At 61.6% G+C, this 56,296-nt stretch carries 57 protein-coding genes (2 of these 57 only partly in view); 26 read left to right on the top strand and 31 right to left on the bottom strand.

The annotated features are described in order from the left end of the window. Positions 1-301: the 3' portion of a hypothetical protein gene (locus tag AC1Q6J_RS13280; RefSeq protein WP_492279740.1), read on the top strand. 17 nt of this gene lie to the left of the window's left edge; only the last 301 of its 318 coding nucleotides appear in the window; its start codon lies beyond the left edge, outside the window; it ends in the stop codon at positions 299-301. An 86-nt stretch (positions 302-387) separates the two neighbouring features. On the opposite strand, the gene AC1Q6J_RS13275 is transcribed toward AC1Q6J_RS13280, so the two are convergent. From AC1Q6J_RS13275 to clpS, 3 genes are all read right to left on the bottom strand, one after another. Beyond that, the gene (locus AC1Q6J_RS13275; protein WP_492279739.1) at positions 388-1,242 is read right to left on the bottom strand and encodes a tetratricopeptide repeat protein; all 855 of its coding nucleotides are present in this window, start codon (positions 1,240-1,242) and stop codon (positions 388-390) included. Positions 1,243-1,295: 53 nt separating this feature from the next. Continuing rightward, complete coding sequence (locus AC1Q6J_RS13270) at positions 1,296-2,360, bottom strand: carboxylesterase family protein (RefSeq protein WP_492279763.1); 1,065 nt, start codon at positions 2,358-2,360, stop codon at positions 1,296-1,298. A 111-nt stretch (positions 2,361-2,471) separates the two neighbouring features. Further along, the gene (gene clpS, locus AC1Q6J_RS13265; protein WP_492279738.1) at positions 2,472-2,777 is read right to left on the bottom strand and encodes an ATP-dependent Clp protease adapter ClpS; all 306 of its coding nucleotides are present in this window, start codon (positions 2,775-2,777) and stop codon (positions 2,472-2,474) included. Positions 2,778-2,874: 97 nt separating this feature from the next. Here clpS and AC1Q6J_RS13260 point away from each other — a divergent pair, with 97 nt between their 5' ends. Both AC1Q6J_RS13260 and AC1Q6J_RS13255 read left to right on the top strand, forming a co-directional pair. Continuing rightward, complete coding sequence (locus AC1Q6J_RS13260) at positions 2,875-3,075, top strand: KTSC domain-containing protein (RefSeq protein WP_492279737.1); 201 nt, start codon at positions 2,875-2,877, stop codon at positions 3,073-3,075. A 222-nt stretch (positions 3,076-3,297) separates the two neighbouring features. Beyond that, positions 3,298-4,491, top strand: a complete 1,194-nt coding sequence (locus AC1Q6J_RS13255) for an ABC transporter substrate-binding protein (protein ID WP_492279736.1) — start codon at positions 3,298-3,300, stop codon at positions 4,489-4,491. Positions 4,492-4,579: 88 nt separating this feature from the next. Here the strand turns inward: AC1Q6J_RS13255 and AC1Q6J_RS13250 are convergent, their stop codons facing one another. Beyond that, positions 4,580-4,831: a DUF6719 family protein gene (locus tag AC1Q6J_RS13250; protein WP_006020341.1), complete on the bottom strand. Its 252-nt coding sequence runs from the start codon at positions 4,829-4,831 to the stop codon at positions 4,580-4,582. Between the two features lie 177 nt (positions 4,832-5,008). On the opposite strand from AC1Q6J_RS13250, the gene AC1Q6J_RS13245 reads away from it, so the two are divergent. Beyond that, the gene (locus tag AC1Q6J_RS13245; RefSeq protein ID WP_492279735.1) at positions 5,009-5,323 is read left to right on the top strand and encodes a hypothetical protein; all 315 of its coding nucleotides are present in this window, start codon (positions 5,009-5,011) and stop codon (positions 5,321-5,323) included. A 139-nt stretch (positions 5,324-5,462) separates the two neighbouring features. On the opposite strand, the gene AC1Q6J_RS13240 is transcribed toward AC1Q6J_RS13245, so the two are convergent. The 5 genes from AC1Q6J_RS13240 to AC1Q6J_RS13220 all read right to left on the bottom strand — a co-directional run bounded on the left by AC1Q6J_RS13240 (position 5,463) and on the right by AC1Q6J_RS13220 (position 12,696). Next, entirely contained in the window at positions 5,463-6,671 is a 1,209-nt protein-coding gene (locus AC1Q6J_RS13240; protein WP_492279734.1) for an efflux RND transporter periplasmic adaptor subunit, read from the bottom strand. After that, positions 6,661-9,846, bottom strand: coding sequence for an efflux RND transporter permease subunit (locus AC1Q6J_RS13235; RefSeq protein ID WP_492279733.1), 3,186 nt, complete (start codon positions 9,844-9,846; stop codon positions 6,661-6,663). The genes AC1Q6J_RS13240 and AC1Q6J_RS13235 overlap by 11 nt, the downstream gene beginning before the upstream one ends. 203 nt (positions 9,847-10,049) lie before the next feature. Beyond that, positions 10,050-10,448, bottom strand: a complete 399-nt coding sequence (locus tag AC1Q6J_RS13230; protein WP_492279732.1) for a PaaI family thioesterase — start codon at positions 10,446-10,448, stop codon at positions 10,050-10,052. A 91-nt stretch (positions 10,449-10,539) separates the two neighbouring features. Continuing rightward, entirely contained in the window at positions 10,540-11,832 is a 1,293-nt protein-coding gene (locus AC1Q6J_RS13225; RefSeq protein ID WP_492279731.1) for an ArgE/DapE family deacylase, read from the bottom strand. A gap of 255 nt (positions 11,833-12,087) precedes the next feature. After that, positions 12,088-12,696: an NAD(P)-dependent oxidoreductase gene (locus tag AC1Q6J_RS13220; RefSeq protein WP_492279730.1), complete on the bottom strand. Its 609-nt coding sequence runs from the start codon at positions 12,694-12,696 to the stop codon at positions 12,088-12,090. Between the two features lie 207 nt (positions 12,697-12,903). On the opposite strand from AC1Q6J_RS13220, the gene AC1Q6J_RS13215 reads away from it, so the two are divergent. The 5 genes from AC1Q6J_RS13215 to AC1Q6J_RS13195 all read left to right on the top strand — a co-directional run bounded on the left by AC1Q6J_RS13215 (position 12,904) and on the right by AC1Q6J_RS13195 (position 14,885). After that, positions 12,904-13,233, top strand: a complete 330-nt coding sequence (locus tag AC1Q6J_RS13215) for a winged helix-turn-helix transcriptional regulator (protein WP_492279762.1) — start codon at positions 12,904-12,906, stop codon at positions 13,231-13,233. A 415-nt stretch (positions 13,234-13,648) separates the two neighbouring features. Beyond that, positions 13,649-13,978, top strand: a complete 330-nt coding sequence (locus AC1Q6J_RS13210) for a DMT family transporter (protein WP_492279729.1) — start codon at positions 13,649-13,651, stop codon at positions 13,976-13,978. Between the two features lie 17 nt (positions 13,979-13,995). Next, positions 13,996-14,145 (top strand): hypothetical protein, encoded by a 150-nt coding sequence (locus AC1Q6J_RS13205; RefSeq protein WP_492279728.1) that lies wholly within the window; start codon positions 13,996-13,998, stop codon positions 14,143-14,145. A gap of 7 nt (positions 14,146-14,152) precedes the next feature. Further along, positions 14,153-14,401, top strand: a complete 249-nt coding sequence (locus AC1Q6J_RS13200; RefSeq protein WP_492279727.1) for a DUF6719 family protein — start codon at positions 14,153-14,155, stop codon at positions 14,399-14,401. 190 nt (positions 14,402-14,591) lie between these two features. Then, a complete protein-coding gene (locus AC1Q6J_RS13195) occupies positions 14,592-14,885 on the top strand; it encodes a hypothetical protein (protein WP_492279726.1) in 294 nt (97 codons plus the stop codon). A gap of 126 nt (positions 14,886-15,011) precedes the next feature. On the opposite strand, the gene AC1Q6J_RS13190 is transcribed toward AC1Q6J_RS13195, so the two are convergent. After that, entirely contained in the window at positions 15,012-15,545 is a 534-nt protein-coding gene (locus AC1Q6J_RS13190) for a CreA family protein (RefSeq protein ID WP_492279725.1), read from the bottom strand. A gap of 554 nt (positions 15,546-16,099) precedes the next feature. Between AC1Q6J_RS13190 and AC1Q6J_RS13185 the strand changes: the two genes are divergently transcribed. The 5 genes from AC1Q6J_RS13185 (at position 16,100) to AC1Q6J_RS13165 (ending at position 21,727) form a co-directional block, all read left to right on the top strand. Continuing rightward, complete coding sequence (locus tag AC1Q6J_RS13185; RefSeq protein ID WP_492279724.1) at positions 16,100-17,608, top strand: L,D-transpeptidase; 1,509 nt, start codon at positions 16,100-16,102, stop codon at positions 17,606-17,608. A 52-nt stretch (positions 17,609-17,660) separates the two neighbouring features. After that, positions 17,661-19,310: a glycosyltransferase family protein gene (locus AC1Q6J_RS13180; protein ID WP_492279723.1), complete on the top strand. Its 1,650-nt coding sequence runs from the start codon at positions 17,661-17,663 to the stop codon at positions 19,308-19,310. Positions 19,311-19,386: 76 nt separating this feature from the next. Continuing rightward, positions 19,387-19,959 carry a glutathione peroxidase gene (locus AC1Q6J_RS13175; protein ID WP_492279722.1) on the top strand — a complete coding sequence of 191 codons (573 nt, stop codon included), beginning with the start codon at positions 19,387-19,389 and terminating at the stop codon, positions 19,957-19,959. Positions 19,960-20,161: 202 nt separating this feature from the next. After that, positions 20,162-21,133 (top strand): polysaccharide deacetylase family protein, encoded by a 972-nt coding sequence (locus tag AC1Q6J_RS13170; protein ID WP_492279721.1) that lies wholly within the window; start codon positions 20,162-20,164, stop codon positions 21,131-21,133. Positions 21,134-21,181: 48 nt separating this feature from the next. Next, a complete protein-coding gene (locus AC1Q6J_RS13165; protein ID WP_492279761.1) occupies positions 21,182-21,727 on the top strand; it encodes a dihydrofolate reductase family protein in 546 nt (181 codons plus the stop codon). Here AC1Q6J_RS13165 and AC1Q6J_RS13160 read toward each other — a convergent pair. The 5 genes from AC1Q6J_RS13160 to AC1Q6J_RS13140 form a co-directional block, all read right to left on the bottom strand. After that, positions 21,724-22,179 (bottom strand): DoxX family protein, encoded by a 456-nt coding sequence (locus AC1Q6J_RS13160; RefSeq protein ID WP_492279720.1) that lies wholly within the window; start codon positions 22,177-22,179, stop codon positions 21,724-21,726. The genes AC1Q6J_RS13165 and AC1Q6J_RS13160 overlap by 4 nt on opposite strands. A gap of 47 nt (positions 22,180-22,226) precedes the next feature. Next, positions 22,227-24,536 (bottom strand): NADP-dependent malic enzyme, encoded by a 2,310-nt coding sequence (locus AC1Q6J_RS13155; protein ID WP_492279719.1) that lies wholly within the window; start codon positions 24,534-24,536, stop codon positions 22,227-22,229. 239 nt (positions 24,537-24,775) lie between these two features. Beyond that, entirely contained in the window at positions 24,776-26,542 is a 1,767-nt protein-coding gene (gene aspS / locus AC1Q6J_RS13150) for an aspartate--tRNA ligase (protein ID WP_492279718.1), read from the bottom strand. 350 nt (positions 26,543-26,892) lie between these two features. Beyond that, the gene (locus AC1Q6J_RS13145) at positions 26,893-27,741 is read right to left on the bottom strand and encodes a VOC family protein (protein ID WP_492279717.1); all 849 of its coding nucleotides are present in this window, start codon (positions 27,739-27,741) and stop codon (positions 26,893-26,895) included. Positions 27,742-28,013: 272 nt separating this feature from the next. Continuing rightward, positions 28,014-28,277 (bottom strand): hypothetical protein, encoded by a 264-nt coding sequence (locus AC1Q6J_RS13140; protein ID WP_492279716.1) that lies wholly within the window; start codon positions 28,275-28,277, stop codon positions 28,014-28,016. 166 nt (positions 28,278-28,443) lie between these two features. On the opposite strand from AC1Q6J_RS13140, the gene rnd reads away from it, so the two are divergent. Further along, complete coding sequence (gene rnd, locus AC1Q6J_RS13135) at positions 28,444-29,592, top strand: ribonuclease D (RefSeq protein ID WP_492279760.1); 1,149 nt, start codon at positions 28,444-28,446, stop codon at positions 29,590-29,592. 192 nt (positions 29,593-29,784) lie between these two features. Here rnd and AC1Q6J_RS13130 read toward each other — a convergent pair whose 3' ends face one another. From AC1Q6J_RS13130 to AC1Q6J_RS13120, 3 genes are all read right to left on the bottom strand, one after another. After that, a complete protein-coding gene (locus tag AC1Q6J_RS13130) occupies positions 29,785-30,261 on the bottom strand; it encodes a cupin domain-containing protein (protein WP_492279715.1) in 477 nt (158 codons plus the stop codon). Positions 30,262-30,583: 322 nt separating this feature from the next. Then, on the bottom strand, positions 30,584-31,234 hold the full coding sequence (gene alkB, locus AC1Q6J_RS13125; protein ID WP_492279714.1) for a DNA oxidative demethylase AlkB: 651 nt from the start codon (positions 31,232-31,234) through the stop codon (positions 30,584-30,586). A 191-nt stretch (positions 31,235-31,425) separates the two neighbouring features. Beyond that, complete coding sequence (locus AC1Q6J_RS13120; protein ID WP_492279713.1) at positions 31,426-32,463, bottom strand: glutamine synthetase beta-grasp domain-containing protein; 1,038 nt, start codon at positions 32,461-32,463, stop codon at positions 31,426-31,428. 462 nt (positions 32,464-32,925) lie between these two features. Here AC1Q6J_RS13120 and AC1Q6J_RS13115 point away from each other — a divergent pair, with 462 nt between their 5' ends. Then, positions 32,926-33,102 (top strand): DUF2735 domain-containing protein, encoded by a 177-nt coding sequence (locus tag AC1Q6J_RS13115; protein ID WP_492279712.1) that lies wholly within the window; start codon positions 32,926-32,928, stop codon positions 33,100-33,102. A gap of 116 nt (positions 33,103-33,218) precedes the next feature. On the opposite strand, the gene AC1Q6J_RS13110 is transcribed toward AC1Q6J_RS13115, so the two are convergent. The 6 genes from AC1Q6J_RS13110 to AC1Q6J_RS13085 form a co-directional block, all read right to left on the bottom strand. Then, positions 33,219-34,154, bottom strand: coding sequence for a glutaminase (locus AC1Q6J_RS13110; RefSeq protein WP_492279711.1), 936 nt, complete (start codon positions 34,152-34,154; stop codon positions 33,219-33,221). 116 nt (positions 34,155-34,270) lie between these two features. Continuing rightward, complete coding sequence (locus tag AC1Q6J_RS13105; protein WP_492279710.1) at positions 34,271-35,011, bottom strand: 2OG-Fe(II) oxygenase; 741 nt, start codon at positions 35,009-35,011, stop codon at positions 34,271-34,273. Between the two features lie 76 nt (positions 35,012-35,087). Next, positions 35,088-36,617, bottom strand: coding sequence for an exopolyphosphatase (gene ppx, locus AC1Q6J_RS13100; protein ID WP_492279709.1), 1,530 nt, complete (start codon positions 36,615-36,617; stop codon positions 35,088-35,090). A gap of 19 nt (positions 36,618-36,636) precedes the next feature. Continuing rightward, positions 36,637-38,823 (bottom strand): RNA degradosome polyphosphate kinase, encoded by a 2,187-nt coding sequence (locus AC1Q6J_RS13095; protein ID WP_492279708.1) that lies wholly within the window; start codon positions 38,821-38,823, stop codon positions 36,637-36,639. Between the two features lie 128 nt (positions 38,824-38,951). Further along, complete coding sequence (locus AC1Q6J_RS13090; protein ID WP_492279707.1) at positions 38,952-39,635, bottom strand: P-loop NTPase family protein; 684 nt, start codon at positions 39,633-39,635, stop codon at positions 38,952-38,954. 55 nt (positions 39,636-39,690) lie between these two features. Continuing rightward, entirely contained in the window at positions 39,691-40,236 is a 546-nt protein-coding gene (locus tag AC1Q6J_RS13085) for a CDP-alcohol phosphatidyltransferase family protein (RefSeq protein WP_006020304.1), read from the bottom strand. Positions 40,237-40,590: 354 nt separating this feature from the next. Here AC1Q6J_RS13085 and purM point away from each other — a divergent pair, with 354 nt between their 5' ends. Next, a complete protein-coding gene (gene purM, locus AC1Q6J_RS13080; protein WP_492279706.1) occupies positions 40,591-41,664 on the top strand; it encodes a phosphoribosylformylglycinamidine cyclo-ligase in 1,074 nt (357 codons plus the stop codon). A 1-nt stretch (position 41,665) separates the two neighbouring features. Then, the gene (gene purN / locus AC1Q6J_RS13075) at positions 41,666-42,322 is read left to right on the top strand and encodes a phosphoribosylglycinamide formyltransferase (protein WP_492279705.1); all 657 of its coding nucleotides are present in this window, start codon (positions 41,666-41,668) and stop codon (positions 42,320-42,322) included. Here purN and AC1Q6J_RS13070 read toward each other — a convergent pair. After that, positions 42,315-43,322, bottom strand: a complete 1,008-nt coding sequence (locus AC1Q6J_RS13070) for a zinc-dependent alcohol dehydrogenase family protein (protein WP_492279704.1) — start codon at positions 43,320-43,322, stop codon at positions 42,315-42,317. The two genes, purN and AC1Q6J_RS13070, sit on opposite strands and share 8 nt — an antisense overlap. A 106-nt stretch (positions 43,323-43,428) precedes the next feature. Here AC1Q6J_RS13070 and AC1Q6J_RS13065 point away from each other — a divergent pair, with 106 nt between their 5' ends. Beyond that, positions 43,429-44,283, top strand: coding sequence for a LysR family transcriptional regulator (locus tag AC1Q6J_RS13065; protein WP_492279759.1), 855 nt, complete (start codon positions 43,429-43,431; stop codon positions 44,281-44,283). Positions 44,284-44,317: 34 nt separating this feature from the next. On the opposite strand, the gene AC1Q6J_RS13060 is transcribed toward AC1Q6J_RS13065, so the two are convergent. After that, on the bottom strand, positions 44,318-44,521 hold the full coding sequence (locus tag AC1Q6J_RS13060) for a cold-shock protein (protein WP_492279703.1): 204 nt from the start codon (positions 44,519-44,521) through the stop codon (positions 44,318-44,320). A gap of 355 nt (positions 44,522-44,876) precedes the next feature. On the opposite strand from AC1Q6J_RS13060, the gene AC1Q6J_RS13055 reads away from it, so the two are divergent. Continuing rightward, entirely contained in the window at positions 44,877-45,923 is a 1,047-nt protein-coding gene (locus AC1Q6J_RS13055; protein WP_492279702.1) for an autotransporter outer membrane beta-barrel domain-containing protein, read from the top strand. 80 nt (positions 45,924-46,003) lie between these two features. On the opposite strand, the gene AC1Q6J_RS13050 is transcribed toward AC1Q6J_RS13055, so the two are convergent. Together AC1Q6J_RS13050 and ndk are read right to left on the bottom strand one after the other, a co-directional pair. Next, positions 46,004-46,843: a TerC family protein gene (locus tag AC1Q6J_RS13050; RefSeq protein ID WP_492279701.1), complete on the bottom strand. Its 840-nt coding sequence runs from the start codon at positions 46,841-46,843 to the stop codon at positions 46,004-46,006. Between the two features lie 38 nt (positions 46,844-46,881). Beyond that, on the bottom strand, positions 46,882-47,304 hold the full coding sequence (gene ndk, locus AC1Q6J_RS13045; RefSeq protein ID WP_492279700.1) for a nucleoside-diphosphate kinase: 423 nt from the start codon (positions 47,302-47,304) through the stop codon (positions 46,882-46,884). A gap of 317 nt (positions 47,305-47,621) precedes the next feature. Here ndk and AC1Q6J_RS13040 point away from each other — a divergent pair, with 317 nt between their 5' ends. From AC1Q6J_RS13040 to AC1Q6J_RS13025, 4 genes are all read left to right on the top strand, one after another. Then, positions 47,622-47,876: a sulfur globule protein precursor gene (locus AC1Q6J_RS13040; protein WP_492279699.1), complete on the top strand. Its 255-nt coding sequence runs from the start codon at positions 47,622-47,624 to the stop codon at positions 47,874-47,876. Positions 47,877-48,040: 164 nt separating this feature from the next. After that, positions 48,041-48,289: a hypothetical protein gene (locus tag AC1Q6J_RS13035; RefSeq protein ID WP_492279698.1), complete on the top strand. Its 249-nt coding sequence runs from the start codon at positions 48,041-48,043 to the stop codon at positions 48,287-48,289. A 202-nt stretch (positions 48,290-48,491) separates the two neighbouring features. Further along, a complete protein-coding gene (locus tag AC1Q6J_RS13030; protein WP_492279697.1) occupies positions 48,492-48,698 on the top strand; it encodes a hypothetical protein in 207 nt (68 codons plus the stop codon). A 109-nt stretch (positions 48,699-48,807) separates the two neighbouring features. After that, positions 48,808-50,679: an ABC-F family ATP-binding cassette domain-containing protein gene (locus tag AC1Q6J_RS13025; RefSeq protein ID WP_492279696.1), complete on the top strand. Its 1,872-nt coding sequence runs from the start codon at positions 48,808-48,810 to the stop codon at positions 50,677-50,679. A gap of 4 nt (positions 50,680-50,683) precedes the next feature. Here the strand turns inward: AC1Q6J_RS13025 and AC1Q6J_RS13020 are convergent, their stop codons facing one another. The 3 genes from AC1Q6J_RS13020 to AC1Q6J_RS13010 form a co-directional block, all read right to left on the bottom strand. Beyond that, entirely contained in the window at positions 50,684-51,220 is a 537-nt protein-coding gene (locus AC1Q6J_RS13020) for a hypothetical protein (protein ID WP_492279695.1), read from the bottom strand. Between the two features lie 243 nt (positions 51,221-51,463). Further along, positions 51,464-51,916 (bottom strand): DNA polymerase III subunit chi, encoded by a 453-nt coding sequence (locus AC1Q6J_RS13015; RefSeq protein WP_492279758.1) that lies wholly within the window; start codon positions 51,914-51,916, stop codon positions 51,464-51,466. Between the two features lie 59 nt (positions 51,917-51,975). Continuing rightward, complete coding sequence (locus AC1Q6J_RS13010) at positions 51,976-53,478, bottom strand: leucyl aminopeptidase (RefSeq protein ID WP_492279694.1); 1,503 nt, start codon at positions 53,476-53,478, stop codon at positions 51,976-51,978. Between the two features lie 449 nt (positions 53,479-53,927). Between AC1Q6J_RS13010 and lptG the strand changes: the two genes are divergently transcribed. Both lptG and AC1Q6J_RS13000 read left to right on the top strand, forming a co-directional pair. Continuing rightward, complete coding sequence (gene lptG / locus AC1Q6J_RS13005) at positions 53,928-55,016, top strand: LPS export ABC transporter permease LptG (protein ID WP_492279693.1); 1,089 nt, start codon at positions 53,928-53,930, stop codon at positions 55,014-55,016. Continuing rightward, positions 55,016-56,296, top strand: partial view of an LPS-assembly protein LptD gene (locus AC1Q6J_RS13000; protein ID WP_492279692.1) — the 5' portion only. 1,194 nt of this gene lie beyond the right edge of the window; the window shows 1,281 of its 2,475 coding nt (coding positions 1-1,281); it begins with the start codon at positions 55,016-55,018; its stop codon lies beyond the right edge, outside the window. The genes lptG and AC1Q6J_RS13000 overlap by 1 nt, the downstream gene beginning before the upstream one ends.

The raw sequence follows: 56,296 nt of genomic DNA, 5'->3' as shown, positions 1-56,296 counted from the left end.
GCTCCGGGATGCAAAACCGGCCGTGATCGTGTGCCCGGACTGCCGGCGCCACCTCATGGAGGTGAAAGACGTGCGCTGGGCGATGACCAAGCTGGAATTCACCTATGCGTGCTCGGGCTGCGGCGCCGAGACCATGCGGGCGCTCGCAGGCGATACACCGGTATTCGTTTCGCGGGCGTCGACGCATTTGCGCAGCCTCGAAATCTTTAACTTCAGTCCAGTTGCGGGAAAGACGCCGCGTCATCGCGCGGGTGAAACCGCGATCAGTTCGCAGGTCGTCCGCGAACGGCGGACCGTCTGAAGAAACACGCCTTGCCCTGAAAACATGCGGGGTCCTCGGCGCAAAAGGGGCCTTTCTAAAAGTTGGAAAGCCCCCTTTCCGCTAGCTCAGAAGCAGAGATTGGTCACAACCTTGCCGGACTTGTCCTTGAGCACATAGGGACATTCCGCGCGCTTGAGCGCTGCCTTGGCGTCCTCGTTGCCGAGCGCCGCGGACTTCTCGTAGTAGGTTTTCGCCGCACCCGAATCCTGCGGACCGCCGCGGCCTTCTTTCGCGAATGCGCCCATCCGCTCCAGCGCGCCGGGATGATCCTGCGCTGCCGCCTTCTCGAACAGGTTGCGCGCGCCGGCGTCGTCCTTCGGGCCGCCAACGCCATCCTGCAACATCAGTCCCAACTGAAACTGCGCCTCCGCGTTGGTCTCCGCCGCCTTCGCCAGCAGACTGCGCGAGCGTGCCGCATCGGCAGGTGCAGGTGCGGCACCACCCTTGCCCGACAGCGCCGCAAGATTACTGATGCCGCGTGGATTGCCGCCCTGCGCTGCGCGCTCGAACAGCTTGGCAGCCGCGGCTTCGTCCCTGGCAAGGCCCGCGCCCGTCGCATAGGCAACGCCGAGTTCGACCATCGCCGACGTGCTGCCCTTGTCGGCGGCCCTGCGCCATGCGCCGATCGCCTCCGCGCTCTGACGGTTCGCCGCATAGGCGCGGCCGAGCTGATACATCGCGCGCCGCGCGCCCGACGCCTGCTTGCAGAATTTGATCGCAGTCGCGACATCGGCCGCGGCGACGCTGGCGACGCCCTTCACATCTGCCGGCTTGTCAGGATCGGCGGGATCGGCGGCGAGCCGGTCGCACAGCACAAGATCCGCCGACTGCGCGTGCGCCGATGCATGATTAGCAGCGACGATCAGCGCTGCGGCGGCGATGCCGAAAATGTATGCAATTGAGACAGTAGTTTGCTTCATCGGGAACCCGGATCGCTTGATGACCCGTTATAGCCCGACATCGGCCTGCTCGGCTACGCCTTCAGCCAATCCAGCAACGATGGATTGATCTCGCGCGGATAGGTGTGGCTGAGATCGTCGATCTCGCGATACGTGACGTTCGCACCCGCCGCCGATAGCGCGCGCTGCGCCTGCCGCGCGACCTCGACCGGAAACATCCAGTCCAGCGCGCCATGCGTCAGGAAGATCGGCAGCCCCTGTATACGCCGTGCATCGGCCATCGAAATCAGCATCGGATGAAATGCCGCGGATACCGGCGCGAGATGCGTGAACGGCGAGCCGCCATCGAGCGCGCTGACATAGCAGAACGTGCCGCCGTCGCTCATGCCTGTCAGCAGCCGCCGGCTGGGATCGATAGTCCATTGCGCGCTGACCTGCTCCACAATGCGCGCAAGATTCGGCGTATCGTTGTCATCGCCCATCAGCGCCCATGTCGAGCCCAGTGAATTTCCCGCGGATGTCGGCGCGACGAGGATCGCACCGAAGCTGCGCGCGTCGCGCAGCCAGCTCCACAGGAAGCCGCGGCCATGTCCACTGCCGCCATGCAACGCGACCACAAGCGGCCACGCGCGATCCGGCGCATAGGTTTCCGGCACGTAGAGCGAGAAGCCGCCGCGCGTGCGCGGTTCGTTGTCGAAGTGCATCACGCCGGTCACGCCCTCACGCGGCGGCTGCATGCTGCGCGCAAGAACATCGGCGTCGGAACGCAGGGATGAATCGAGAAAGAAGCCGTTCACCGCTGGAACCATCGAAGCGAGTGGATAAAGCGCCTCCTGCGCACGCGGCAGATGGCGCAAGGCCTTGAACACGGTACGGATATCGCCACCGTCGAGCGCTGCACGCAATTCGGCGAATGCCGACAGAGCTTCGTCGCTTGCAGCGACAAGGCGCTTGCCGGCGTCATCCGATGGATCGGACGGTTTGAAGTCTGAATAAGCCGCGCGCAGCGCTGCGTCCGGCGTGCCGACCGCCTCCATCACTTCACCAAAGGCCTGAGGATCGAGGTGACGCGCGACAATGCCGAGTGCTTCGAGGCACGCGAACAACGGTGGCAGGATCGTTGCGGGATCGGATGTCATCCGTCGCACGCTACCGTCCGAAGCGGCGCGCAGGCAAGGCGATGCTCCGGACTGGCAGCTATGATTTAACTTGAGGATTCCGGCGGTATGGTTGGGTCGAAGCGGCCACGCCTATTCTTCCTTCTCCGTCGTGAAGAACAGCGGATAGCCCTTGGCTTTGCCCAGTTCGGTCGCTTCCCTGGCCTTGGTTTCGGCGACGTCGCGCGTATAGACCGCGATGACGCAAGCGCCTTTTTGATGCGCGGTCAGCATCACGTGGCTCGCCGTCTCCTCGCCCATGCGGAAAACCGCCTTAAGAACGCTGACGACAAATTCGCGCGGCGTGTAGTCGTCATTGAGCAGGATCACCTTGTAAAGTGGCGGCCGCTCCAGCTTGATCTTGGTGGTGGTCTTCGGTTTGACGGTTGTCGGGCTCATGGGCATCCCTCGGACTGGTCTGTCTCGAACACATTGCGGGTTGGTATCGTTCGTTCCGCACCCCATATTCAACGGGTTGGGATCATCGAGGGGCCGCATGCCGCAAGTCGCATCAAGCGTGATTTCGCGCATCGATTATAACGCGCCGGCGCGCGAGCTTCACGTCACTTTCACGAGTGGACGGTCCTATAGCTATTTCGGCGTTCCCGGCGAGGTCTACTTCCAGTTCTGCCAGGCCCCCTCGAAGGGTGACTTCTTCAACACCCTGATCCGCGACTGCTACGAATTCACCGAGTAACGCTGACGGTGCTCGCCGGCGGCCCGCGCCAATTTTTAAGTCTGAAATTGATACTTTTCCATCGGCATTGCGATGGCTGGCGACGCTTATGTCGCACAAATCTTCTTTAATGCTGGATTCTTTCCGCTTGCACCCGCTTTTGGCCGAAGCTACTTTCAAGTTCTAAAATCGAACTATAATCCGCATCGGATGAACGGGCGGCTCAGGGGAGAGAAAGAACCTATGTCGAGGATATTATTCGCTGCGCTGGCCGCATCGCTCACGCTGACCACGGCTGCTATCGCGGCAGACGCCCCGGGCGTCACCGCCACCGAGATCAAGGTCGGAGCCACCTTCCCGTTCAGCGGACCAGCTTCGTCGCTCGGCAACTCTGGCAAGGGCCTGATCGCCTACGTCAACTCACTCAACGATCGCGGCGGTGTCAACGGCCGCAAGATCAACCTGATTACCTATGACGACGCCTTCAGCCCGCCGAAGGCGGTGGAACACACCCGCAAGCTGGTGGAGAGCGACGAGGTCGCCTTCATGTTCGGCCAGTTGGGTACCCCCGCCAATTCGGCGACCAGCAAATATCTTATCAGCAAAAAGGTCCCCGCTACATTCATTACGACTGGCGCGACCAAGTTCACGGACACCAAAGAGTATCCGCTGACCACGACGGCGCTGCCGAGCTACGATACCGAGGGGAAAATCTACGCGAAGTACTTCCGCGAGCAGTTACCCAACGCGAAAGTCGGAATCCTTTTCCAGAATGACGACTTCGGCAAGGACTTCGTCAATGCGATGAAGGCGGTTTACAAAGACGATTCTGCTACCAAGCTGGTCACAATGGCCTATGAAGTCGCGGATCCGACGGTGGATTCGCAAGTCGTAAACCTGAGGGCGAATGCACCCGACGCATTCCTCTTCGCAGGGACACCCAAATTCGCGGCGCAGGCGCTGCGAAAAATAGACGAGTTGGGCTGGAAACCACTGACCATCGTCAACTTCGTGGCGGCCTCGATCGGCAATACGTTTGCGCCGGTCGGCCTGGACAAGGTCAAGGGCGTCATCTCCGCAGGCTTCCAGAAGGACCCGACCGATCCGAAGTGGAAGGACGACCAAGGCGTTAAAGACTATATCGTTTTCTTCAATAAATACTTGCCCGGCGCCGATCTCGCCGACCAGAACTACCAATACGGCTATCAGCAGGGCATCGTCCTCGAGCAGCTTCTCAAGCAAGCCGGCAACGACCTGTCGCGTGAGAACATCCTGAAGCAGTCGAAGAACATCAAGGAGATTACGCTGCCCACCACCCTGCCGGGCATCAAGATCAGCACATCCGACAGCGTCAACCAGATCTACACGCAGCTTCAACTGCAGAAGTGGAACGGCAAGAGCTGGGAACAGTTCGGTGGCGTGCTGAAGGCCGACTAACGCTATTTGCGCCGCAAGGCTTCCGCAATTATCAGGGTGTCGCGATCATTCGCGGCGCCCTTTCCTTTGGTCGTGAGAAAAACGGCGATCAAGGGATCGCGACGGCGCGCGAGGCCTGCTCGCGTCCCATCGGAACGCAGGCTTTCTTGCGGCGGAGCGCGCCGAGAGCGCCCGTCACCTTCATCACCTTGCCCACACCGCAACTGCCGTTATCAACATAGACGACGGACCACGGCGAGAGAAAATAAGGTTCTTTTTTCAAGAAGTTGGGTGACAACTCCTGCGCCAGGCACGGCGCGGAGACAGTACAAAGAAGCGCGAGAGCGACGACGGTACGCATGACGCTGATCCAAAGCCCGACAGAAGTCACAATGCGCTTTTTCGGTGAATGTTCCAAGACACGAACAGCGGCAGGATGATTATTTTCACGGCATGGCACTCATGGAGGCATCGCGCGGCTAAACCGGAACGGCGTGCCACGTGATGGGTTGGGCCTCCAGTAGCAATGAAGGTTCTAATGCGACGTAAATTGCTTCTGACCACGCTGGTCGCCGCTTCGCTCGCGACCTCGATGCTGGCCGCATTCAGCCAGGTTGCCCCGCCTTCATCGCCGGGTGGCTCGGCTGCGGGTTCGCCCGGTATCTCTCCGGCAACCCCACCACCTGCTGCGGCTCCCTCGTCGCCGGGTACGACCGGCAGCAATACCGGCATCAACCAGCCCGGCGTGCCGGACACTTCGACGCCCGGCAGGATCGGGACCGGCGCATCCCGAGCGGCCTGCCCGGCGGACAGCCCGTCCAATCCCGGCTACCCGGATAAGGTTGGCAAGTAGCGCCAGGACCGGCGTTAGAGCGCGGCTGGCGTGAACTGGAAAACGTCACCGCTCATTCCAGCGAAGGCGGCACTAGGCGCTTCTGGGTCCCCCGCTTTCGCGGGGACAACCCGCGATAGAATCCGCCTCAACCCAAAGGTTACTCGGTCTTGGTGGTCGCGTTGGAACTGGTCCGCGGCTTGCCGTCCTTGCTATCCTTGCCGGCGCCCGCGATGCGGACCTGATCGCCGTCCGCGATGCCGTCGAGCGGCGTCACGATGATCCGGTCGTCCGGCGACAGGCCGGTGGCGATCTCGATCTCGCGGCCGAGGTCGCGCGCGATGGTCACGGCCTTGAACAGCACCTTGTCGCCCGCAGTCACCGTGGCCACACGCAACCCGCTGTTGTTGAACACCAGCGCGCTTGCCGGAATGCTCAGGGGCTGCGCATCGCTGGACAACGCCAGCTTGACATTCGCGAAGGCGCCGGGACGGAGTTCGCCCTTGGGATTCTCGATCGCAAGCTGCATCCGCGTCGTGCCGGACGATACGTCGACCGACTGCGACGAGGCCTCGATGGTCGCCGGGAACGTGCGTCCGGCATATTCCGGAACCGTCACCGTTGCCTTCGCGCCCATCCTGATGCCGGGCAGATAACTCTGCGGCACGTTCACATAGAGACGCAGCTTCTTGACGTCGGATACCACGAACATCGCAGCACCCGAGCCGGTGCCGCCGTTTATCAGCGCGCCGACGTCGGTGTTGCGCTCAGTGACGACGCCATCAAACGGCGCGGTGACATTCTTGTAGCTTGCCAGCGCCTCGAGCCGCTGCACGTTCGCGCTCATCGCGTTGACCTGCGCTTCCTTGCTGGCAAGGTCGGCCGAGCGCTCGTCGATTTCCTGCTGCGAGACGAAGTTGGACGCCTGGAGCGTCTTGCGGCGCGCGAGCGTGGCAGCCGACAGCTTGGCGGCCGCCTGCGAGTTCATGAGATCAGCGCGGGCCTGCAGCAGTTGCTGGTCAAGATCGGGGGCTTCGATTTCCGCAAGCTTCTGCCCTGCCGCCACCTGCGCGCCAATGTCCGCATTCCAGCCTTTCAGATAGCCGCTGACCCGCGCGTAGATCGGCGCCCGCGAATAGGCTTCCAGACGGCCCGGCAGATCGAGCGTGGCGTTGAGAGGCTTGGTCCCCGGCAGAGCGACGGCGACCGACGGGATCGCCTGCGCGTCGGTCCATTCCTTGAGATTGGCGTCGCCCTTCGAGCGGGTGATGATCCCGGTGACCACCACGGCAGCGAGTACGCCGATGGCGACGGTGCCATAGAGTCTCAGCTTGCGTGGCGAGACTGACGAGGTCTTGTCAGGTTGCATGAACCATCTCCGGCGCCGTCGCGGATGTCGCGGGCTGCTTCTTGTGAACCATACTGAACACCACCGGCACGAACAGCAATGTGGCGGTCGTTGCGAAAATCAGGCCACCGATCACGGCGCGCCCGAGCGGTGCATTCTGCTCGCCGCCTTCGCCGAGGCCCAGCGCCATCGGCGTCATGCCGATGATCATGGCGAGCGCCGTCATCAGCACCGGCCGGAACCGGACAAACCCGGCGTCGAGCGCGGCGGCGACCGGATCGCCAAGTTCCTCGAAGCGCTCGCGAGCAAAGGCGATCACCAGAACCGAGTTCGCCGTCGCCACCCCCATGCACATGATCGCGCCCGTCAGCGCGGGCACCGACAGCGTCGTATGGGTAGCGAACAGTATCCAGACAATGCCGGCAAGCGCCGCGGGCAACGCCGAGACAATAACGAACGGATCGGACCACGACTGGAAATTGACCACGATCAGGAGATAGATCAGCACGATCGCGCCGAGCAGACCAAACAGCAGACCCGCGAAGGCGCTGTTCATGGTCTCGACCTGGCCGAGCAGAACCACGCGGCTGCCGCGCGGCAGATCCTTGGCGGTGTCTGCGATCGCCTTGTTGATGTCGGCGGCGACCGCACCGAGATCGCGGCCCTGCGGGGTGGCGAAGATCTGCACCATGGTCTGGATGTCGTACTGCGACACCACCGCGCTGGACGTCGACCGCTTGATATCCGCAATGCCGCCCAGCATCGGAGCCGTAGCGATACCCGCAGACGAGATCGGCAGCGCCTCAAGCTTGTTCAGCGAGTCGATCTGGTATTGCGGCGTCTGCATCACGATCGAATAGGACACGCCGTTGTTCGGATCGAGGAAGAACGTCGGCGCGACCTGTGAACTGCCGGCGAGATTCACGACCATGCTGTTAGTGACGTCGCGCGCGGTGAGACCGACATACTGCGCACGGGTGCGGTCCACATTGACGTCGAAGCTGGGACTGCTCGGTGACTGCTGAATGCGCGCGTCAGCGACACCCGGAATAAGTTTGATCCGGCGCAGAAGATCGTTGGCGTATTTGAAGTTCCCTGCGGTGTTCGCGCCGCGCACCTGAATATCGATCGGAGCGGGAGAACCGAAGTTCAGGATCTGGCTAACGATGTCGGCGGGAAGAAATGCGAACGAAACGCCCGGGAATTCGCGCGGCAGCTTCTCGCGCAGCTCACGCACATATTCCTCGGTCGGCTTGTGATCTTCCTTCAGCTTGATCTGGATGTCGCCGTCCTGCGGGCCGATGACGCCGGTATTGTTGTAGGTCAGGTTGATGCCCGAGATCGGCATGCCGATATTGTCGGCCATGGTCTCGATCATATCGGGCGGAATGACCTGCCGGACCACCTTCTGGATGTCCGCAAGCTTGTTCGCCGTTTCTTCGACCCGGGTCCCGATCTGGGTGCGAACATGAATCAGAATCTGGCCCGTATCCACCGCGGGAAAGAAGTTGCGGCCAAGGAACGGCACCAGCAGGAAGGACAATCCGACAAAGGCGAGGAAGCACGTGACGAACACCTTGCGATGGCCGAGCGCCATGTGCAGCAGGCTGTGGTAGCCGGCTCTGAACTTCTCGAACCGGGCTTCGAATCCGCGCTGGAATGCGACCAGCGGATTTCGGGGCGACCGCAGTTCGGCGCCCTCTTCGTGATGGACGTGCTTGTGCAGCAGATACTTCGCCATCGTCGGCACCAGCGTGCGCGACAGGATAAATGACCAGATCATGGCGAAGATCACCGAGAGCGCCATCGGCACGAACAGGAAGCGAGAGACGCCGGTGAGGAAGAACATCGGCACGAACACGATGCAGATACAGAGCAGCGAGACGAAAGCCGGCGTCACGATCTGCCGCGCGCCGTCGAGGATCGATTCCTCGACCTCCTTGCCCTGCTCCAGATGCCAGTTGATATTCTCGATGGTCACGGTGGCGTCGTCGACCAGGATGCCGACCGCCAGCGCGAGACCGCCAAGGGTCATGATGTTGAGCGTCTCGCCGATGGCCGCAAGGCAGATGATCGCGCCGAGTACCGACAGCGGGATCGAGATCGCGATGATGATCGTCGAACGCCAGCTTCCCAGAAACAGCAGGATCATGACGCTGGTCAGCGCCGCCGCCAGCACCCCCTCAAAGGCAACACCGGCAATGGCGCCGCGCACGAAGATCGACTGGTCGCCGAGCAGATTGACCCGCAGCTGTTCCGGCAACTGATCCTTGGTGTCGATGATCTTCTGCTTGATGCCCGAGATGATATCGAGCGTCGATGTCGCGCCCGCCTTCAACACCATCATCAGCACGGAACGCGTGCCATCGACATGGACTATGTTGGTCTGCGGCGGATTGCCGTCGCGCACCTGCGCCACGTCGCGGATATAGACCGTCGCGCCGTTAACGACCTTGATCGGCAGGTTGCCAAGTTCCTCGATCTTGCGCGGCGCGTTGTTGAGCTGAATGTTGTATTCGAAGTTACCGATCTTCTGGGTGCCGACCGGCGTGATCAGGTTTTGCGCGGCGAGCGCGTTGGCGACATCCTGACCGGACAAGCCGAGCGACTGCATCGCCGTCGGATTGATATCGAGCTGAATCTGGCGCTGCTTGCCGCCGAACGGCCATGGGATCGCAGCCCCCGGCACGGTGACTAGCGGCGTTCGCAACTGGTTGGTTGCGATGTCGAACATGTTCTGCTCGGTTAGCCCCTCGCCGCCAAGCGCAAGCTGGATGATCGGCACTGTCGAGGCGCTGTAGTTCAGGATCAGCGGCGGCGTCGAACCCGGGGGCAATTGCCTCAGCATGGTCTGCGCGATCGCGGTGACCTGCGCGTTCGCGGTGCGGATGTCGACATTCGGCTGGAAGAAAATCTTGATAACGCCGTAGGTCGTGTACGAGTTGGCGGTGATGTGCTCGATGTCGTTGACGGTCGTGGTCAGCGCGCGCTGGAACGGCGTCACGATGCGGCCGGACATCTGGTCCGGCGGCAGGCCGGTGTACTGCCACACGACGCCGATCACCGGGATGCGGATTTCGGGGAAGATGTCGGTCGGCGTCCGCAGGGCAGCCAGAGGCCCCACAATCAGAAGCAGGAGTGCGAGCACGACGAAAGTATAGGGTCGGCTCAAGGCAATCCGGACAAGCGCATTCATCTTATGTTTTTCTCGGCCAGCAGGACGCAACGCCGCGCCCGCGGGAAGGACCTGTTCACTTCACGCTTTTAGTCTGGGGGCTGATCTATCCGAATCTGCCGCTGCGGCGCAACGCCACGAAACTCACAGTCGCTTGTTCAAGCGGTTCCGAGGGCAGATTTTCGGGCTATTTTGGCCAATAATTAGCCACCGAGGCTAATTTATCACAAGATCATCTGGGTCTGGGTGACGATGGCGACCAGCCGCCCCTCCTCGGTTTCAATCCTCGTCTGCCAGACGTGGGTGCGCCGCCCGAGATGGATCGGGGTGGTGGTCGCCCTGACGATCGAACCCGCTTTCGCTGCCCCCGTGAAATTGGTCTTGCTCTCGATGGTCGTGGTGCCCTTGGCATCCGGCGGCAGGTTGATGACGGTGGCGGCAGCTCCGACCGAATCCGCGAAGGCCATCACTGCGCCGCCATGGATCGAATGACCCAGCGTGCAGAGGTCCTCACGCACCATCATGGTCGCGACCACCTTGTCCTTGGCGGCCTCGACGAAGGTCACGCCCATCAGAGCGGCGAACGGCATCGGCCGCGACTGGATCATCTCAAGCAGGGTCACGCTGCCGCTCCTGTTGTTAAAGTAAAATATGAAACCGCTTCCGGGCCAGCTAGCGACTTAATGTAATGGATGAGGATTGCCTCCGGGTCGATCACGCAGCCTCCACGCCGCACCAGCCGGCGACGAACAGCGCAATGGCCCGCGTGGTGTTGCGCAGCGATTCGATTTCCACCCGCTCGTTGAAGCCGTGCATGGCTTCGGCAGTAGCGCCGAAGCACAGCGACGGTGTTCCCTGATTGAGGCCGTAGAACCGGGTGTCGGTCAGCGCCGTGAAGATCAGCTCCTTCATCGGCGCGCCATGGACAGTCTCATAGGCCGACCTCAGCACGGCCTCGGGCTCGTCCGCCCCGATCAGTTCATAGCCTTCGGACAGAAAGCCCGACCATTCCACCACCGGCGGGTTCTTCGCCAGGAACGGATGCCTCGATGCGGCTGCTTCGACGCAGGCGACGATCTCGGCCTGATGATCGGCGATCGACCAGCCCGGCAGCACCGCGATCCGGCAATCGACATCACACCACGCCGGCACAGAGGACGCCCAGTCGCCGCCCTTGATGATGCCGGGATTGAGCGTGATCGGATGCTTCACGACCTTGAAATGCCTGTCGCTGGCGGCGCGTCTGTTCCATTCCTCTTCCAGCACTTCAAGTGCCTGAAGCAGATGGTACGCCGCCTTGATGGCGTTGGCGCCTATGCCCGCTTCATAAACATGCGCCGGCTTGCCCCGCACCTTGAGGCGAAACCAGATCACGCCGACCTGCGAGCGCACCAGCTTGCCGCCCGTCGGCTCCGGAATGAAGCAGCAGTCCGCGCGATAGCCACGCTGCACCGTCGAGAGCGCGCCGACCCCGGTACTCTCCTCTTCGATCACGGACTGAAAATGGATTCGCGCCGTCGGCTTGAGGCCAGCCGCGCGCAAGGCATCCAGCGCGTAGAGCGCGGCGATGGTGCCGGACTTCATGTCACCCGCGCCGCGGCCATACAGCCAGCCGTCCCTCACCACCGGCGAGAACGGCGGCGTATCCCACATGTCGAGCGGACCGGCAGGCACCACATCGCAGTGGCCTTGCAGGATCAGCGAGCGGCCATGCTCTCGCGCCGGACGATAGGTCCCGACCACCGTGCGGGCGCGGGAGAAATCATGCTCGATCGGACCATAGCCGCGCAGGTCCTTCAGAGCGTTTGTGTCGATATGCCAATCGTCGACCTCGTAGCCGCGCTCGCGTAGCAGGTCATGCATCATGTCCTGACACGGGCCTTCCGCGCCGCGCGTCGAGGGAATGGCGGAGAACTGCTTTGTGGTCTCGATCTGCCGGTCGAATGCATTGTCCACCGCGCCGAGAATACGGCGCTGGATCTCGTTCGAGGTTGTCTTGGCGTCCATCGCGTTCGTCCCTTCGTGCCCGCGTCTGCTGCGCGGATTGCTGGCACAAGTGTAGCCAGTTTTAAGGGACCGTTGGAAGGGACGCGATGACCTCGGAGGTAATGGGTTGGTGCTACGCAGTCCAAATGCATCCGTCATGGCCGGGCTTGTCCCGGCCATCCACGCCTTTTGCAAACTCTAAAGGAAAAACGTGGATGCCCGGGACAAGCCCGGGCATGACGTTGTTGGATCGCACATGGAGCCCTTCAACCGAGATCAGTACCCCACGGTGAACCGCTGCCGGGAATGCGCCGGCTTCTCGACTTCATCGGCGAGCGCGATGGCGTAGTCCGCGAACGAGATGCTGCTGCCCTTGTCGCTGGTGAGAAGCTGATCCTTGCCGAGGCGGAATGTGCCGGTGCGCGGCCCCTCGAAAAACAGCGCCGACGGCGAGAGAAAGGTCCAGTCCAGTTCCTTCTCCTGCCGCAGCAGCGCGAGAAACTCGCCGCCCTTGGTGGCCTCGTCTTTGTAGAGCGCAGGAAATTCCGGGGTCGAGACCAGCGTGACGCCGGGCGCGACTTCGAGACTGCCGGCGCCGCCGACGACCAGATAGCGCTTCATGCCCGAGGTCTTCACCGCATCTATCAGCTTGTGCGGATCGCTTTGCAGAAAATGCACCGAGCTGATGACAGCATCGTGCCCCTCGAGCAGCGCCGCCAGACCATCCCTGTCGAACACGTCGCCCTTCTTCGCCGTGACGTTGGCCTGGGCCTGAACCTTCTCGGGATTGCGAACGATAGCAGTGACCTGATGGCCACGGCGGACGAGTTCTTTCAGGATTTCCGAACCGGCGCGGCCGGTCGCTCCGATCAGTGCGATTTTCATGATTTGCGTCCCTTGCGTGATGTGGTATCGAATAGATACCAACTAACGAATGGACATCAGATGCCCACTGGCAACGCCGTTGTGAAGAAGGCACTTTCCCGAGACATGGTCCCCTTGGAGAGACCACCCGCCAGAGCCGCGCGCGGAAACAAGGCTCCGCGCGGAAACTGGCCGGCCAATCCCTATGCGCAGGACTGCCCGACCCGGCTGGTACTCGACCGCATCGCCGACAAGTGGACCGTGCTGCTGCTGATCCTGCTCTCGCGCAGGCCCTGGCGCTTCAACGAGTTGCGCCGCGAGATCGGCGGTCTCACGCAGAAGATGGCGTCGCAGACCCTGAAAGGACTGGAGCGCGACGGTCTCGTGACTCGCAAGGTCACGCCGACCGTTCCGGTGACGGTCGAGTATTCGATCACACCGTTGGGGCGCACACTGAGCGACACCGTGGACAGTTTGCGGATCTGGGCGGAGCGGCACATGAGCGATGTCGCGAAAGCCCAGTTACAATATGACCGAACCAAGGCACCAACTGTGTAGATTCGGTCACACACGCCGGGTTTGTGCGGATGTTCTTTATGCGTTCGCAAGAGTTGATGAGGTGTTTAGAGCTTGCGCGATAGGATGGCGCATCATCGGCGAAGATCGATGACGTCTCGCCGGCGATCGAGAATGAGCTCCCACTATCAAGGAGAGCAATCATGCCAGCCTTTGCACAGCATCACCGAAAGCGGCAGATTTTTCACGCGGCCATGACCGTGTGTCCGAGCTGCCTGTGCCTTCCCATGGAGATCAGAGAGGTTCAGCCTCACTGGGACCTGGCGAGGGTCGACTTCGTTTATGAATGCCCTGCGTGCTGCACAGAAGTCCGGGAAACGGTGGCGAAGCACTAAGCGGCACCTCCGCGAAGCGCCCCGCGCCTACCAGAATCACGGCCGCCCGACTACGATGAGGCATGACCTTCGTCTACCTCATCATCGCGATCATTCTTGAGGTGATCGGAACCTCCGCGCTGCAAGCGTCGGAGCAATTCACCAAGCCGAAGCCGCTGATCCTCACGGCGCTCGGCTACGCCGCCTCGTTCTATTTCCTGTCGCTGGTGTTGCGGAGCATGCCGGTCGGGATCGCCTATGCGATCTGGTCCGGCCTCGGCATCGTGCTCATCACACTCGTCGGCCTCGTCTGGTTCGGCCAGAAGCTCGACATGCCCGCCGTGATTGGCCTCGCGCTGATCATTGCCGGCGTCGGCACCATCAATCTGTTTTCATCGTCCGTTTCGCATTGACGCATTGGAGAGGCCGCATGGACAACCGCAATATCCTCTACGCCGTCATCGGCGCTCTTGTCATCGCGGTCGCTGTACTTGGCTACAAGGTCTATCAGGACAATAAGAAGCCGCAGGGCTTGCAGATCAATGTCGGTCCCGACGGGTTGAAGATTCAGAACAAGTGAGCTGCGAATGATCGCAATATCCTTTCAGCGAGCGCTGCTGCTTGGCGCGATTGCTTCGTTGGCGTTCACGGACATCGCGCGCGCCGACATCGTCGGGCGCGAATCCGACATCACCGATCTGCGGCTCGGTCAGAAAATCTATGTCGATGACGGCGCCTGCCCGGCGGGGCAGATCAAGGAAGTCGCCGGCATGCGCCTGACCGCAGCGGGCGTCGAACGCTCTAAAAAATGCGTCGATCGCAAGGGCAAGCGCTAGCCGGTCGCGAACGCGTCATCTTTGATTCGAATTTGCACAAGACAATTCGATGACTTATGGCCCAGCTTTTCGTCGCATGACTTCGCAGTTGCAGCGTGACCGCCTGTTTCATCGTCCTACAGTTGCAGAGCGCGGCGAATGAGTCCGGCGCCGTCGTGATGAACGTGACTCCGGACCGGGGAGCGAAATCATGTCGGGCATGCTTGTCAGTCTGCTGATCCAGATTATCGGCGGCGCCATCGGCGGAAACGTCGCTGGCGGCGCAGCCAAGAACATCGATCTTGGCACCATGGGGAATACGATCGCCGGCGCGATCGGCGGCGGCGTAGGCGGCCAGATTCTCGGAATGCTGATTCCGATGCTGGCGAACTCCGCAGCGACGCCGGACATCGGCGCGATCATCGGTCAGGCCGCAGGCGGCGGCGTTGCCGGCGCCGTGCTGACCGCAATCGTCGGAATGCTCAAGAACAGGTCGGCGGCGTAGAGGCGATCAAATCGGGAGCTGCACCTCCGCTCATTCCCGCACAAGCGGGAATCCAGCACTATGAAGGTCTGGGTCCCCGCTTGCGCGGGGACGACCGGAACAGAGATTGTGCGATCGCTGGTCGTACTATCCCGATATGAAGTCGCCGCACTTCTGGATGGTGTCGTTGCTGCCCCACGGCATGATCGGCACCGAGGACGTCGAGTTCTTCGGCGAACCGTCGATTAGCTTGTCGGAATAGACCATGTAGACCAGCACGTTCCGCTTGGGATCGCAGCCGCGCACGATCTGCATCTTCTTGAAGAACAGCGAGCGGCGCTGGCGGAACATGTCCTCGCCCTGCGGCGCCTTGGACTTGAAGCGGATCGGCCCGATCTGGCGGCAGGCCAGCGAGATGTCGGAGACCTGCTCGGCCAGCCCCAGCCAGCCCTTGTAGCCCCCCTTCTCCGGTACGGTGAAATGGCAGGCCACCCCGTCAACCACCGGATCATCGACCCCGTAAGTTGCAAGTTTGTCATCCGGGCTAAGTAGCTTGAATACGGTCGAGCGGCGAAAAATCAGGTCCGGCTCGTCGGCCGCGGCCAGTGGCGTCATGGCCAGCCACGTCAATGCAGTGGCCAACAGCGCGGCAGCTGTCAGTCGGGTCGGACGGAAGGACATCGGGAGGCTCCAAGGAAGGGGTCTTCAGAACGGTTCCGGCACGGCTGTCCCGCCCCGGAACCCCTTATGTGGGGTGTCATCACCCCCGTAGGAAGGCACGGGATTGTGACTGCGGATAAGTGGCCGTTAAGCGCTTTTGAAGGCTCAACGGCTAGTGTGATGGCTCGTAAGCCCGCATGACCTCTACAGCGCGCTTTTGCGGGCTTCGAATCCGAAGTTCGCTCGGGGCGTGTTGCAAAATGAAGCGAACTTCGGATTCGGGACGCTAGTGTTTCGGCACCGTGAATCACGCAGAATGCGGTATCGAGGCCCAGCGGCGATGAACATTAAGCCGGTTGGCGACACTAATACTGGAATCAATTGAGGAATTTCGCGTGCATGGCAATCGGCTACCATCTTCGGACGACCAGCAGAAAACGGTCGGCACAACCTCCCCTTTTTGCAGTGACATCAGTTCCAGACAGGCCCGGTCCTGGGGCCTGCGAACCGCATGGCTCGCCGCGACACTAACCGCCGGATTTGCGCTGCCAGCCGACGCGCAGGTCTACTGGCCCATGGATCCCGGAACCGATTACTACGCTGAACCGCAGCGGCGCATCGAGCCACGCCGCCCGCGCGTGACGCGCGCCAAACAGAAATTGCCCGACGCCCCAAAGGACACTGCAAAGCCGGTCGGCCCGATCGTCGTCGCGATCTCGATCGAGACGCAGCACATGAAAGTCTACGATCAGAACGGCCTGTTCGCGGAATCGCCGGTCTCGACTGGCATGCGCGGTCACTCGACTCCGATGGGCGTGTTCAGCGTCATCCAGAAAAACAAGTACCACCGCTCCAACATCTACAGCGGCGCGCCGATGCCCTACATGCAACGCATCACCTGGTCAGGCGTGGCGATGCATGCAGGCGTCCTGCCCGGCTATCCGGCGTCGCACGGCTGCATCCGCATGCCGATGAATTTTGCGATGCGGATGTGGGGCTGGACCCGCATGGGCGCGCGCGTGATCATCGCACCCGGTGAACTCTCACCGGCTGATTTTTCCCATCCGCTGCTGATCGCTCGCAAGCCTGGCACAAAACCCGTAGCCGCCGCGACGGAACTGGAAAAGCACGCCACGACGACGCCGAAGTCTGACCGGTCGTCGATTGTCGACGCAGCTTCCCACGACAAGCCGCAATTGCGGCTGACATCGATCTCCGAAGACGCGCCAATTCGCACGGCTCACGCCAGCGGCGCACTCCCGCAAAAGAGCGACGCCGACGGCGTCGTTGCGCAGGCATGGGATGCCAGCCGCGGTGGCGGTTCATGGGATGCCGGCCGTGGCGGCGTTACGCCCGAACCCGAGTCGCCCAAGGATGGCGCCAGGGAGAATAGCAAGATTCCTTCTTCGAACTCGCAGAAGGATAGCTCCGCAGCCAAGGACGATGCCACGAAAAACACTGATGGCGACGCCGGTCCCTCCGATGACAAATCGCCCGGCGACAAGTCTCCCGACGGAAAGCCTGCCGACCAGAAGTCCGAGGTACCTAAAACCGACAAGGATCAGGCCCGCGCCACCGAGACCGGCGCGGCGCCAACGCCGGTTGCGCTCGCGCCCGAAGGCTCATTCGAGTTCATCGGCCCGGTCAAGCCGCGCACCGGACATGTCGCTGCCTTCGTCAGCGCTAAGGAGAACAAGATCTACGTGCGGCAGAATTTCGAACCGTGGTTCGAAGCGCCGGTCACGATCGCCGCATCGGATCGCCCGCTCGGCACCCACGTCTTCACGGTTCGTGCCGACAAGGATGACACCAACGCATTGCACTGGTCGGTGGTCTCGCTGCCAGCGCCCGCGCGCGCAACGGAAGAGCCTCCACGGCGCAAGCGCGGCGAGCCAGTTGCTGCCGTCGCGCGCCCTGCTTCGCCCTCGTCACCGGCCGAGGCGCTCGACCGCCTGACCATCCCCGAAGACGCCATGACCCGGATCGCCTCGGCGCTGGCGCCGGGCGGCTCGATCACCGTGTCGGATCGCGGCCTTGGCGACGAGACCGGCCGCGGGACGGATTTTATCGTCCCACTGCGGTAAATGAGGCTCACGGTTGGCTTTCAGCGGCGCGTTAAGCTAGAACGCGCCGATCATGACAGTCTCACCCGACATCCAGTCCTCAGTCACCCCCGCTCAAAAAAATCAGCCGCGTGACGCATTCGCGCGGTTGACGCCATTCGGCTGGAACGGCGGACTGGCCTTCATCCTGGCGCTCCTCGCGGCATCGTTTTTCCTCGCCGGCTATTTCGTCATCTACTGGCGCAACGCCGACATGGATTTCATGATCGTCTACAACGCGCTCGTGATCAACGATGGCAAGCCGCAGGCGTTCTTCGATCATCCGTCCTACTTCACCATCCTCTCGGTGAAATGGTGGTTTCAGGCGATGCATTCGCTGGGACTGCTCGATGCATGGAAACTGTCGTCGATCCCCTCGGCGTTGAACGTGCCCGCGTTCGATGCCGCGATGACCGGCGCGGTCCGTGCGGGCCGCATTGTGGCATGGCTGACCGCGACAATCTTCGTCATCGGTTTTGCGGCTCTTGCCCGGCGCATCTTTAGCGACTGGCGGATTGCGCTGCTCGCGACATTCGCATTCGCATTCTCCGGTGGCATGGCTGTCCACATGCGCATCCTCCGCAGCGAACTGATCGCGGCCTGCCTCTTCACGCTCGCATTGATGCTGCTGATCGCCGTAAGCCGCAGTGCGAGCAACTGGCGCCCGCTCGCTCTCGCCGGTGCGGCCGCGCTGTGCGTGCTCGGGATGGAGAACAAGGTTCAGATCATCCTGCTGATCGCAGCGCTGCCGGTGATCATGCTTCCCTTTGGCACCGCGGATGGTGCCAGCACAGCGTTCTGGCGCGGTTCGGCGGCATGGATCGCGGTCCTGTTCTCGGCTATCGCCGCTGGCGCGATGCTCGCGCTTGCGTGGCCGCTGATCGCTGCGGGACTAGAGCCTGAATCGATCGACATCGCCCAACTTCACGCTCTGATCGCCGGCAGGTTCGGGATCTATCAGATTGCCCTGCTCGGCTGGGTCGGCGTCGGCATGATCGCGTTCGCGGCAGTGTGGCGCATCAGCGCCACCGAGACGCTGGCTTCGATGTTCGCGGTTGCCGCCGGTGCGTCCCTCGGATTGCTCGCACTGTATATCGAGTTCGATCCACAGAACGCCGTCGCCGTCATCAATCCCATCGAGAAGATGCTGGTGTTTGCGGATGCACCTGCGACATCGGCCACCGAAGGTGGAAAGATCTGGGCTGCCATCGCCCTGCTGTTCGACGGCGTCAAATCCGTGCTTCAGCGCTACACGTTCGTGCTGTTCACCTCGCCGCGTCCCACCGTGTTCCTGACCTGGCTGGTCATTCCCGGCATCGTCTGTGCGTGGCTCAGGGGCGAGCGGCAGGTCGCGATCCAGGCCGCGCTGCTGATGCTGTCCGCCATCGGCATCGATGCACTCGGCGTGCGGCGTAACCTCAAGGCGGAATACTTCATCCTGACCGATCCCCTGATCATTCTGGCCGGCGCGCTGCTGCTGGAAAAAATGAGCGATCTCAGGTTCAGCAGATGGGCCTATCCCGTCGGCGTGGCGCTGATTGCCGCTCATGTCGCAATCAGCCAGGCCGAACCGGTCAAGCATGTCCTGAAACGCAGCGGCCCCGAATACATCTGCGAGTGGAACGAGTATTACGAACCGCTGCTGCCGATGCCATGGTGCGACAAGCCGCCCAAGCGGCCCTGAGGACTGTCACGGGTTCTTGAAACTCGCGGCGGTGGCAATCCGTTATCTTGAACGGCACTGTCTCAGGGAGCGCATCATGATCGACCGCCGAGGTGTGATAACGGCCATTGCAGCGAGCGCTACGCTCCCGTTTACGGCACAATCCGCGTTCGCACAGGCGGCCATGAGCCGCATGACTGCCTACGGCTTTTCTTTCCAGAGCCTGAAGGGCGGTGACATCCGCCTCGCCGACTACGCCGGCAAGCCGGTGCTGGTGGTGAACACCGCCTCGCTCTGCGGTTACACGCCGCAATACGCCGGGTTGCAGGAGTTGTGGACGCAGTTTCGTGAGCGCGGCCTGATGGTGATCGGCGTGCCGTCCAACGACTTCGGCGCGCAGGAACCTGGCGGCACAGGCGACATCGCACATACCGCCGAGCAGACCTATCACGTCAGCTTTCCGATCACGGTCAAGACGAGCGTGAAAGGGCCTAACGCCCATCCATTCTACAAATGGGCGGCGGCCGAGCGCCCGGCCGATCTTCCGAGCTGGAATTTCCACAAGTACCTCGTTGGCCGCGACGGCCACATCGCCGAGGCGTTTTCATCCCGCGTCGAGCCGACCGATACCCGTGTCGTCACCGCCGTCGCCCGCGCGCTCGTGTCCTGAATCCGAAGTTCGCGTGTAGCTTTGGTTCGCAAGTCCATACCAAGCGCCTGACGGAACCCGCCACCGCCCCAGATTAACCCTGCCAACGCTCCTGTTGAAAATCGGTTGGCGCGGTTGCCGATGCAGGATTAGGCTGTTGGTCGGGGACTACGTTGGCGTCCGACGGACGGACGCGGGAGATTTCGCGTTCAGGGGTGTTTCCATGCGTATCAAGGCAACCGTTTTCGCCGCCAGCGCCATTTCGGTCTGCGCTTTCACCAGCGTCTGGTCGCAGGCCCTTATCCCGCAGCGCACCACTCCACCGCCTACCCCTGCCGCCGCTCCGGCCCCAGCGCCCGCAACCGCAGCAACAGCGGCTCCGGCCCCTGCGCCAACCGCCGCAAAAGCAAACTGCGCCAACCCGAGTGCGATCGGTGTTTCGCGCGTGGTGCAGATCGACACCACCGGCGGCCCCGGCTTCGGCTTCGAGCATTTCAAGCAGCTCGATTTCCTGCGCGACAAGGAAGTGGTGCTCACGTTCGATGACGGCCCATGGCCGGTCAACACGCCGTCGGTCCTCAAGACACTTGCCGACGAATGCACCAAGGCGATCTTCTTCCCGATCGGCAAGCACGCCACCTACTATCCCGAAATTCTCAAGCACGTCGCAGCGGAGGGCCACACCGTCGGCTCGCACACCTGGTCGCACGCCAACCTCAACAACAAGAAGCTGACCGAAGCACAACAGAAAGAAGAGATCGAGAAAGGCTTCAGCGCCGTGAAGTGGGCGCTCGGTGCCGCGCCCTCACCGCTGTTCCGCTTCCCGGCGCTTCAACATCCGCCCGCCATGGTGACGTATCTCGGCGAGCGGAATATCTCGATCTGGTCCTGCGATCTCGACTCGTTCGACTTCAAGGCCAGCACGGCACAGAAGATCGTCGACACCGTCATGACAAAGCTCGACAAGTTCGGCAAAGGCATTGTGCTGATGCACGACTTCCAGAAACATACCGGCGAAGCCCTGCCCGAGTTGATGAAACGGCTGAAGGCCGGTGGATACAAGATCGTTCAGGTCAAGGCCAAGGCGCCGGTGACCACCATCGCGCAGTACGACGAGGACGTCGTCAAGGGTCTCAAACTGCCGACGGTGAGTTCGCGCCCGCTCAACAGCGTGGTGCAAACCATTTCCGAGTAGCCGAAACACGCACTTGCGGCTTTCCCGGAAATGGCTAAACCGCACGTCATGCGCATTGAAGGCTATGTGATCGTCTCCGCCGACGGCATGCTCGCGGATTCCAGCGGCGTGATGCCCGCTTCGCTCAAGTTCGAAGCCGACCAGAGATTTTTCGAGTCCGCGCTCGACGCTGCGGATCTGATCGTTCACGGCAGGAACTCATTCGAGGACCAGCCGCATTCGCCTCAGCGCACACGCATTATACTGACACGCGGCGTCGCCGCCCTCGCCCCCGATTCATCCAATCCCAAAGCAACCTTGTGGAATCCAGCAAGGGTGTCCTTCGAGGACGCGTGCCGTCATGCGGGCGTGACCACCGGAACAGCGGCGATCATCGGCGGTCCCGACGTGTTCGAGATGTTTATGAATCGCTACGACACGTTCTGGCTGTCGCAGGCGCACGGTTTGGAAATTCCGGACGGCGCTGGCTGCTTTCCCGGTGTGCCACAACATTCCCCGCAGGACATTCTCTCCGCACACGGCCTCAAGCCGGCGGAGACGCGCGTCCTTGATAAAGAACGCCGCGTCGATGTCACGGCGTGGCGGCGGAGTTAAACCCCGGTATATCGGCTGCTGTCTTCCATCGCCACCGGCCGCGGATAGCCTGCGATCACCAAAAGGCCGCCGATCAGCGATAGGTTCTTCAGCGCGTGGATCATGTTGTTGATGCGATCCGCGCCGGTCATGTCCCAGAAATTGTGGAAATAGAACGTCGTCACCGCGACGAACAACACCAGCAGCCAGGCAAAGGTCCGCGTGCCGAAGTTCAGTGCGATGAACAGCCCGCCGATAACCTCCAGCGCGCCTGTCAGAATCGCCAGCATCTGCGCAGTCGGCATCCCCGTGATGCCCTCAAGCTGGGCCGTATACTGCGTCAGCATTGCCGGAAGGACGACCTTCTCGGCGATCGCCTGGGTCGTCGAGGCGATATCGAACAGCTTGGAAGCGCCGGAAAACACAAACAGGACGACGAACAGAACACGTCCGACAGTAACGATGGCTGGCATTTGGCGGTCCCGTAAAAATCCCTGAACGGACTATACAGGAGTTACCGTCAGCCGAACAGCGTCGGCTGCTGCCGCCCCGCCCGTTCCTGCGCCTCGACCGCTGCGACCGCCGTCATGTTGAGAATCCCGCGCGCCGTCACCGACGGCGTCAGGATATGCGCCGGGCGTGTGGGTCCGATCAGGATCGGCCCGACCGGAAGCGCGTCCGCAAGAATCTTGATCATTTGGTAGGCGATATTCGCCGCATCCAGGTTCGGCATGATCAGGATGTTGGCCGAACCTTCGAGCCGCGAATGCGGCAGCACGAGCTGGCGCGACAGCGCGGTCAGCGCGGAATCGCCCTGCATTTCGCCGTCGGCTTCGATCTCGGGGTGATCGTTCACCAGAATCTCGGTGGCGCGGCGCATTTTCTGCGCCGAGCTTGAATCGTAGCTGCCGAAATCCGAATGCGACAGGAAGGCCACCTTCGGCTTGATGCCGAAGCGCTGGACGTGAACCGCGGCGAGCGCAGCCATCTCGGCCAGTTCTTCCGCCGTCGGATTGGGACGTATCTGGGTGTCGGCGATGAAATACGCGCCCTTGCTGGTGATGACCAGTGCCAGTGCCGAATAGTCCGCGAGTCCCGGCGTCACACCGATGATCTCGCGAATGCGCCGCAGGTGGCTCATGTAACGGCCATCCACGCCGCATAGCATGGCGTCGGCCTCGCCCCGCGCAACTGCAAGCGCCGCGATCACAGTAGCGTTGGTGCGCACCAGCGTCCGCGCAGCTTCCGGCGTGATGCCATGCCGGCCGGCCACGTCGATGTAGCTCTGGACATAGGAACGGTAGCGCGGATCGTCTTCTGGATTGATAAGGTCGAAATCGCTGCCGGGATTGATCGAAAGGCCGAACCGCTTGATGCGCGCGGCCACGACGGACGGACGGCCGACCAAAATCGGACGTGCCAGCTTTTCTTCCAGCACGACCTGCACCGCGCGCAGCACGCGCTCGTCCTCCCCCTCGGCGTAGATCACGCGCACTGGTTGCGTCTTGGCTTTCGCGAACACCGGCTTCATGACCAAACCGGAACGGAACGCAAAGCGATCCAGTTGCTCGGTATAAGCATCGAAATCGGTAATGGGCCGCGTCGCTACGCCAGAATCCATGGCGGCCTTGGCCACCGCCGGCGCCACTCGCAGGATCAGCCGCGGATCGAACGGGCTCGGAATCAGCGAGCCGGGGCCAAAGCCCTGGGATTCGCCGCCCTCAAAACGCACAACCACATCGGACGGCGGATCGCGCGCGAGCTGCGCCAGCGCATCGACGGCAGCGCGCTTCATCTCCTCGTTGATCGCGGTCGCGCCGACATCGAGTGCGCCCCGGAAGATAAACGGGAAGCAGAGAACATTGTTCACCTGATTGGGGAAGTCCGAACGGCCGGTGCAGATCATTGCATCGGGGCGCACCTTGCGCGCCTCGTCCGGCATGATTTCCGGGGTCGGGTTGGCCAGCGCCATCACCAGCGGCTTGTCGGCCATCTCCTTGACCATCTCGGGCTTGAGCACGCCGCCGGCGGAGACGCCGAGGAAAATGTCCGCGCCACCGATCACGTCGCCCAGTGTGCGCTTGTCGGTCTTCTGCGCATAGACAGCCTTCCACTTATCCATCAGCGTATTGCGGCCTTCATAGACAAGACCGTCGATGTCGCAGACCCAGATGTTCTTGCGCTTGGCGCCGAGCGACACCAGCAGATTGAGACACGCGATCGCGGCAGCGCCCGCGCCCGACGCTACGATCTTGACGTCCTCGATCTTCTTGCCGGTCAGCATCAGCGCGTTGCGGATCGCGGCGCAGACGATGATGGCGGTGCCGTGCTGATCGTCGTGGAAGACAGGAATCTTCATCCGCGCCTTGAGCTGCTCCTCGATCTCGAAGCATTCTGGCCCCTTGATATCTTCGAGATTGATGCCGCCGAAGGTCGGCTCCAGCGCGGCCACCGTCTCCACCACTCGCGCAATGGTGTCGGCGGCGATCTCGATGTCGAACACATCGATGCCGGCAAATTTCTTGAACAGGACGGCTTTGCCTTCCATCACCGGCTTAGAAGCCAGCGGGCCGATGTTGCCGAGGCCAAGCACCGCGGTGCCGTTGCTGACAACAGCGACAAGGTTGGAGCGCGTCGTGAGTTCGGCAGCCTGCGCTGGATCAGCGGCAATAGCTTCGCACGCCGCCGCCACGCCCGGCGAATAAGCCAGCGCGAGGTCGCGCTGGTTCGCCAGCGGCTTGGTCGCCTGTATTTCGAGCTTACCGGGCCGGGGGAGTCGGTGGTACGCCAACGCCGCAAGGCGAAGTTCTTCAGACAACGTCGACGCCATACCCACTCCCGATATTCTTTTTGCCCCAGCTTGCGCGGGTCTGTTTAGTCCCGTCCTGCGACGGATATGCGATTCAACACTAGTGTCCCGAATCCGAAGTTCGCATCATTTTGGCAGCGCGCTCCATAGCGAACTTCGGATTCAAAGGGACACTAGAAACTATAATTCTAGTGCGGTTTCGGTTCGCAAGTCCGCAAAAGAGCATGCCGCAGAATGATGCGGACTTGCGAACCACCGCATTAGGGTAGATTGAGCCTGATGTGGAGTTCGCGCAACTGCTTGAGCGAGACTTCCGATGGCGCACCCATGAGCAAATCTTCGGCACGCTGGTTCATCGGGAACAGTGAGATTTCGCGCAGGTTGTTCGTGCCGCAAAGCAGCATGACAATGCGATCGACGCCCGCCGCCATGCCGCCATGCGGCGGGGCACCGTACTGGAAGGCGCGGTACATGCCGCCGAAACGCTCGACGACCGTTTCCTCACCATAGCCCGCGATCTCGAATGCCTTAACCATCGCCTGCGGGCGATGGTTACGGATGCCGCCCGACGCGATCTCGTAGCCGTTGCAGGCGATGTCGTACTGGAACGCCTTGATCGTCAGCGGGTCCTGCGTCTCCAGCGCCTCTAAGCCACCCTGCGGCATCGAGAACGGATTGTGCGAAAAATCGACCTTCTTGTCTTCCTCGTTGTACTCGTACATCGGGAAGTCGACGATCCACGCAAGTTCGAACCGATCCTTGTCGATCAGGTTGAGCTCTTCACCGAGCTTGGTGCGCGCGAGGCCCGCGAACTTCCAGAATTTTTGCGGATCGCCGGCAACGAAGAACGCGGCGTCGCCTTCCTTCAAGCCAAGCTGTTCACGGATCGCGGCGGTGCGCTCGGGGCCGATGTTGTTGGCGAGCGGACCTGCGCCCTCACCGCCTTCACGCCACATGATGTAGCCGAGGCCCGGCTGGCCTTCGCCCTGCGCCCACGAGTTCATGCGATCGCAGAATGCACGCGAACCACCACCCGGACCTGGAATCGCCCAGACCTGATTGCTGGCGTCTTCCAGCATGCGCGCGAACACCTTGAAGCCCGAGCCGCGGAAGTGCTCGGACACATCCTGCATCACCAGCGGATTGCGCAGATCCGGCTTGTCGCTGCCGTACTTGCGCAGTGCCTCGGCGAACGGAATGCGCGGCCACTTCTTGGTGACCGGCTTGCCCTTGGCGAAATCCTCGAACACGCCGGTAATCACCGGCTCCATCGCAGCGAACACATCGTCCTGCGTGACGAAGCTCATCTCGAGGTCGAGCTGGTAGAACTCGCCCGGCAGGCGGTCGGCGCGCGGATCTTCGTCGCGGAAGCACGGCGCGATCTGGAAGTAGCGGTCGAAGCCCGACATCATCAGCAGTTGCTTGTACTGCTGCGGGGCCTGCGGCAACGCGTAGAACTTGCCGGGATGAATGCGCGACGGCACGAGAAAGTCGCGCGCGCCTTCAGGCGACGACGCGGTGAGGATCGGCGTCTGGAATTCGAAGAACCCGGCCTTCTTCATGCGGGCGCGCATCGAGTCGACGATGGCGCCGCGGGTCATGATGTTCTGGTGCAGCTTCTCGCGGCGAAGGTCGAGGAAGCGGTACTTGAGCCTTATTTCCTCAGGATATTCCTGCTCGCCGAACACCGGCATCGGCAATTCGCCGGCCTCGCCCAGCACTTCGATGTCGGCAATGAACACTTCCACGGTGCCGGTCGGCAAATCAGGATTGTCCGTGCCCTCGGGACGGCGGCGGACCTTGCCATCGATCTTGACCACCCACTCGGCGCGCAGCTTTTCGGCCAGAGCGAATGCCTTGGAATCCGGGTCGACCACGCATTGCGTCATGCCGTAGTGGTCGCGCAGGTCGATGAACAGCAGTCCACCATGGTCGCGGATGCGGTGACACCAGCCGGACAGCCGGACCTCCTGGCCAATGTCGGAATCGCGGAGGGCGCCGCAGGTGTGGGAACGATAACGGTGCATGGAAATCCTGGAAAACGGCGTCAGAGACAAGAATCAGGGGATATGGGCCCTAATGATCCGATTCTGACATTCGTATCGTATCTTTCGCAGGCACTTATACGAATGTCAGAACCAAAGGATCATTAGAATCATAGCTTTCTGGTGTCCCGTCGTATCCGACGTTTGCTCAGAACGCGCAGCGAAAAGAAGCAAACGTCGGATACGGGACACTAGAGCGCGCGCGCAGGGTTTACCCGAGCGCAGGGAACGCGGCAACCGGATGGTGTCGGATAAGCTCCCTTATGGCGGGAAAAAGCTTAATAAAAACAATGCGCCCGCCGGCCACTTTGAAGACCAGGCGTGAAGCGCTGCTAGGCTTCGCGCTTGTCCTGCTGGATCACGATGGTCGGGACGCCAAAGGTCCCGGTCCGCACCGTGAAAACCTGCGTCCCCGGCTTGCGACCTTCGCGCAATTCGGACACCTCAAGGCCTGCCTGCTCCAGCCGGGTCCGCGTCGCCGCAACGTCCGCGACACGCCATGAGACGCCGTAAATCTTGTCAGGGCCGTCGTGCCGGCCCTCCTTCAACCGATGGATGACCTCGAACACCAGACCGCCGGTCCTGAAAAACAGGAAGCGCGTTCCCAGCGTGGGAATGGTCCGGTCGAGCTTCATATCGAGCCCGAGCCGCGCGCCGTAGAGCGCCGCGGTTCGTTCGGGATCGGGTGTCGCGATCACCAGATGATCGAGCGCATCAACCGGAGCCGACGCCGTCTCCGGTGACAAGCCGAGCCGCTCGCCGCGCTGAAGAAAAAACAGCCGAATGCCGTGAGTAGACTCCGCCGACGCACGGGTGCGTTTCCATGTCAGCGCGCGGCCCGATGTGAGGTCCTTGCTCGCGCCATCGCTGATGGCTTCCGGCGAGAGGCCAAGCCGCGTCAGCCGATGATGCGTTTTCGCGATGTCCTCGACCTCGAAAGCCAGGCTGGCAAGCCCTTCGCCCTGCTTCTCAAGCGCGGCACGGACGCGGTGGGCTGCTTCGCCCTCGCCCGCAGGCGCCATCAGTTCGAGCGAGGTGTTGCCGAGTACGAAGATCGCGGTGGCGGCGCCGTCGCTTTGCGCACGCCACACCGGCGCACGGCCGAGCAGCGTCTGATAGCCGGCAACGCCGGCCTCGATGTCGCGGACCAGAATGACGGCGTGATCAAGTCCAGTAATCATGATGGTGACAAAGCTCGCATGTAGGCCGCACCTCATCACACTCAGGCACGCAATGCAGCCCCCTTGCGGCCGTGCATGGCTAGTGTCCCGAATCCGAAGTTCGCCTTTCCCTGCGGCATATCCTTGAGCGAACTTCGGATTCGAAAGGACACTAGCAAATTATTATTCTCGTGTGGTTTTGGTTCGCAAGTCCGCATACGGGGCTTGTGTCTGGAAAGATGCGGACTTGCGAACCACCACACTGGGTTGATTTCACCTTGCGGAATGCGGCTTTAGCGATTCTGGCGGCAGCGCCATTCCCGCTTGCCCTTGACCTTGATGCGCTCATCGGCACGGCAGGTTTCGGAGAGATCAACGTCGTGAAACGCGCGCGACCTGACGTCGATATGAATCGTCGAATTGAGATTGACGTGGGGCCTGATCGGGATGTGGGGACCGGTGTTGACGTTGAGGTTGTTCGCCGAGGCCACGACCGGAACCAGCGATGCGATCATGAAGCCTGCGGCTGCGGCACCGATACGAAGTCTCCCAGCCATGGCGAATCTCCCTGAAAATAGTGCATTGCGGCAACGATCATTGGTCGCGCGGTGCATGCTTCCGGTTCAGACCGGGACAAGAGGTGCCCCCGGCCATGTCTTACGGCTTGCCCTGTCAGCCGATTTTCGCATGGAAAAATCCGCCCAAGGCGTTCATAACCCCCGCATGGAAATCATTACCACCACCGACGAACTCACCGCCGTCTGCAATCGCCTCGCCAAACACCGCGTCATCACAGTCGATACCGAGTTTTTGCGCGAAACCACCTACTATCCCCTGCTCTGCGTCGTTCAATTGGCCAGCGCGGACGAAGCCACCGTGGTCGACGCGCTTGCCGAGGGAATCGACCTCAAGCCATTCTTCGACCTGATGGCCAACGAAAACGTACTGAAGGTGTTCCATGCCGCGCGGCAGGATATCGAAATCATCTTCCACCGCGCCGGCATCATTCCGCATCCGGTGTTCGATACCCAGGTCGCCGCGATGGTTCTCGGCTACGGCGACAGCATCGCCTACGACCAGCTCGTCGAACGCATCACCGGTCACCGTCCCGACAAAACCCATCGCTTCACCGACTGGTCGCATCGTCCGCTGACGCAGGACCAGATTGTTTACGCCGTCGCCGACGTTACGCATCTGCGCGACGTATTCGCGGCGCTCGACGCCGATCTCAAGAAGCGCGGCCGCGGCGAATGGGTCAGCGAGGAGATGGACGTTCTCACTTCGCCCAAGACCTATGACTTCCATCCCGAACGCGCATGGGAGCGGCTCAAGACCCGCGTCCGCAAGCCGAAAGAACTCGCGGTGCTGATGGAGGTCGCAGCCTGGCGCGAACAGGAAGCGCAGGGCCGCGACGTGCCGCGTTCGCGCGTGCTGAAGGACGATGCCATCGGCGATATCGCCACCCACGCGCCCACCACGCTTGAACGCCTGGCCGGCCTGCGCTCGCTGCCGAAGGGCTTCGACAAATCGAAATGGGGTCAGGACATCCTCGCCGCAGTAAAGCGCGGCATCGCACGCGATCTGACCAAGTTGCCGAAGCTCGACAAGCCACGCGGCAACGCCAACGGCGGCGCAACGGTGGAACTGCTGAAAGTGCTGCTGCGCATGACCTCGGAACGTCACGCCGTCGCCAGCAAGGTGATCGCGACCGTGGACGATCTCGAACAGATCGCCGCCGACGACAACGCCGATGTCGGCGCGCTGCACGGCTGGCGCCGCGAGTTGTTTGGTGAGGCTGCGCTTGCCCTGAAGAAGGGCCGCCTCGCGCTGGCGATCGACAAGGGCCGCGTGGTGCGGATCGATCGGGAGTAGCGTTTAATCAACCGCCGATTCCAGCCTTGTCAGCTCATGCCCGAGGACGCGGAAATTCAGCTCCAGGCCCCGCCTTCGCGGGGACAAGCGGATACCTGGTCTGGGTCACCGAACGATCAGATTCTGGCGCGACCGGAATTCAGCGCATTTGCGAAATGTCCGATCGATGCGCTGACCGCCAAGCAACAACTACTATTTTTTCCGTGGGTCATCAGCCGGATTGACGTAGACGATGCTCCATGGGCCGACACTATTGAGTTGTACAACGGTCTCTTCGTCGGCGTAGGCAAAGTGCGCCATGCCTGGAGACATGGCGAAGAAACTACCGGCCCCCAAGGGCTGGGCCTTGCTTGAATCGGCCGCCTCTCCCATGCCCAAACGGAATGTTCCTGAGATCACAGTGACAATCTCCGGCTTCGGATGGGTATGAGGAGGAATGCTATAGCCTTTCGGCAGTTTCAACCGGAACGCAAACTGGCCCTCCTTGCCAGGATCTCCATAGAGTACAGCCGCCTCTGCTCCGGGCGGGATCGAGGCGGGCGCAGCAACCCATTTGATTTCCTGCGCGGGAACGACCTTGTGAGCATCTGTCGTCTGAGCCGCAACCGTCGATCCGGTCACAGCGAGGCTAACGACGCCGATCACTACGCTTTGCAATGCGATCTTCATTGGCGAACCTCCATCGAGTTAAGCTGTTCTGCCGTCGAAAGAGTTCGCGAATTGTGACGGCCGATGCCCGCCGACAGCATGATCGCTGCCTGTTCCTCTGGTGAAACTCGGCAGGCCCCGCTTGAAGGACAGCTGCAAGGGCAAGGCTACGTCGCATCGGGGTGGATGGGGAGTCCAGTTCGCCGTTCATTCGATGAATTGTTCGCGATGTCCGGTCACAGCAACCCGAACGTCATGCTTGAGGGCCGCTTACAGTCGCCAAATTTGGCAATCCGTTCGAGGGTTATTTAATGGCCTCTGCGCATCTTGCGACGAAAACGCTTCAGCGCGTCTTGCGAAACGTCAGATTGATCCGCTGGCTGCCGAGCAGTGGATGGTCGCCGTCCGCCAACGGCATCACGCCGTGATAGGCCAGCCGCGACGGGCCGCCCCACGCCACCACATCGCCATGGGTTAGCCTGTAGCGTGTCGTCTTGTCGGAACGGTTCAGGCCGCCGAACAGGAATGTCGCGGGCAATCCCAGCGACACCGAAACGATCGGCGCGCCGAAATCCAGTTCGTCCTTGTCCTGATGCAGGGACAGCTTGGCGCCCGGCTCATAGCGATTGATAAGACAGGCATCGGGGCGAAAATCGGCGAAGCCTGCTTTGGCGGCGGCACGTGCAGCCAGATCCGCAAACACGGCTGGCATCTGCGGCCACGGATGACCGCTTTCAGGGTCGATGGGATCATAGCGATAGCCGGTGCGGTCGCTGACCCAGCCGACCCTGCCGCAATTGGTCATGGCCACCGACATCCGATGCCCGCCAGGCGTGACGAGATGGCGGAACGGCGCGCGTTCGATGATCGCATTCACCGCATCGATCAAGGACGCTTCCTGCGGCTGCGCAAAGCCAGCGAACAGCATCGCGCCGGGCGCGAGCCGCACATCGCGCAATTCCACAATATCGCCGTCGAACAGATCACGCATCATCGGCCCCAAAGTGAACGGCGCGGCCTCGCCGCCCCCACTCCACTTCAACCGATTCAGGACAACGCTTCCACCCGATTCCGGGAATTGCAGTCCGCAAAAACAAGCCGGGCGGAAGCTTGCACTTCCGCCCGGCGGTCACTTGAACCAAAAGAGTTGGCTCAAGCTATCTGTGATAGCTTGGCCCTAAGCACTCAGGCTGCTGCCTTCTTGGCACCCGTCGGAACTTCGGAGATCGTCTTCAGGATCTGCGAAGCGATCTGGTAGGGGTCGCCCTGTGAATTCGGGCGGCGATCTTCGAGGTAGCCCTTGTACTCGTTGTTGACGAAGGAGTGCGGAACGCGGATCGAAGCACCGCGATCGGCCACGCCGTAGCTGAACCTGTTCCACGGCGCGGTCTCGTGCTTGCCGGTCAGACGCTTGTCGTTGTCCGGGCCATAGACGGCGATGTGATCCATCAGGTTCTTGTCGAACTGCTTCATCAGGGCTTCGAAGTAGTCCTTGCCGCCGACCGTGCGCATGTACTCGGTCGAGAAATTGGCATGCATGCCCGAGCCGTTCCAGTCGGTGTCACCGAGCGGCTTGCAGTGGAATTCGATATCGATGCCGTACTTCTCGGTCAGACGCAGAAGCAGGTAACGCGCGATCCACATTTCGTCAGCGGCCTTCTTGGAGCCCTTGCCGAAAATCTGGAATTCCCATTGGCCCTTCGCCACTTCGGCGTTGATGCCTTCGTGATTGATGCCGGCGGCGAGACATAGGTTGAGGTGTTCTTCGACGATCTCGCGGGCGACCGAGCCGACGTTCTTGAAACCAACGCCAGTGTAGTACGGCCCCTGCGGAGCCGGATAACCTTCCGTCGGGAAGCCGAGCGGACGGCCATCCTTGTAGAAGAAGTACTCCTGCTCGAAGCCGAACCACGCGCCGGCGTCATCGAGAATGGTCGCGCGCTTGTTCGAGCTGTGCGGAGTCTTGCCGTCCGGCATCATGACTTCGCACATCACCAGAGCGCCGTTGATGCGCGTGGCATCAGGATAGACAGCGACAGGCTTCAGAACGCAGTCCGAGCTGTGGCCTTCGGCCTGCTGGGTCGAGCTTCCGTCGAAGCCCCAGAGCGGAAGCTGTTCGAGGGTCGGAAACGCATCGAATTCCTTGATCTGGGTTTTTCCGCGAAGACTTGGGGTCGGCGTATAGCCATCGAGCCAGATGTACTCGAGCTTGTACTTTGTCATTTCGGTCTCTCTTGAATGAAAGATTGCGGCGCTAAATTCCCGGCCGGTTTAGCCGCCGAGGGGACCCGGCCGCAAACGGCTGACGCATTAACAAGCATTTAACGTGCCAACCAGCCCCCTCAGGGACTGTGATCGCGGTTCGGTCGGCTCACCCTCGCGCCCGGTCCCGCCGGACCCGACCTGGGGTGATTCGCGTGACCCTCCTCGACCGACTGCATGTTTTTGCGCCACTTTTTTCACCTGCCTCGTTTGGCGGCGGCGGGATTTATGCAGCAGGAGTCCGGAAACCCTGCAAGTGCGAGAGCGTTAAGATTTCAGGTGCATGCTGAGTGAAGGCGCAGAATCGAAGATGCGCAAATTGTATGCATTTGCCTGCTTTTTATAGGGCAAACCGCGCAAAAGACGTGCGTTCCTCCTACGTTAGACCTCCACGCGACAAGAGCGCAACGAGAGGAGACTGGAATGACACCTAATTCGACCCAGCCGACGGCCAAGATCTACCAATTCCCTGTTGGCGGCCGCGCGGCGCTCAGCAGCCGTAGCGAGCCCGTCAGGCCGACACTGGACTACGCAGCCTCCGGCAGCGGCTGGTACCACGAAGCCGCCATTGAGGATGCCAAACGGGGCAGCGAACACTGATGCCGCCCGCCCGCATGACGCCCGGGTGGCCTGACCGCCCGGTGACCAGCGACGTCAAATAAAGGGTCGAAGCACAAAGCTTCGGCCCTTTTACTTTGGGCTCACACCCGAGCCCGTCATGCGCCGAAGATCGACCAGCCCATCCGCTTGCTGAGGGTTTCAAGGGCATCACGGCCAAGCCGGGAATTGCCGTTGGCATCGAGACCCGGCGACCAGACCGCGATGGATGCCTTGCCCGGCGCGATCGCCAGGATGCCGCCGCCCACGCCGCTCTTTCCCGGCAGACCGACCCGATAAGCGAACTCCCCCGAGCCATCGTAATGCCCGCACGTCAGCATCACAGCGTTGATGCGCCGCGCGCGCTCCGCCGGAACAACCAGAAATCCCGTCGATGGATTGCGACCCGAGTGAGCGAGAAATCGCCCCGCCATCGCAAGCTGACGGCATGACATCGCGATGGCGCATTGATGGAAATAGACACCGAGCGTCAGTTCCGCCGGATTTTCGATGACGCCGAACGACTTCATGTAATTCGCAAGCGCGATGTTGCGAAAACCGGTGCGCTGCTCCGAGGCCGCGACAGACTCGTCGATCTTGATCGACGCGTCTCCTGACAGAAACTGCATGAACCTGAGAATTTCGCCCAGCGTTTCCCGTGGCTGATGCCCGGACAGAATGGCATCGGTGACGGCGATCGCGCCGGCATTGATGAAGGGATTGCGCGGAATGCCGCGTTCGCGCTCAAGCTGAACGATCGAATTGAACGGACTGCCCGACGGCTCGCGCCCGACCCGCTGCCACAGCTTGTCGCCGATCATGCCCAGCGCCAGCGTCAGCGTGAACACCTTGGAGATGCTCTGAATCGAGAACGCCGTATCGGCATCACCACCCGCCGCGACATGTCCGCTGGAATCGACCACGACGAGACCGAACGAGTTGATATCGACGCCAGCCAGTTCCGGAATATAGGTCGCGACCTCTCCGCGATCCTTTCGTTCCATTATCTCGCCGGCGATTTCCTTGACGACGCGGTCCAGGGTGGCATTGCTCATTTTGGCTTCGGCTTTGATTGCGGACACACGGTCTTATCGAACGTGGTCATATGCGACAACCGTGCCAACGCGACAAAGGCGCCAAACCGGCAAAGCCGCCAGCCGCCTGCCGCAGCCTATTTGGCGTCGTGAAAAATGATGCCGACCGTATGCCGGTGACCGGAGCGGAGCTGGCTGACGCCATGGCGCAGATTGACGCGATAAGTCCCGCGCGTGCCCTGCACCGGACGTTGATGAACCGCGAACACCACGGCATCGCCCTGCTTCAGCGGCACCACCGCCGCGCGCGACTGCATGCGCGGTCGCTGCTCGGTCAGCACGAATTCGCCGCCGGTGAAATCGCGCTCTGGCTCCGACAGGAGGATCGCGACCTGCAACGGAAATACATGCTCGCCGTACAGGTCCTGATGCAGGCAATTGTAGTCGCCCGCGTTGTACTGGAGCAGCAGCGGCGTCGGCCGCGCCTGGCCGGCCTCATGGCAGCGCTTGATGAAATCAGCATGCGCCGCGGGATAACGAACGCCGATCCCCATCGACTCGTTCCAGCGGTTGGCGATCGGCGCCAGCTGCGGATACAGCGCCGTCCGCAATGCCGAGATGATGTCCGGCAGCGGATAGGAAAAATACTTGTACTCGCCGCGCCCGAAGCCGTGCCGTTCCATGATGATATGGCTACGGAAGATACCGTCCTCGCCATAGAGACCGGCGAGCGAACCGCATTCATCGGGTGACAGCAGCCGGGGCAGAACAGCCCAGCCATTGCCGTCGAGATGCGTTGTGATGTCGGGCCAGTCCATCTCCGTGATGCGCATCGGTGCCTGCGACGCCGAAGTTTTGACTTTTGCTGCTGCGACCATGTTCGGGCTCCTGTCTCCGGCCCCCGAACTAGGTCAACCGCGACAGGCGTTCCACCCGATTTCCGATGGGACGGACCTATTGCTTCACGATCGTGGCGGTGCGTCCGATCAGGCGCGCCAGTTGCTTGAAGCGATTGGCGACACGGTCGGCGGCAAGGTCGGTGGCCCGCTTGTCGAACACCAGAATGAGCTTGCGGCTCTGATTGCGGAAATGCGTGTGGGGCAACACGCCGCGCTGCGCCGCGGAGATCATGAAGGCAACGCGGAACGCGGCGCCAACCAGGCGGGCGCGATCGACCATCGCGGGCGGAATGAGCGCACGCACGGCTTCCGGCGCCTCGTTCTCCGCGTTCAATCCGGCGTAACGATAGTAGGCCGCGAGCGCGAGAAACACCCTGCCCTCATGGGTCACCGCGCCGAAATTCCCGTTGATGATGAAATCGAGCGATTGCTCGCCGCGATGATCAGGATGGGCGCGCCAGGCTGCGTCCGACAGCCAGCACGCCGCATGACGCAGCCGCTTCTCGTCATCGCTTTCGCGCAGGCCCGCGACCCGGAACAGCTTGTCGGTCCACACGATCAGATCGTCGGCGTGGCGCGGCGAACGCGCGCGCAACTCGTTCATCGTCTGCGCCGTGGCGATCAGCCCGTCTTTCTGCTGTTCCTTTTCAGGCAGCATCTCATAGAGCAGTCCTTCGCGGACGCCGTAGGTCGAGAACACAATGCTCTTCGGCTTCGCGACGCGGATAATGTATTCGAGTACGAGCGCCGCGTAGGTCAGCAGCGGGCGGCGGGCATCTGCCACGGTCTCGATATCGGCGAGCGTATTGCTCGCGGCCAGACGGCGAAGCCGCCGTACAAAATCCAGCGCATCGTTCGCCGGAATGGTGTAGCCGTGCATCACGTGCAGCGGATAGCCGCTCTGGATGATATGGATGCGCGCCAGCGCGCGCCAAGTGCCGCCGACCGCATAGAACGTCCGGCCCGCGCCCGCCTTGAGCTGTGGCAGTCCGGTCAGCCCGGCGGCGACGATACGCTCCGCCTTCTTCAGCGATTTTTGCGACGCATCCTGCAACGCGAGGCCGCCGAGCGGCAGTGTCGTACCTGAACGAATGCGATGGCCGCGCACATCGATAAGTTCGAGCGAGCCGCCGCCGAGATCGCCGACGATGCCGTCCGGCTTGTAGACGCCTGACGCGACGCCGAGCGCGGACAACTTCGCCTCGCGCGCGCCGGACAGGATATTGATGGGGCAGCCGCAGATGCGCTCGGCCCTGGCGATGAAGTCCGGCCCGTTGGACGCGTCGCGGCAGGCTGCCGTCGCGATCGCATGGACCTCGCCAACCTTCATGATTTTGCAAAGTGCCTTGAACCGCTTTAGCGCGGCCAGCGCCTTCTCGACGGCATCGGTTGCAAGTAGCCCGGTCGACTGCACTTCGCGGCCGAGACCGCACAGCGTTTTCTCGTTGAAGATCGGTGCGAGGTTGCGCGTCTTGTCTTCATAGACGACAAGACGAACCGAGTTCGATCCGATATCGATGACAGCGACGCTCTTCGATGGCTTGCGCGCAGCACGAGGACGCTCGCGAACGAGTGCCGGGCTCACGGATTCGTTCTTCGAACCACTAACGCTCCGAACGGCGCGTAAGACGGCGTGGCGAAGATTCTTTAAGCGACTTTCCACGGCCTGACAGACTCGGATTCGTCATGAAATAATCATGCACATTGAAAGGTTCCTCGCCTTTCGCGGCCTTCATACGCGTTGACGACCCATCCGGCAACAACTGCCAGCTCTGTTCATTATCCTTCAGGTTCGCGACCATGATTTGTTCGAGAACCTGCTGATGCACCGTAGGATTTTGCAGCGGGCACAACACCTCGACACGGCGGTCGAGATTGCGCGGCATCATATCCGCCGACGAGATATACACAGCAGCTTTCGCACTCGGCAGGCCATGGCCCATGCCGAAGCAATAGATTCGCCCGTGTTCCAGGAACCGGCCGATGATCGATTTGACCCGGATGTTCTCTGAAAGTCCGGGAACACCGGGACGCAGACAGCAGATTCCGCGGATCACCAGATCGATCGAAACGCCGGCCTGTGAGGCTTCGTAGAGCGCGTCGATGATGTCGGGATCGACCAGCGAGTTCATCTTCATCCAGATCGCCGCCGGCTTGCCGTGCCGCGCGAAATTCGCTTCGCCGTGAATGTGCTCAAGCATCCGCTTGCGCAGCGTGAGCGGCGACACGCCCATCTTCTCGATGTCGCGCGGCTCCGCATAGCCGGTGATGTAGTTGAAGACACGCGCGGCATCGCGCGCGATCACCGGATCAGACGTAAAATATGACAGGTCAGTGTAGATGCGCGCGGTGACGGGATGATAGTTGCCGGTACCGGCGTGGACATAAGTCGTGAGCCCCGCGCCTTCCCGGCGCACCACCAGCGACAGCTTGGCGTGAGTCTTGAGTTCAAGGAATCCGTAGACAACCTGGACGCCGGCGCGTTCAAGATCGCGCGCCCAGCGGATGTTGGCTTCTTCGTCGAAGCGCGCTTTCAGTTCGACCAGCGCCGTCACAGATTTGCCGGCTTCGGCGGCTTCGGCGAGCGTGCGCACGATCGGTGAATCGCGCGAGGTGCGATACAGCGTCTGCTTGATGGCGACGACATCGGGATCGCGAGCCGCCTGTTGCAGGAACTGCACGACGACGTCGAACGATTCATAAGGATGGTGGACGACGAGATCCTTCTGCCGGATTGCTGCGAAGATATCGCCGCCGTGATCGCGTACACGTTCCGGATGACGCGGGACGTAGGGCGTGAATTCGAGATCGGGACGATCGAGCCGCGTCAGTTGCGACAGCTCGTTCATGGCGAGCACGCCATCGACCAGCAACACGTCGTCATCCGGCGTCGACAGCGCACGCTGCACGAAGGCACGCAGTTCGTCGGGCATGGTGGCTTCGATTTCAAGACGGATCACCGATCCGCGCCGGCGGCGCTTCAACGCCGACTCGAACAGGCGAACGAGATCCTCGGCTTCTTCTTCAATTTCCAGTTCGGAGTCGCGGATGATGCGGAACGCACCCTCACCCTTGACCACGTAGCCGGGGAACAGGCGGCCGATGAACAGCGCCGTGGCCTGCTCAAGCGTGATGAGACGAACCGAACCGTCCTTGCCCGCGGGCAAACGGATAAAGCGGTCGATCTTGCCCGGCATGCGGATCAGCGCGTTCATCGCCTTGCCGTCAGAGACGCGCGCCAGATGCAGTGCGATGGTGAAACCGAGACTCGGAATGAACGGGAACGGATGCGCCGGATCGATCGCCAGCGGCGTCAGCAGCGGGAAAATATTGTGAAGGAAGTGATCCTCGATCCAGGTGCTTTCGGCCTTGGTGACGTCCTTGCCGTCGACCAGAACGATGCCGACTTCGGCGAGCGCGCCGCGCAAGTCGCGCCAGATCGCCTGCTGGTCGCTCGCAAGCTTCGAGACGGTCTCGTTGATCTTGGCGAGCTGTTCTGTGGGGGTCGAGCCGTCCGGGCTGCGTTCGGTGATACCTTCACGGACCTGCGCCTTGAGGCCCGCGACGCGGACCATGAAGAACTCATCAAGGTTGTTGGCGGAAATCGACAGGAACCGGACCCGCTCCAGCATCGGATGGTTCGGGTTGACCGCTTCTTCCAGCACACGGCGATTAAAGTGAAGCCACGACAATTCGCGGTTGATGAAGCGTTCCGGGCTCGATCCGATTGAGGAAACGGTCGAAACTACTTCATTTTCTTCTTTTTTTACAGTAGCTTGCACGGCATCCATGAAGCGAAACCTTATACGATGTCATCAGGCCGGACCTTAGTCCCGTTCCACTGAGACAATGTGCCAGTCTCATGACAGTTCGATGACATCCTGAGCCAGGACCCGTTAACGACCAAGCCCCTGTGCGGTCAGGCCGCAGGATCTTTCAGCAGTTCCGCGGCCAGCGCCCTGGTCACCCGTCCGCCACGCCGCAGGGCCTCCTCATCCAGCATCTCGACCGTCCGCCGCGCCGCAGCGAACGACCGCTCGATGCGGGTCGAGAGATAACTGACCAGACTCTCGTCAACGGTCATCTGGCGGTCGGCACAGAACTTCACGATCAGCGCGCGAAACAACTGGTCGTCCGGCGGGGTCAGGGTAACCACCGGCACCGCGCGCAGCCGCGAGCGCAGATCGCGCAATTCCACTGGAAAGGCCGCGGGCGGTGTTCGCCCCGTCATCAGGACATAGGCTTCGTCTTCGCGCGCGAGATTCAAAAGATGAAACAGCGCCCGCTCGTCGAAGGCCGCCGGATTGAGATCGTCCACCACAAGCGCGCCGGTCGCGAGTTCGCCGGGGACGTTAGCTGGGGTCAGAGTGTGGGCGGCAACCGCCCGGGCGCCGGCTTCATCCGCCCAGATTGACGCGAGATGGCTTTTGCCGCTGCCCTCCGGCCCCACCAGCATCATGACGCGATTAGGCCAGTCGGGCCATGCGTCGGTGAGCGCAAGCGCCTGTGCGTTGGCCGAGCCCTCAAGGAAATTGTCGCGCGTCAGGCTTTCCGCATGGGGCAGCGCAAGGGCCAACTGACGAGGGCGAACGCGAGCTATCACGCAATACTCCCGGCCGAGCGCATCGACCTGCACAACATGCGACTTCCGAAATGTATCACGGGATCGGCGCGGTCGCGCTCATGTGCCGTGCCCACTCCACGAGATAGAAGGACACCGAAAGCAGCGTCAAGACCGTCACGAAACCCGCCAGAATGACCTCATAGGGCGACGCATTGAACTGGAAACCGAGCGAGGCCAGCACCAGCGCGGCGAACGCCACCTGCGCAACGGTGTTCAGCTTGGAGACCATCAGCGGCTTCATCGGAACCGGATTGTCGAGCAGCCACGAGATGATCACCGCGCCCACGATCATGAAGTCGCGCGACACCACAAGAATGACCAGCCAGCGCGGGATGTCGCCCGAGATCCCGAGCGTAACATAGATCGAGACCAGCAGCGCCTTGTCCGCCACGGGATCGAGTAGCGCTCCGATCTCGGTGGTCATGTTGAATCGCTTGGCGAGGAACCCATCGATGGCATCGCTGACCCCCGCCACCACGAAGATCACGAAGGCGATGGTCATCTGGTTCGACGCGATGGCCCAGACGATGACCGGCACCAGCAGGATGCGGCCCAGGGTAATGATGTTCGGCAGATTCACGCGACTTTTTCCCGGCTGTTCCTGTTTTAACGGGCCTCGGACGGCTTGCATAGGATATGGGGACGCCGCTGACCGCCCGAGGGCCTTTCTCCTAGCTATGCACAGCCTGCCCCTAGTGTGGTGGTTCGCAAGTCCGCATCGTTAACGCAGCGCGTTCATTGCGGACTTGCGAACCAAAACCACACTAGAATTATAGTCTTCTAGTGTCCTTTTGAATCCGAAGTTCGCTACGGAAGACGCTGTAAAACCGGGCGAACTTCGGATTCAGGACACTAGCCATTGCGCCAGCGCAAAATCCGACGTAACCACCGGCTAACTCTCGGAATCCTAGTGTGGTGGTTCGCAAGTCCCAGCATGACTGACCAAAAATCCGGCCTCACCTATTCATCCGCCGGCGTCGATATTGACGCCGGAAACCGGCTCGTGGACCTCATCAAACCGCTGGTGCGCGCCACCGCGCGGGCGGGTGCCGATGCGGAAATCGGCGGATTTGGCGGGCTGTTCGATCTCAAGGCCGCCGGCTTCAAGGACCCCATACTGGTCGCCGCCACCGACGGCGTCGGCACCAAGGTCAAGATCGCCATCGAGACCGGCATCCACAGCGGCATCGGCATCGACCTCGTGGCGATGTCGGTCAACGACCTCGTGGTTCAGGGCGCGGAGCCGCTGTTCTTTCTGGATTACTTCGCTTGCGGCAAGCTCGACCCCGAGGCCACCGCTTCGATTGTGGCGGGCGTCGCCGAGGGCTGCCGCGAATCCGGCTGTGCCCTGATCGGCGGCGAGACCGCCGAGATGCCCGGCCTCTACAAGGACGGCGACTACGATCTCGCGGGTTTCGCCGTGGGCGCTGCGGAGCGAGGCACGCTGCTTCCGCACAAGGACATCGGCCCCGGCGACGCGGTGATCGGACTCGCCTCATCCGGCGTTCACTCCAACGGCTTCTCGCTGGTGCGCAAAGTCGTCGAGAAGTCCAGGGTGACGTTCGACGCCCCGGCGCCCTTCGCGCCCGTCATGACGCTCGGCGGCGCGCTGCTCGCCCCGACCAAGCTCTATGTGAAGTCATGCCTTGCGGCGATCCGCCAGACCGGCGCGGTCAAGGGCCTCGCGCACATCACCGGCGGCGGCTTCACGGACAATATTCCGCGCGTGCTGCCGAAGCATCTCGGCGTCCGCATCGATCTGACTGCCGTCCCCGTTCTACCGGTGTTCAAGTGGCTGGCCGCCGAGGGCAACATCGCCGAACTCGAGCTGCTGCGCACCTTTAACTGCGGCATCGGCATGATCGCGATCGTCAAGCGCGAACAGCTCACCGAGGTGATGGACGTGTTCGCGCAGAACGGCGAACGCGTGGTCGATCTCGGCGAAGTCATTGAGGCCTCGGGCGACGAGCGGGTGATCTACGACGGCCACCTCAACCTGGCGGATTGAGATGGCACGACGACGCGTCGCCATTCTGATTTCCGGACGCGGCTCGAACATGACCGCGCTGATCGAGGCCGCGAAAGCCAGGGACTATCCCGCCGAAATCGTTCTCGTGATCTCCAACATCGCAGGCGCCGGCGGGCTCGCGAAAGCGCATGACGCCGGGATTGAGACTGCAACCGTCGAGAGCAAGCCGTTCGGCAAGGACCGCGAAGCCTACGAGCGCGCGTTGCACGACGTCCTGATTGCTCACAACATCGAGCTTGTTTGCCTTGCGGGGTTCCTGCGCCTGCTGACACCGTGGTTTGTCAAGCAGTGGGACGGGCGAATGCTCAACATCCATCCGGCCCTGCTGCCATCCTACAAGGGATTACATACCCACGAGCGCGCGCTGGCCGATGGCGTCAAGATTCACGGCGCGACGGTTCATTTCGTGGTGCCGGAAATGGATTCAGGCCCCATCGTCATCCAGGGCGCGGTAGCGGTGCATGACGGCGATACGCCGGACACGCTTGGTGTCCGTGTACTCGGCGTCGAGCACAGGATTTACCCGGATGCACTCCGCCTCGTCGCCAGTGGCCGCACGCGGCTGGAGAACGGCTTGTGCAAGATCGACGCGAGCGGCAATCCCGACGACGCGCTGATCTCGCCCGCGATCAACTGATCTCTGCAATATCGATTACGATCTTGCCCGATGCAGTGTGGCTACGGACTGCCTCATGCGCGGCATCTACATCCGCAAGGGTGAAGCGCCGTGCATCGACAAGCGGTGTCAGCTTGCCGGCCTCCGCGAGTTTTGTGGCTTCCCGCATGATAGCGCCATGGTGCGCCCGACCTTCTCCGGTCAGCAATGGCAACAATGTGAAGATGCCTGAATAGGTTGCGGCCCGGAATGAAAGTGGTGCAAGCGCATGCGTGCCCCAACCGAGCGCACTGACGACATGACCAAAGCGGCGGACCGCATTGAATGAGGCATCAAGCGTCGCGCCACCCACGGTATCAAATACAATATCGAAGCCTTGCCCGCCGGTATGCTCAGCCACATAACTTTCGACCGACGCGGCGCGATAATCAATCGGCGTTGCACCGAGCCGCGCGATTATCTCAGCGCTTGCTTTTGATCCGGTTGCGAATACGACCGCATCGAAGGCACGGGCAATTTGGATCGCGAGATGTCCGACGCCTCCGGCGCCGCCATGGACCAGCACCTTCTGCCCTGCATGGACCGCTGCGCGATCGACGAGTCCTTCCCATGCGGTGATGAAGCCGAGTGGCAGAGATGCAGCCTCGCGCATGCTCAAGTTGGCCGGTTTGAGGGCCAGCAAATCGGCATCGACGGCGGCATATTCTGCGAGCGAACCCTGTATTCCACCAACTCCGCCGGTTATCCCGTAGACTTCCTCGCCCAGACGAAATGTTGTCACGCCCGCACCGACTTTTTCAACGACGCCGGCGAGATCGATTCCCGGAACAGCTGGCAGCGGCTGGCGCGCATGTGCCGCCTGTCCGGCGCGGATCTTGAGATCGAGCGGATTGACTGCACTCGCCTTGATCCGGACCAGAACTTCATTGGCTGCGGGATCAGGCCGTTGGACCGTCTCGATCCTCAGCGGCGAGTCAGGACGATCGGCAATGACAGCTTTCATCAAACTGGCTTGGGTCATGGGGTTATCTTTCTGTGTGAGCGCCGCCCCTAACTAAGCCAAGCATTATTGTTTGAAACTCAAATATATCGCAGTATCACCATTCATAATTGAATGGGTGCTTCACATGGAATGGAGCGATTTACGAATTTTCCTGACGATCGCTCGGGAAGGTTCGCTCGGCGCGGCGGCACGTAAGCTCGGACAGAGTCAGCCCACCATGGGACGGCGGCTACGCGCCCTTGAACAATCGCTGGGCCAGACGCTGTTTCAGCGCACAGGGGAAGGCTTCGTGCTGACAGACGAAGGCGCGACTGTTCTCGCTCACGCTGAACGAATGGAAGAGGATGCGCTTTCTCTCGAGCGCCAGATCGGTGGCAAGGACAAGCAGCTCGACGGCCTGCTTCGCGTTTCATCTTCCGACTGGTTCGGATCTCACTTGCTTGCGCCGGTTCTTGCAGAGTTCGCGAAACTACAGCCGCGCGTCGTGGTGGAGCTACTCACGGACACTCGCTTTTACAGCCTTTCCCGCCGAGAGGCTGACGTCGTTTTCCGGATCAGCCCCTTTGACGAGCCCGAGGTGATTTCACGCCGGCTGATGATCATCAAGTATGGCGTCTACCTCAAGGCAGGCAGCGGCTTTGATCCACGTGCAGGCGATGGCCGGGGAACGCCGCTTATCACCATGGACACGGCTTTCGGCGGAATGCCCGACGCGATCTGGCTCAAGCGCATCCTGCCACATGCTCATGTCGTCTCACGTAGCAATAATCGCGACGTGCAGGCGCGCTTGTGCGCACTAGGTACCGGCCTCGCAGTTTTGCCAAGACCGCTCGGCGATGCTCTCGAAGGCGTGAGGCGAATTGATCTCGGCGAAGATCCTCCGAGCCGCGAAACATATGTCGGCTACCATCGCGACCTGAAACGGCTTGCTCGCCTGCGCCGACTTCTCGACCTCGTGATTGAGCGCTTGGCAAATTAGCCGGAGGAGCAGCGCATTCCGCTATATCGCGAAGTCAGGAAATTTTCAGATTTTCCGCCGATGACTTGCCGCGATTTTCCACGAGATCATACTCGACGGTCTGATTTTCATTGAGGGTTGAAAGTCCCGCCCGCTCGACCGCCGAGATGTGTACGAACACGTCCTTGTCACCGACCGCCGGTTTGATGAACCCGTAGCCTTTGGTCGGGTTGAACCACTTCACCGTACCTTTTGCCAACGTCCGTCTCCTCGTCCAGAAATAAAAAAAGACGCGGTCACGCTCATCGCGTGCCACGCCGCCAGCGGGCTTCAAATGTTTTGCAGGATGTCGCGTCTTCCAAATCCACAGCCGAACGGCCCAAATCCGATTGCGACAACAATCCCAACACGAAAATTTCGCCTTAGCAAGACCGCGGAACACCACAAATGCCTGTGGCATCAGCACCACAGAGGGTGCGAATGCCCGCAGCCGGCATGGCCGCACGTTGACGCAAGCGGCTGATTCAGGGCAAATCGCACAACGCGGTTGCAACAAATCCTTTTGAGTTCCCGTTTTTATGAAAATGACAGCGTCGCGACCGAGCATAAGCCGGATGAAGGTGCTGCACGCGACTGTGGCCGGGCTCGCCCTGTGCGCGGCATCGAGCGCCAGCGCCCAGCTCGCCCCACCCACCCCCGGCGTCACCGATAATAATTCCCAACTCTCGGTCAACGCATCGCAGTTCGACATTGGCAGCAGCTTTTTGCAGCGTCTGGGACGCGAAGCGACCTACGGATATGCCGCCCGGGATAATTCCGGAGGCGGCGGCGCATCGCAAAGCACCGCCGAGCCGCTATACCGGACATGGGCTGAGACCTACGGCATCCGCGCGCGCACCGCTGCGCAAGGCACGTTCGTCGGCGACAAGCGCGGGACGCTGGGCGTGGTTGGCGGCATTGGCGCGACTGTCGCGCCCGGACTGAACGTCGGCTTCTCCATCGACCAGAGCCAGACCTGGATTGACGTGCCGCTCGCGCTGCAAACCGCGACGCTCGGCATGACGCAGCTCGGCATCAACGCTTCCTACGTCAATGGACCATGGACCGTGGCAATGGCCGCGGTCCATGGTTTTGCCCGGATCAACTCGATCCGTGCGACCCCTCTCGGCAGTGCATTCGCCAATTATCGCGGCAGCATCGACGGTGTGCTCGGCGAGTTCAACTACACCTATTCGTTCGGCCAGAGCCGCATCGTGCCGAAGATGGCGCTCGAATACGTCTCGACCCGCACTGACCGCTTCTCAGAGACCGGAGGATTTCTTCCTGTAGCGGTTGCCGATGCACATGGCGAGCGCGCCCGCGTGCTGGCCGGTGCTGAATTCGGGCACTACTGGATTGTCGGCCAGCAGGCGATCGATGTGTCTGTCTATGGCAAGTTTGTCGACAACTTCGCGCAGAATATCGGGGCCGTGCAGGTCAGCCTCGGCAACAACGCGATCGGCGTGCAGGGTATTCGCGAAAGCCGGAACGGCGCCGACGCGGGCGCCGCCGCCTCCTGGATTCTCAGCAATACGGCAAGGCTTTATGCCAACTACGACGGCAGGTTCCGCAGCGGGTTCGAGTCACATCAGGGAACGGTGGGCGTTGAACTGAAGTGGTGAGCGGCTGAGCGGCGAATCTGATCTGTGTAATTCCACAGCCTCGTCCCGGCTTTCGCCGGGGACGACCTCACGTTGCTGACTTACGCCGCCGCCGGCGCTTCATGCTGCTCGCGCAATGCGCGCTTTCTCCAGATCGAGCCGACCACCAGCACCACGATCACGCCGAGTACCGCGAGCGCAAGCTCCCCGATCTCACCATTCAACTTGAGATGCTTGGCGAAGCCGAACATGGTCGACGTGGTGTCGACGTCGAGCGCGATGTGGCCATCGAGCAAGCGGTGCAGCCAGGGAGCAACGGCGGGGTCGGTGGCAATCACCTCACCCGCGATCCAGCCGAGCAGCGCTGCGCCCAGCCATACCAGGGCCGGCACGCGATCGAGCAGCGCCATGATAAGCGCTGCGCCAGCCACGATCATCGGAATGCTGATGGCGAGGCCGAGGATCAGCAGGATGGCGCTGCCGTTGGCAGCGGCAGCGACCGCGATGACATTGTCGAGGCTCATGATGATGTCGGCGACGGCAACGATACGCACCGCGGCCCACAGATGGGCTGCGGCCTGCACGCCGTCCTCGTCTCCTTTTTCAGGAACGAGGAGTTTCGCCGCGATCATCAGCAGTGCGAGCCCGCCGATCAGTTTCAGGAACGGCATCGTCATCAGCGTAACGACGATGAAGGTGAAGACGATGCGGAGAACGACCGCAACACCCGCACCCAGGATCATGCCCCAGACGCGCTGCTTGGGTTGCAGCCCGCGGCACGCCAGCGCGATGACCAACGCATTGTCGCCGGACAACAGCACGTTGATCCAGATGATCTTGGTCAGCGCGACCCAGAACTGTGGTTGCTGAATCTCATTCTCGAACTGAGTGATGAGACCGCCGAGTGTGGCGGGATCGAAAATCTGCGCAATCCAGTTCACGTGAAAGATCCCCCGACCGTTTTATTGCCTGCTGTTTATCAGCCGACGATTTCATTCCCCGAAAAGAATTGCGCGATTTCGATCGCTGCGGTCTCGGCAGCGTCCGAACCATGCACCGAGTTCTCGCCGATCGACTTGGCGTGCGCCTTGCGGATGGTGTCTTCGGCAGCTTTCGATGGATCGGTCGCGCCCATGACGTCGCGATACTTCAGGATGGCGCCCTCGCCTTCGAGAACCTGAACAACCACCGGACCGGAGATCATGAAGTCGACCAGTTCGCCAAAGAACGGACGCGCCTTGTGTACGGCATAGAAGGTCTCGGCCTGCGCACGGGTCATCAGAATGCGCTTTTGCGCAACGATACGCAGTCCGGCCTTCTCAATAATGGCGTTGACGGCGCCGGTCAGGTTACGCGCGGTCGCGTCCGGCTTGATAATCGAAAAAGTACGCTCAATCGCCATGATAACTTGTCCTTGGAAGTGTGTTGGAAGGTTGCCGCGCTTATAACGGCGCGGTGATGCAACGGCAAGCTGGTATACCAGAAGCCCGCCTCAGGGGTGGGCGGCATCCCGCTCCCGATACCTCTACGGCAAGCGTCTGCCAAGACCCTCCCGAAAGTTACTGCGACTTCATCGAGATGAATGCTGCCTGACGGGGCCATGCCGGTTCAGTTCAGGATCGCTGCACTAGCGTGTCAGCGTAGGCCGGCATCGGTTGCCCACGAACATCAGCAAGGGCGCCCGGCGCTGCGCCTGGATCGAATTCGAGGAGATCTCAGATGCGTAAACTCATTCTCGCATGCGCCGCAGTCGCAGCCCTTGGCGCAGCTGCATTCACGCCGTCCGCGGCTTCCGCCCATGGATGGCACGGCGGACACGGCTGGCACGGTGGCGGTTTCCACCGCGGCTGGGGCGGTCCACGCTTCGCCGGCGGCCCGGTTTATTTCGGCGGCGGCTATGGCGGCTGCCACGTGCGCCGTCTGGTTCCGACGCCATGGGGTTACCGCTACCGGCTGGTGAACCGCTGCTACTGATCCAGACCTGCACGAACTGTCTCCCCAGACTTGCACCGGCCGCCACAAGCGGCCGGTTCTTTTTGTCGCACCCCCGCAGCGGATCGAACCGTCCTCGCGGAGGCATCGACAGACATGCAGGGACACCTCAACGGCGCCCCGCGCCAAACCGAAGGAGACTTGTCATGTTGCGCAAACTCGTTCTTGGACTGGCCGCTGTCGCCGCTCTGTCCACCGCCGCAATGCTTCCCACCGCGGCTTCGGCCAAAGGCTGGAAAGGCGGCTGGCATCATCATCACCATCACGGCCACTGGGGTGGCGGCTACGGCTTCTTCGCCGGCGGTTACGGCGGTGGCTACGGCGGCTGCTACGTGAAGCGCCTGGTCAACACACCGTATGGCCTTCGCTATCGGATCGTGAACGTCTGCTTCTAAGCGGATCACATCCGCTCCTCCCAGACTCCCACCCCCGGCAGCGATCCTGCCCGGGGGCTTTTTTTATCGCGGGTTCCCGGTTCCCGAACATATAAAATTTTACCGATTTCAAACCATGCGCGGCAAAGTCGCGAACCCGAACCACGGTCATCGCATTATCCTGTGGTATTGATTCAAGATTGAAACGAATTGGAGCAGGCTGATGGCGCCCCGACTGAACGCTCCTGATGTCCGTCTCGATCACCTTCATAGCGAAGCCGTCTGGCAGGGCATCGGCGAGAGACTGCGCGATGCGTTGAGCCGCGAGTCACCCGATATGCCGCAGCGCCTGCGCGCTCTGATTGCACGGCTGCCGGAACTCGATGGCGAAAAAGCTCCGTCGCTGGTGCCGGAGATGGAAACGCATTAACGCGTCTTCCTTGCAAACAGGGATCGCGCTCGCCGAAAGCGCCGCGATCCGTCACAAATTGCCCAGACAAAGCTGTTGCGTTCGGCGGCCTGTTCCGTAAAAGCCCGCCATGCTCTCCATCAAGGACATTTCCGTTCGGATCGCCGGACGCCTGCTGATCGACCAAAGCACGGTGCAGATCGTACCCGGTGCGCGCGTCGGCTTTGTCGGCCGCAATGGCGTCGGCAAATCAACGCTGTTCCATGCCATTCGTGGCGAGTTGCCGCTTGAAGCCGGATCGATTGCGATTCCGCCGCGCTGGCGCGTCGGCAGCCTTGCGCAGGAAGCCCCCGATGGTCCGGAAAGCCTGATCGATGTCGTGCTGAAGGCCGATCTGGAACGCGCCGCATTGCTGCATGAGGCAGAAACCGCGCACGACCCGCACCGCATCGCCGATATCCAGACGCGGCTTGTCGACATCGACGCCCATTCCGCGCCGGCTCGCGCCGCCGCCATTCTCTCGGGCCTCGGCTTCTCCACCGCCGATCAGGCCCGGTCCTGCTCGGAATTCTCCGGCGGCTGGCGCATGCGCGTGGCGCTGGCGGCGACGCTGTTCGCGGCACCCGACCTGCTGCTGCTCGACGAGCCGACCAACTATCTCGATCTCGAAGGCACACTCTGGCTCGAGGATCATCTTGCGAACTATCCGCGCACAGTGATCGTCATCAGCCATGACCGCGATCTGCTCGATACGTCGGTGGATCAGATTCTTCATCTCGATCGCGGCAAGCTCACGCTCTACAAGGGCACCTACTCGTCATTCGAGGAGCAGCGCGCCACGCGCGAAATGCTCGATGCCAAGCACGCCAAGAAGCAGATGGACGAACGCAAGCGATTGCAGGCGTTTGTCGATCGCTTCAAGGCCAAGGCCTCGAAGGCCAAGCAGGCGCAGTCGCGCGTCAAGATGCTGGAACGAATGAAGCCGGTCACAGCTCTCGTGACGCAGGACGTTCGCGAGATCACGTTTCCGTCTCCGGACAAAATTCTCTCGCCGCCCATTATCGCTGTGGACGGCGTGTCGGTCGGATATGACCCGGCAAAGCCTGTACTCAACAACGTCACATTGCGCATCGACAACGACGACCGCATCGCCCTGCTCGGCTCCAACGGCAACGGCAAGTCGACGCTGGTGAAATTGCTCGCCGGCAAGCTGCCGCCGTTCTCCGGCAAGGTCGTGCGCGCCGCGAATCTTTCGGTCGGATACTTCGCGCAGCACCAGACCGACGAACTCGATCTCGACGGCTCAGCTTACGATCATCTGCGGCGGCTGATGCCGAACGACACAGAGACCAAAGTGCGCGCGCGCACTGGCGCCATCGGGTTTTCCGGCAAGGCCGGCGACACCAAGGTCAGTTCGCTGTCCGGCGGCGAGAAAGCGCGGCTGCTGCTCGGGCTTGCGACATTCTACGGCCCGAACATGATCATTCTCGACGAACCGACCAACCATCTGGACATCGACAGCCGCGCCGCACTCGCGGAAGCGATCAACGATTTCCCCGGCGCTATCATCATGGTCTCGCATGACCGTTATCTGATCGAGGCGTGCGCGGATCAGTTGTGGGTGGTGGCGGACCGCGCCGTCACGCCGTATGACGGCGATCTCGACGACTATCGCCGATCGGTGCTGACCTCACGCGGCATGCGGGCTTCCAGCCGTGACCGTGCGGGCAATGAACGCGGCAACGGCAAGCCGGCCCGCGCGAAGTCCGAAAAGCGCGTACCGCTCAAGCAGAAGATTTCAAACGCGGAAAGCGAAATCACGCGGATCAGCGGCATCATCGAGAAGATCGACGCTGCCCTCGCCTTGCCCGACCTGTTCAAGCGCGATCCCAGGCAGGCGGCGCAACTCACCAAGGCTCGCGCAAGTGCGGCGGACGCGCTGCAACGCGCCGAGGATGAATGGCTTGAGGCAAGCTCGTCTTACGACGAAGCAACGGGCTGAAGGATCAGGAGCGCTTCTTCTTCGCGCCGCGCGCGGGCTTTTCCGGCGGCGGCACATCGACCCGCTCGATCGACGTCAACCGGCCCGACGTGAAGGTATAGGCTCCGGGACGCGGTCCGGTCCGCCATGTAATGAGCGCAACGCGGTCGCCCCGTTCATTGTTCGACAGGTTCACGTTGTCGGGCGCGACAGCAATCGCGCGCGCGACGTCGCATTCAGTATGGCCCAGCGCGACCGGGGCCACGGAAACCTGGCCTTCGGATGCATTGGCGTCGGCTGGCGCACCCTGTGCCGGCATGCCGGGACATTGACCGTCGGAGCTGATGAGATCGTTCGGCGTCACCTCTTTCGACACGCTCAGCGGCGGCGTCTCGATGGTGCTGTTACCTTTGAAAATCTTGCCCGGACGAGCGAACCATTCCTGGTCCTTGAGCGAAAAATCGGACAGCGCCCCGACTCCGCCGCAGCCAGTCACCATGGGGGCCAGGATCACAAGGGCCACCAACGGTCTTGTATGGATGCTTTTACGCAGGACGCTCAAATTCGTTCTCACACCAACTTCAGCGCTTTTTCATGCGCGTTCGGGAACCAGGATATGTCTTAGAGCAAATGCCTAAACAATCATTTGCGCGTCTTTTCGCGGCAAGAATGGAACACCTTGCCCATAACTGCGCCTATGTGGCCTTCCACCATCCCTTTGCGGCACCATGGTGGCTAAGCGCCGGTCAGGTCAACGAAAAAAGACTATAACATTAACGGCGGGCCGTTTATCGGGATCACGCATCTACGCGCGCTTCTGCCATCTGCCGCGCTCGTCGGTCTGCCAGTATGTCAAATCGAGCCCGCGCGATTTGCCGTCGGTCCAGGCCGCGCGGGCGGCGCCAAGCGCCTCGTCATCGTCGCCGTTGAAGACAAAAACGATGCGATCGTATGTCGCGCAATCCCTGGGCAGACCCGCGGTATCGACGATAAATCTGACATTGGCATTGTTGGGATTACCGTCGTCCATGGTCAGAACGATCGGCTGGCTCATCGCATCGCTGTCGCGCCAGGTACCATGAGGCAAAAACGAATCCTCGCGATACGTCCACAGATGCGCGTCGAGCGATTCGGCGCGCTCTTCCGACCCGGTCTGAACCGCAACGCGCCATCCCCGCTCGACGGATTTCTCAAGCAGCGGCGGCAACACCTTCTCGAGTGTCGTATCTTGCAAATGATAGAACAGGATTTCCGTCATCGCGCGGTGTACCGATCGCAGGTTGGGGCGATGCACGATGCATCGCCCCGGTTGGTACGTTATCGCTTCGTCTCGTAGTTGTCCGCGACCAGCCGGTTCAGCAGGCGCACGCCGTAACCCGATCCCCAGCTGCGATTCAGATCCGACGCAGGAGCCCCCATCGCCGTGCCGGCAATATCGAGATGCGCCCACGGCGTGTCGTCAACAAAGCGCTGCAGGAACTGCGCCGCGGTGATCGAACCGCCGTTGCGGCCGCCGGTATTTTTCATATCGGCAAACTGCGAATCGATCTGCTTGTCGTATTCCGGGCCGAGCGGCATGCGCCAGACGCGCTCGCCGGTCTCCTGCCCCGCGGCTGTCAGGCGTTCCGCGAGTTTATCGTCGTTCGAGAACATGCCTGCATAGTCGACGCCGAGTGCGACCATGATCGCGCCAGTCAGCGTTGCAAGATCGACCATGAATTTCGGCTTGTGCTTTTTCGCGACGTACCAGAGTACGTCGGCCAGCACGAGGCGGCCTTCGGCGTCGGTGTTGATGATCTCGATGGTCTGCCCCGACATCGACGTCACGATATCGCCGGGACGCTGCGCGTTGCCGTCCGGCATGTTTTCAACGAGACCGATCGCGCCGACCACATTGACTTTTGCCTTGCGCGCGGCCAGCGCATGCATCAAGCCAACGACGCAGGCTGCGCCGCCCATATCGCCCTTCATGTCTTCCATGCTGCCGGCCGGCTTGATGGAAATGCCGCCGGTATCGAAGCACACGCCTTTGCCGACGAAGGCAATCGGCGCCTCGCCGGGCTTGCCGCCGTTCCAGCGCATGATGACGGTGCGTCCGTCGTGCTCAGAGCCTTGCGAAACGCCGAGCAGCGCGCCCATGCCCAATTTCGTCATCGCCCTGACGTCGAGAACATCGACCTTGACACCGAGTCTGCGCAGTTGCGTTGCACGCCGCGCGAATTCGGCGGGGAAAAGCACGTTCGGCGGTTCGTTGACGAGTTCGCGCGCAATCAGCACGCCGTCCACGACATGATTCTCGGGTGCGAAGGCCTTGCGAGCGGCGGCGACGTCGGCCACTGCGATCGAGAACTGCGCGCGTAGCGGTGCGTTGTCGCCGTCCTTCTTCTTGGTCTTGTAGCGATTGAACCGATAGGCGCGCAGCCGGACGCCGGATGCGATCAGCGCAGCCTGCGATCCTTTCATTGCGCCCGTCGGCAGTTCGGCGAGAACCGTCACGGCCTCGGTGCCGGCGCTGATCTTGGAAGCGACCTTGCCGCCCAACTTGACGAAATCGCTGTCCTTGAGTGACGCCGGCTTACCGGCGCCGACGACAACAAGGCGTCCGGCCTTGAGGCCTTCGGGCGCCAGAATATCCAGTACGGCGCCATTCTTTGCCTTGAACTGGTTCGCTGTGGCCGCACGCTTGATGACATTCGCTGCCGCCCCCAATGCCTTGTTTGTAGCCGGGCCGAATTTCAACGTGTCGTCGCAAAAGACCACCAGAACGCCGCGTGGGGCAGCGGAAAACGGTACGAAGCCGACCTTTACGGCGTCGGTCATAAGAAAATCCTCCAGATAATCGCGGCTTGCGCGGCAAAGGGACCAGAATCCGGCAGGATTCTCTGCGGCACACTATGACGCTTTCTCGGCTGTGCTGCCAAGCGCGGGGCAAGCACGCCTGAAGGCCCGCCGCAAGAGTCACCCCAAAGCAACGATTGATGTTTTATTAACTATACTTGGGGTGCGGCCTCAGGTCGGCCATTTTGTTGACCAATCAAAGGGATGCTATGAAATAAGAATGTGCCGGAAAATGCGATTCCGTGCCCTTTGGGGGACCTTGCGAAAGGTTTTGGGCGCGGGAGCGAGAACTGGCTGGAGTTGGGGATACTGCTGCCCGATGGGCTTGATCGACATCACTATTTACCGGACGACAGCGCCGTCGTCTGCCTGGCTCTTCGCGACCGCCCGGTCTGTCCGGCGGCAGGCGTGGGCGTAAGGCGGCTGCGCACATGGTGACGACAATCCTCGCACGCTATTTCGCCGGGCGTTTCGTGATCGCATCGGTCGCGACGTTCGCCGCGATCTTCGTGTTGATCATTACCGTCGATTATATCGAGTTGATGCGCCGCGCTGGCGGCCTGGCAAATGTATCGGGCCTGTTCGTCGCGCAGACCGCGTTTTATCGCGTACCGCTCTCACTCGAAAAGCTGATGCCGTTCTGCATTCTAATCGGCGCGATGGTCTCTTTCCTCGCGCTGTCGCGGCGGCTTGAACTTGTGGTCGCGCGGGCCTCCGGCATCTCGGCCTGGCAGTTCACCACGCCTGCGCTGCTCAGCGCACTCGCGCTCGGGATGCTGGCAACCGTTGCCTACAATCCGATATCCGCGGAGATGCTGGAACGCGCCAAGGATATGGAAAGAAAGATATTCACAGATGGCGCGCCAACGCTTCAGGACGGTGCCGGCTTCTGGCTGAACCAATCCACGAGCGAGGGGCAGAGCGTCATCAACGCGGCCCGAAGCCAGGGGCAAGGTGCGCTCCTGACCGGCATCTCCGTGTTCAGGTATGACCCTTCCGGCATTTTCAGAGAGAGAATCGAGGCGAAGGAAGCCACGCTTGAACCCGGACGCTGGGTGTTCAAGCAGGTGCGCCGCTACACCCTCGACAGCCCGCTGATCGAGCAGGACACCTTCACGATCGCCACCACCCTCACCCTGGCCCAGGTTCGGAACAGCTTCTCCACCCCAGAAACTGTGTCATTTTGGCAACTCCCGGACTACATCAAATCGTCCGAGAACTCCGGACAGGCCACAGCCGGTTACCGTCTGCAGTACCACAAGCTCATCGCACGCCCGTTTTTATTGGCTGCAATGGTGATGCTTGCGGCTGCCGTAAGCCTGCGGTTCTTCCGCTTCGGCGGCGTGCAAAAGATGGTTTTAAGTGGCGTTGCAGCAGGGTTTCTGCTCTATGTCCTGTCGAAAGTAACTGAGGATTTAAGCAAGGCCGAGTTGATGCATCCGCTCGCTGCCGCGTGGTTGCCCGTTTGCGTGGGCGGCCTCTCGGGATTTTTGGCTTTGCTGTACCAGGAGGACGGGTAGTGGCCGTTGTCGCCGCCCTCCAAGGACGGACGCCTGCGTTCAGGCGGCGCATTCGCTTGCGCCGTCAAAGCCTGCTCATGTCCGTGTTTCTGGGGCTTGGCCTGACGGCCGGGCTTGCCGGTATGGTGGCGACACCAGCGGTAGCCCAGTCCTACCGGTACAACCAGCTTCCCCCGAAACCACCCAAGCAGGCGCGGCCGGACACCAGCAACGGGCAGATGCTCGTGCAGGCAACCGAGGTCAACTACGACTATAATAACTCGCGCGTCGCGGCGGTCGGCAGTGTTCAGATCTACTACAACGGATCGACGCTCGAAGCCGACAAGGTCATCTACGACCAGAAGACAAAACGCCTTCATGCCGAAGGCAACGTCAGGCTGACGGACGTCGACGGCAAGATCACCTACGCCAACATGCTGGATCTGTCCGACGACTATCGCGACGGCTTTGTCGATTCGCTGCGGCTGGAGACTGCCGATCAGACCCGCATGGCGGCGACGCGCGCCGACCGCACGGACGGCGACATCACGATTTTCCAGAACGGCGTCTACACCGCCTGCGCGGCCTGTAAGGACAACCCGAAGAAGCCTCCGCTGTGGCAGGTCAAGGGCGCGCGCATCATCCACAATCAGACCGAGAAGATGCTGTATTTCGAGGACGCGCGCCTCGAGTTCTTCGGCCAGCCAATTGCATACCTGCCGTTCTTCTCGACGCCTGATCCGACGGTCAAGCGCAAGAGCGGCTTTCTGATTCCGAGCTACTCATCGAGCACGCGCTACGGCGTCGGCATCGAGGTGCCGTATTACTTCGCGCTGGCACCCGACTACGACCTGACCGTATCCCCGCGCTACACCACCAAGCAGGGCCTGCTGATGCAGGGCGAATTCCGTCAGCGCCTCATCAATGGCGCTTACGAAATCCGTGCTTACGGCATCCGGCAGGACGATCAGAAGCAGTTCAATGGCGAACCCGGCGACCGCGAGTTCCGGGGCGGTATCGACACCAAGGGCCAGTTCGCACTCAACGACAAATGGGTCTGGGGCTGGGACGCGGTCGCGGTCTCAGACAAGTCCTTCTTCTTCGATTACGGCTTGGGCCCGTACAAGAACGCGCTCAACTCGTTCCTGCTGACACCCGATACGGGCCTGTCGCAGATTTATCTCACCGGCGTCGGTAACCGCAGTTACTTCGACGCGCGCGTGATGCATTTCCTTGGTTATTCGGCCGCCGATGTGCAGAGCCAGATCCCGGTCGTTCATCCCGTGATCGACTATTCGAAC

The organism is Afipia sp. MLSD5-FHT05B12 (assembly GCF_058793355.1).
This window is presented reverse-complemented; position numbering and strand designations above follow the sequence as displayed.

Bases quoted from the DNA above. Each gene is read 5' to 3' on its own strand.
- AC1Q6J_RS13275 (WP_492279739.1), bottom strand. From the start codon at position 1,242: ATGAAGCAAACTACTGTCTCAATTGCATACATTTTCGGCATCGCCGCC.
- AC1Q6J_RS13270 (WP_492279763.1), bottom strand. From the start codon at position 2,360: ATGACATCCGATCCCGCAACGATCCTGCCACCGTTGTTCGCGTGCCTC.
- clpS (WP_492279738.1), bottom strand. From the start codon at position 2,777: ATGAGCCCGACAACCGTCAAACCGAAGACCACCACCAAGATCAAGCTG.
- AC1Q6J_RS13260 (WP_492279737.1), top strand. From the start codon at position 2,875: ATGCCGCAAGTCGCATCAAGCGTGATTTCGCGCATCGATTATAACGCG.
- AC1Q6J_RS13255 (WP_492279736.1), top strand. From the start codon at position 3,298: ATGTCGAGGATATTATTCGCTGCGCTGGCCGCATCGCTCACGCTGACC.
- AC1Q6J_RS13250 (WP_006020341.1), bottom strand. From the start codon at position 4,831: ATGCGTACCGTCGTCGCTCTCGCGCTTCTTTGTACTGTCTCCGCGCCG.
- AC1Q6J_RS13245 (WP_492279735.1), top strand. From the start codon at position 5,009: ATGCGACGTAAATTGCTTCTGACCACGCTGGTCGCCGCTTCGCTCGCG.
- AC1Q6J_RS13240 (WP_492279734.1), bottom strand. From the start codon at position 6,671: ATGCAACCTGACAAGACCTCGTCAGTCTCGCCACGCAAGCTGAGACTC.
- AC1Q6J_RS13235 (WP_492279733.1), bottom strand. From the start codon at position 9,846: ATGAATGCGCTTGTCCGGATTGCCTTGAGCCGACCCTATACTTTCGTC.
- AC1Q6J_RS13225 (WP_492279731.1), bottom strand. From the start codon at position 11,832: ATGGACGCCAAGACAACCTCGAACGAGATCCAGCGCCGTATTCTCGGC.
- AC1Q6J_RS13220 (WP_492279730.1), bottom strand. From the start codon at position 12,696: ATGAAAATCGCACTGATCGGAGCGACCGGCCGCGCCGGTTCGGAAATC.
- AC1Q6J_RS13210 (WP_492279729.1), top strand. From the start codon at position 13,649: ATGACCTTCGTCTACCTCATCATCGCGATCATTCTTGAGGTGATCGGA.
- AC1Q6J_RS13205 (WP_492279728.1), top strand. From the start codon at position 13,996: ATGGACAACCGCAATATCCTCTACGCCGTCATCGGCGCTCTTGTCATC.
- AC1Q6J_RS13200 (WP_492279727.1), top strand. From the start codon at position 14,153: ATGATCGCAATATCCTTTCAGCGAGCGCTGCTGCTTGGCGCGATTGCT.
- AC1Q6J_RS13195 (WP_492279726.1), top strand. From the start codon at position 14,592: ATGTCGGGCATGCTTGTCAGTCTGCTGATCCAGATTATCGGCGGCGCC.
- AC1Q6J_RS13190 (WP_492279725.1), bottom strand. From the start codon at position 15,545: ATGTCCTTCCGTCCGACCCGACTGACAGCTGCCGCGCTGTTGGCCACT.
- AC1Q6J_RS13185 (WP_492279724.1), top strand. From the start codon at position 16,100: ATGGATCCCGGAACCGATTACTACGCTGAACCGCAGCGGCGCATCGAG.
- AC1Q6J_RS13180 (WP_492279723.1), top strand. From the start codon at position 17,661: ATGACAGTCTCACCCGACATCCAGTCCTCAGTCACCCCCGCTCAAAAA.
- AC1Q6J_RS13175 (WP_492279722.1), top strand. From the start codon at position 19,387: ATGATCGACCGCCGAGGTGTGATAACGGCCATTGCAGCGAGCGCTACG.
- AC1Q6J_RS13170 (WP_492279721.1), top strand. From the start codon at position 20,162: ATGCGTATCAAGGCAACCGTTTTCGCCGCCAGCGCCATTTCGGTCTGC.
- AC1Q6J_RS13165 (WP_492279761.1), top strand. From the start codon at position 21,182: ATGCGCATTGAAGGCTATGTGATCGTCTCCGCCGACGGCATGCTCGCG.
- AC1Q6J_RS13160 (WP_492279720.1), bottom strand. From the start codon at position 22,179: ATGCCAGCCATCGTTACTGTCGGACGTGTTCTGTTCGTCGTCCTGTTT.
- AC1Q6J_RS13155 (WP_492279719.1), bottom strand. From the start codon at position 24,536: ATGGCGTCGACGTTGTCTGAAGAACTTCGCCTTGCGGCGTTGGCGTAC.
- aspS (WP_492279718.1), bottom strand. From the start codon at position 26,542: ATGCACCGTTATCGTTCCCACACCTGCGGCGCCCTCCGCGATTCCGAC.
- AC1Q6J_RS13145 (WP_492279717.1), bottom strand. From the start codon at position 27,741: ATGATTACTGGACTTGATCACGCCGTCATTCTGGTCCGCGACATCGAG.
- AC1Q6J_RS13140 (WP_492279716.1), bottom strand. From the start codon at position 28,277: ATGGCTGGGAGACTTCGTATCGGTGCCGCAGCCGCAGGCTTCATGATC.
- rnd (WP_492279760.1), top strand. From the start codon at position 28,444: ATGGAAATCATTACCACCACCGACGAACTCACCGCCGTCTGCAATCGC.
- AC1Q6J_RS13130 (WP_492279715.1), bottom strand. From the start codon at position 30,261: ATGAAGATCGCATTGCAAAGCGTAGTGATCGGCGTCGTTAGCCTCGCT.
- alkB (WP_492279714.1), bottom strand. From the start codon at position 31,234: ATGATGCGTGATCTGTTCGACGGCGATATTGTGGAATTGCGCGATGTG.
- AC1Q6J_RS13120 (WP_492279713.1), bottom strand. From the start codon at position 32,463: ATGACAAAGTACAAGCTCGAGTACATCTGGCTCGATGGCTATACGCCG.
- AC1Q6J_RS13115 (WP_492279712.1), top strand. From the start codon at position 32,926: ATGACACCTAATTCGACCCAGCCGACGGCCAAGATCTACCAATTCCCT.
- AC1Q6J_RS13110 (WP_492279711.1), bottom strand. From the start codon at position 34,154: ATGAGCAATGCCACCCTGGACCGCGTCGTCAAGGAAATCGCCGGCGAG.
- AC1Q6J_RS13105 (WP_492279710.1), bottom strand. From the start codon at position 35,011: ATGGTCGCAGCAGCAAAAGTCAAAACTTCGGCGTCGCAGGCACCGATG.
- AC1Q6J_RS13095 (WP_492279708.1), bottom strand. From the start codon at position 38,823: ATGGATGCCGTGCAAGCTACTGTAAAAAAAGAAGAAAATGAAGTAGTT.
- purM (WP_492279706.1), top strand. From the start codon at position 40,591: ATGACTGACCAAAAATCCGGCCTCACCTATTCATCCGCCGGCGTCGAT.
- purN (WP_492279705.1), top strand. From the start codon at position 41,666: ATGGCACGACGACGCGTCGCCATTCTGATTTCCGGACGCGGCTCGAAC.
- AC1Q6J_RS13070 (WP_492279704.1), bottom strand. From the start codon at position 43,322: ATGACCCAAGCCAGTTTGATGAAAGCTGTCATTGCCGATCGTCCTGAC.
- AC1Q6J_RS13065 (WP_492279759.1), top strand. From the start codon at position 43,429: ATGGAATGGAGCGATTTACGAATTTTCCTGACGATCGCTCGGGAAGGT.
- AC1Q6J_RS13055 (WP_492279702.1), top strand. From the start codon at position 44,877: ATGAAGGTGCTGCACGCGACTGTGGCCGGGCTCGCCCTGTGCGCGGCA.
- ndk (WP_492279700.1), bottom strand. From the start codon at position 47,304: ATGGCGATTGAGCGTACTTTTTCGATTATCAAGCCGGACGCGACCGCG.
- AC1Q6J_RS13040 (WP_492279699.1), top strand. From the start codon at position 47,622: ATGCGTAAACTCATTCTCGCATGCGCCGCAGTCGCAGCCCTTGGCGCA.
- AC1Q6J_RS13035 (WP_492279698.1), top strand. From the start codon at position 48,041: ATGTTGCGCAAACTCGTTCTTGGACTGGCCGCTGTCGCCGCTCTGTCC.
- AC1Q6J_RS13030 (WP_492279697.1), top strand. From the start codon at position 48,492: ATGGCGCCCCGACTGAACGCTCCTGATGTCCGTCTCGATCACCTTCAT.
- AC1Q6J_RS13025 (WP_492279696.1), top strand. From the start codon at position 48,808: ATGCTCTCCATCAAGGACATTTCCGTTCGGATCGCCGGACGCCTGCTG.
- AC1Q6J_RS13015 (WP_492279758.1), bottom strand. From the start codon at position 51,916: ATGACGGAAATCCTGTTCTATCATTTGCAAGATACGACACTCGAGAAG.
- AC1Q6J_RS13010 (WP_492279694.1), bottom strand. From the start codon at position 53,478: ATGACCGACGCCGTAAAGGTCGGCTTCGTACCGTTTTCCGCTGCCCCA.
- lptG (WP_492279693.1), top strand. From the start codon at position 53,928: ATGGTGACGACAATCCTCGCACGCTATTTCGCCGGGCGTTTCGTGATC.